Raw genomic sequence first — 57,399 nt, forward strand, 5'->3', positions numbered from 1 at the left:
TTTTTCAAAAGCTTTACCGTGAATTCCACGGCCAAGCTGGGTAATGGTTAGCTTGTTCTGATGCACTGCACTTTTCACACAGGCTTCAAGCGCCTGTCGGCGCTGGCTGTGCATATTGGGCGTGACGGCTTTCACAAAACGGGTTAGCATTTGCAGAACATTCATGGCGTGTCCTTGATAGGTTTGTTTGGCGATAGATCTGATCACCGAACGCCATGAATGTTCCTTCTGAATTCATCTTTTTGTTTTAGCTAACAATTTTGTGGGGATACCTCAGGGTCAGAGTGATTTTATCTGTTTTATAAAATAACCCTAATTGCGGCTTAATACGCTAAGCTACAGCAAACAGCTGGTAAGAGGTAGCGTATGGCAACGTTGATGCAGTTAATCAGTAAAAACCCGGTGAGTGTGTCACCTGATGATAGTCTGACGGTTGTAAAAGGAATTTTCGACAATGTAAAGTTTCACCACGTACTGGTGGTGGAACAGGGTATCTTGCTGGGTGTTATTTCTGACCGTGATCTGTTTAAAGCGCTCAGTCCGAACATTGGCACGGCCGCAGAAACCAGCCGCGATTTAGCGACTTTAAAGAAAAAGGTACATCAGGTGATGCGGCGCAAGCCGGTAACGCTGCGCGAACATGCCAAGGTAATGGATGCGATTCATGTTTTTAATACCCAAGGGGTGTCGTGTATTCCGGTGGTAAACAGTGCTAACCAGCCGCTGGGCATTTTAAGCTGGCGCGATATTATTAAGGCGTTGGACCGCACAGATTCACATAAGCAACCCACGTCCTGAGCTAATGCAATAAAAAGGGTAGTTTGATCTGACGCAAGGCTGGCTATAGAAAGCCAGAGGCCGGTAATAACCAAGCCCCTGGCTGCGTAGCAGGTGTTAGCTGTTGTAACTGATATGCTGATGGAAACGCACGGTCAAATCTTGTTTTTCAGGGTTAACAGCAAGCTTTTCTGCAAAGCTGCGCAGCGCAGCCTCTACCTGATTCATAAAGCGGCCATAACCGGTTTCGGTCATGTCATCGTTGCCGGCAACAATTAAAATATGCACGGCTTCTACCAGATTATCGCCCTGCCAGTCACTGATAAACTGTGGTGCATTATTGGCAGGGTCGAAACCAAGCAATTGTAACTCTGCGGTAGTTTCTGGTTTATCAAATTTACTGTTACGGATCAGTGGGGTTAAGCCGTTGCCAATAATAGCCACCCGGTTTAAGTCTTTAGCCAGCACCGCGGCTTTAAGCTGCTGCTCCAACTGCTGATAAAGCGGGCTGTAATCCAGGCTATCGTTGGCAACGAAGCGTTGCTTCAGCTCGCGGCTAAGCGGCAAGGTAAGGTGGGCATAAGTTAAGGCGCTATGCTCTGGCAGGCTTAGCTGCCGGGTAGCATAACGGCCGGCAATAGCCCGCAACTTATAGCCATAGCTCTCACGGTTACCTTTGTTTTTTGCCAGCAGATCGTAGGATAAATGCTGATGGTCCCGAATTTTAATTTTCAGACCCTGCACCGGCAGTTGTGGCTGTAATTGTTGTAACAATTGCAACACCCTGCTATGGAAATCGGCGGCGTTAGCCCGGATGTCGGTACCGGTAGCTAGGAATAGTAAGCGGATTTTCCGGGCCTGATAGCCGCTCTGGCTAAACAGGTTTTGTGCTTCGTGGTATGCCGGATTGTAAAAAAACAAAATTTGCTCAGCGGTCTGAAATACGTGTGCTTCGGTATGGAAGCGCACTACAGGCAGTTTGTCAGTGGCAATTAAATGCACATTATGTAAGTTAAGGCTGTCGGCCAGGGTAAACAGTTGCTGGCTTAGTTGCTGATAACAAACTTTCTCGTTGCTGTAATGCTGATAAAGCTCCGGGGTGGCTTTAATTTCAGCCAGAATATACTGGTTCGATTTAGCGCTGGCCGGAAGATAAACTTTATGTTGCGTGCTGATAGGCATGAAAACTCCTGTTATGTCTGCTGCGCGCATTATACCCTGTTGCGCGCTTTTTCGCCGCGGCTTAACCGTAAATTTAGTGATATATTCTGCTGATTTTTGCTGCAGATCAAGCTCGGTCAATGGCTGTGACAACGCCAGAGGCAGTAACAGCCGGGCAGTGTGCTACAGCACCCCAGGATTGAGCTGCCAGATACTGAAGTTAAGCACCGCCGCAAAGCTAACCCACAACAGATAAGGCACCAGCAGCAGGCCGGCAATTTTGTTTTGACGCCAGAAACACAGCGCGGTAACAATAATCAGCGGCAGCAACAACATTATGCTAGCGAAAGCCAGTACACCCTGATACCAGGCGAAAAAAAGCCAACTCCATAATGCATTTACCACCAGCTGGCTGAAGTAAAGCCAAAGTGCGGTTTTACTTTGTTTGCTGCTGCGCCAAACCAACCACGCCGCAACGGCCATCATGGTATAAAGCAGGGTCCACACCGGGCCAAATAACCAGGAAGGTGGTGCAAAGGCGGGTAACTGTAGCTCGCGATAGAAGCTGGCAGCGTTTATTGACCCCAGTGCACCAATACCGGCAGCCAGATAGGTCAGTGCCAGCAATGTTAGTAGCATCAGTGCCTGGCGTAACAGTATTGTCAGATGCATAACAGTTTAATTCCCATAATATGATTGCCAAATGTACGGCATCCCTACAGTTTAGATCAGCGTTAGCTTGACAGGCTAATCGGTGATCGAAATTTTACGCTTTGCTGGCAGCTTGTTGGCAGAGTTGGCGTAGTACCTGTAAGGCGCTGCTGTTTTGGTTGCGGCCATGCGCTAATACCAGAGTGCGTTCAAGTTGTAACCCTTGGATTGGCTTGAGGCTTACGTCGGTGCGCTGGCGCAGGCTGTCCAGGTCGGGCACCAGGGCGCAACCGACGCCAGCTGACACCAGGCCGAGCGCGTACTCAATGGTTTGAATGTCGGCGCGGATGTCTGGCCGGATTTCTCGGCGCAGCAGCTCCGGATAAAAGGCGGCCCAGGCATCGCAGGGCATGCGTTTAATCAGCGGTAAGTTAGCAAAGTCTTCCAGGGCGATTTGCTGCTGCAGGCTGAGCGGCCAGGCCGGGGGCAGTGCTAATAAGTAGCGGTCATGCCAAAGTGGTTGTAGTACTTCGCCGGTTTTAAGTTGTTGCGGGGTAATAATGCGCGCGTCACAAGGCTCATCCGGCTCAACTAAATGCAGCTCGAGGCCGTCTACCTGCTGGCTGAATTCACGCAGTAGAGCACTCATTCGTTCAACTCCAAGTGCTTTAATTAAGCCCAGCCGGAACTGGACCCGGTTAACCGGGGTCCGGAATGAAGCTTTTAATGATTGCAGCTGGCTAAGCAGCTTGCCGGCGTGGTCATATAGCTTATCGCCATCCTCCGTTGGAGTTACTCCTTTGGGTAAGCGGATAAATAACTTGACGCCCAGCTCCAGCTCTAACTGCCTTAAGGCGGCAGACAGCGACGGCTGGGCAACACAACACTGGCGCGCCGCGGCGCTGACACTGCCTTGCTCATACACGGCAACAAAGTAACTAAGCTGGCGAATATCCATAGGAACAAACTATACCAGATACAGAATTAATATATTTTAACTTTATATCAGGCCGCAGTAGAGTGAGCAACAGGCTTTGATTTAACACTAAAGCATTTTTATCGATATTTTTATCGAACAACAGCATGAGGTAGCTATATGGCCCGCCCGGTATTTGATTGGCAAGACCCGTTTCAATTATCAGCAATGTTAAGCGAAGAAGAGCGGATGATCCGTGATACTGCTCATCAATATTGTCAGGACAAGCTGCAACCGCGGGTGCTGCTGGCTAATCGCAATGAACACTTTCACCGCGAAATTATGACCGAACTTGGTGAGCTGGGCCTGCTGGGCGCTACCTTGCCTGAGAAATATGGTTGCTCGGCGGTAAACTATGTTTGCTATGGCCTGGTAGCGCGTGAAGTAGAGCGGGTAGACAGCGGTTATCGCAGTGCCATGAGTGTGCAGTCGTCTTTAGTGATGCATCCTATTCATGAATATGGCACTGAAGCGCAGCGCCAGAAATACCTGCCAAAACTGGCCACCGGCGAATGGGTAGGCTGTTTTGGCTTAACCGAGCCTGATGCCGGATCGGACCCCGCCAGCATGCGCACTGTGGCGAAAAAAACCGCCAATGGCTATCTGCTAAATGGTAGCAAGATGTGGATCACCAATTCGCCAATTGCTGACGTGTTTGTGGTGTGGGCTAAGTTAGATGGTGAAATTCGCGGTTTTGTGCTGGAAAAAGGCATGAAAGGCTTAAGCGCGCCGAAAATTGATGGCAAATTCTCATTGCGGGCATCGATTACCGGCGAAATTGTGATGGATAACGTCGAAGTGCCGGAAGATGCAATTTTCCCTGAAGTTCGCGGTTTAAAAGGCCCTTTTGGCTGCTTAAATAAAGCGCGCTATGGTATCGCCTGGGGGGCATTAGGTGCTGCCGAGTTCTGCTGGCATGCCGCCCGCCAGTATACGCTGGACCGCACCCAATTCGGCCGGCCGTTAGCGCAAACCCAGTTGGTGCAGAAAAAACTGGCCGATATGCAAACTGAGATCAGTATTGGTTTGCTGGGCTGTTTGCAGGCAGGTCGTTTAATGGATGCCGGCTTGTTAGCGCCGGAGACTATCTCGCTGATTAAGCGCAATTCCTGCGGCAAGGCGCTGGATATTGCCCGCCAGGCCCGCGATATGCACGGTGGCAATGGTATTGCAGATGAATATCATGTAATCCGCCACGTGATGAATTTAGAGGCGGTGAACACCTACGAAGGCACCCATGATGTGCATGCGCTGATCCTCGGGCGTGCCCAAACCGGCTTGCAGGCGTTCAGTTAACCATGGCCGAACCTTTACACCCATGGCTGAGCCAATTTCTGCAACAGATTGACAGCAGCAGCCTGGCGCCAGCCAGCAGTTTGCAGCAGGGGCTGAGTGACAGCGAGCTTTACCGGCTATGGCATAGCCAGCTAAGCAGCCGCCTGCTGGATTTGCAGTCGCGCTTATTACAGGCCAAAGGTCAGAGCTTTTACACCATTGGCAGCGCCGGCCATGAAGGTAATGCCGCGGTGGCGGCAGCGCTGCGCTTAACTGATCCGGCGTTTTTACACTATCGCAGTGGTGCCTTTTTTATTGAGCGCAGCAAGCAGTTGCCGGGTAGTACGGCACTGTACGACATGCTGTTGTCGTTTTGTGCCTCCAGCGATGATCCTATCTCTGGTGGCCGGCATAAGGTGCTGGGCAGCCTGGCGCTGAATATTCCGCCGCAAACCAGTACCATCGCCTCGCAAATACCCAAAGCGGTAGGTGCGGCTTTTGCCATTGATTTAAGTAAGCGGCTGGGCCAGAGCGGCAATTGGCCGCATGATGCAATAGTAATGTGCAGCTTTGGCGATGCTTCGGCCAACCATTCAACAGCGCAGGGCGCAATTAACGCAGCCTGTTGGGCGGCGTATCAGCATGTGCCGATCCCGATGCTATTTGTTTGTGAGGATAACGGCCTGGGTATTTCCACCCCGACGCCGCAGGGCTGGATAGAGCAAAGCCTGGCCGACCGGCCTGAGCTGCGTTACTTTGCTGCCGATGGCCGCGATTTAGCCCAGACCTACGCGGTGGCGCGCAAAGCGGCGCATTATGTCCGGACAAAACGCCGGCCGGCGCTGTTGCATTTATCTACCGTAAGATTATTTGGCCATGCCGGTGCTGATACTGAAACAGCTTATCGCAGTAAGAACCTGATTAACGCCGAGCTCGAGCTCGACCCCATCCTGGCCAGTACTGCCAGCATGCTGGCGCGCGGTATTTTAAGCCGGCCCCAGTTATATAGCGTGGTATCGGAGTTAGCCAGCCAGATCAGCCGGGTGGCCAATGTCGCCAGCAGCCGGCCAAAATTGCAAACGGCAGCAGAGGTGATGGCCGCGATAGCACCAGTGCGGCCGGCGCTGCCGGCACCGCCGTTGCCGCCTGCTGCAATTCGTAGTGCCTTATTTGAGTTTGATAAACACAACCTGGGCAAGCCGCAGCACCTGGCTAAGTTACTGAACTGGACCCTGCACGACTTATTTTCCCAATACAGCAATACCGTGCTTTTTGGTGAAGATGTTGCCAAAAAAGGCGGTGTTTACGGCGTATCGCAGCATTTAATTCAGGCCTTTGGTGGCAACCGGGTGATTAATACCTTACTGGATGAGCAAAGCATTCTGGGCATGGCCATCGGTCTGGCCCAGCAGGGCTTTTTGCCGATCGCGGAAATTCAGTTTCTGGCTTATGTGCATAATGCCGAAGATCAGATCCGGGGTGAAGCGGCAACGCTGCCGTTTTTCTCGAATGGCCAATACCACAATGCGATGGTAATAAGAATTGCCGGCCTGGCCTATCAGCGCGGTTTTGGTGGCCATTTTCACAATGATAATTCATTTGCGGTATTCAGGGATATTCCGGGCATTATAGTGCTGTGCCCGTCTAACGGTGCCGATGCGGCGCTGCTGTTACGCCAGGCGGTGCAGCTGGCTTATGAGCAAAAACGGCTGGTAATATTTTTAGAGCCGATAGCTTTATATATGACCCGCGACTTGCTGGCCCCCGGTGATGGCCGCTGGCTTACGGATTACCCGCTACCCGATTCGCCAATCCCGGCATTAGGTCAGCCGGCCGTGTTTAATCAGGTGCCTGACCAAGAGCCTGCTGTAACGCCACAGCTGACCATTATCAGTTACGGCAATGGCTACTACTTAAGCCGCCAGGCCGCGGCTGAGCTGGAACACGCAGGTTACTCGTTACGGCTGCTGGATTTACGCTGTCTGGTACCGCTGCATATTGATGCTATTGTCGCGGCATTGGCAGATTGCTCTCAGGTGTTGATTGTCGATGAATGCCGCAGGCGTGGCTCGCTTAGCGAAGAGCTGTTTACCGCCTTGCATGAGGCGCGGCCTGGCTATTATCAGCTAAGCCGGATCACCGCAGAGGATAGTTTTATTCCATTGGGGGCCGCAGCTTATGCGGTGTTGCCGTCGAAACAGCAGATTATTGAAAAAGTGCAGCAGCTGCTAAATAAAGAAACCGCAAAATGAGCGACAGAAGTCTATGAGCCAGAGAAAAACCGCTGTGGTAGTGTGTCCGGGCCGGGGTAGCTATAACCGGCCGGAGTTGGGCTATATCAATCAACACCTGCCGGCTGACAGCCCATTCCGGCAGCAGCTGAGCGGGTTTGATGCACTGCGCACCGAGCTGGGCTTGCCCACTGTTACTGAACTGGATACCGCCGCCAGTTTCAGCAGTGCTAAGCATGTTAAGTCCGAAAATGCTGCAGCGTTAATTTTCAGCGCTGGTTTGGCTGATTTCAGCCAGATTAACCGCGACAAGTTCGACATAGTAGCCATTACCGGCAACTCGATGGGCTGGTATACGGCGCTCGGCTGTGCCGGGGTTTGGCAGGGCCGCGATAGTATGCAGCTGGTGACCAGTATGGCGCAGCTAACCGCCGGTGCGGCTGGCGCCCAGTTTATTTACCCGCTGGTTAATAGCGACTGGCAAACAGATATTGATAAACAAAGCCGGCTGGCTGAACAGTTGTATCTGCATCAGGGCGCCTTGTTTATGTCGATCGCCTATGGTGGTTATGCCGTGCTGGCCGGTACCCAGAGTGCGGTGCAGCAGGCAATGCAGGCGCTGCCACCTTGCGATGAGCGGTTTCCGTTATTGTTACCGGGCCATGCGGCGTTTCACAGCCCGTTAATGCAGCCGGCGGCAGACCAGGCGCTGGCACGTTTTGCCGAGCCACTCTTTGCCACGCCGCAACTGCCATTAATTGATGGTCGTGGCGTGCTCTGGCCCAGCCAGCTGGCACAGCCCGGCGCATTAAAAGCTTATACCTTGGGCCAGCAGGTTTGCGATACCTTTAATTTCAGCCGGGCCATTCAGGTAGCGGTAAAAGAGTTTGCGCCAGAGCATCTGATTTTGCTGGGGCCGGGTAATGGCCTTGGCGGCGCTGTCGCCCAAAGCCTGATTGCCATTAACTGGCAGGGGCTAAGCAGCAAACAAGACTTTAGCCTCGCCCAACAAAGCGCTAGCCCATTTGTGCTGAGTATGGGCCTGCCAGAGCAACGCCAGTTGCTTATCTGAGTACTGCTTATCTGAGCAGGAACTGAGCCCTGTCGATTTTCAGCCTTGCTGGCAGACTTAGTCTGTCAGCAGCAAAACTCACCGTTAAAAGCCTGTCATTTAGCGCAATGCGCTAGTTTTCGCTTGATAACATACAGTCGTGTATGTATATTGCGGTGCTAATCTGGCCGCAGTAATCTAATGTTGTGAGCCGGAACCAACCTTCAAGTGGGAATACAGGACACACTATGCACGTTTTTAAGCCGAGGGTAATACAACTGGCCGTAGTGGCTGCTGCTATTTTAATGCTGGCTGGTTGCGCCGAGCCACCTGCAGCAGCAGGCCAAAGCCAGCCAGCGTCTGAGGTGGCAGTGGTTACCCTGAGCACCAGCACGGTTGAGCTGACCACCGAATTACCCGGCCGCACTACGGATTTTCGCCACGCTGAAATCCGGCCTCAGGTTAGCGGTATTTTACAGCAGCGACTGTTTACCGAGGGCCAATTGGTTAGCGCTGGCCAACTGCTGTATAAAATTGACCCTGCTTCCTATCAGGCTGCACTAAGCAGTGCGCAAGCGGCAGTAAATAGCGCTGAAGCGGCACAGCATAATGCCCGCTTAAAGGCGGAGCGGATTAAAGGTTTGCTGGGCAATAACGTCATTAGCCAGCAGGACGCAGACGATGCTGATGCTGCACTGATGCAGGCCGACGCGGCGGTGGCCAGCGCCGAAGCTGCGTTATTAACAGCCCAAATAAATTTAAATTATACCGATATTAAAGCGCCGATAGCCGGCCAGATTGGCCGCTCAATGGTAACAGAAGGCGCCTTACTCACCGCTAATCAGGCGCAGGGCCTGGCGACGATTCGCCAGCTCGACCCTATTTATGTCGATTTAACTCAGTCTAGTAACGAGCTGTTAAAACTGAAGCGGCAATTACGCGCCGATCAGCTGGCGGCTGAGGTTCGGGTTGAATTGCTGCTGGATGATGGCAGTAACTATGATGAGCCAGGCAGTTTGCAGTTCTCTGAAGTAAACGTCGATCCCGGCACCGGCATGGTGACGCTAAGGGCGGTTTTTCCGAATAAAAAGGGTGATTTGCTACCGGGTATGTTTGTGCGGGCCCGGCTGCACCACGGCAGCAATAGTCAGGCGCTGTTAGTACCGCAAAAAGCGGTTAGCCGCACCCCGAAAGGGGATGCCACGGTAATGCTGGTAAACAAAGAGCAGCAGGTTGAGCTGCGACCGGTAACCCTGGGCGCAAGTTATGGCCAGAGCTGGCTGGTAACCGCCGGCCTGAGCAGCGGTGAACAAGTGATTGTCGCCGGCCTGCAAAAAGTGCGGCCGGGTGCCACAGTAACCGTGGTTAGTGCGACAGACGGGGAATAAGCAATGGCGAACTTTTTTATCAGCCGGCCCATTTTTGCCTGGGTTATCGCTATTGTTATTATGCTGGCCGGTTTACTGGCGATTAAACAGCTGCCGATAGAACAATATCCACGTATTGCGCCACCAGCCATCAGTATCAGTGCTTCGTACCGTGGCGCCACGGCACAAACAGCAGAATATGCAGTAACCCAGGTAATAGAGCAGGCGATGAATGGCTTAGATAACCTGATGTATATGTCGGGAAACTCTGATTCATCCGGTAATGTCAGCCTGACTCTGACCTTTGAAACAGGCACCGATGCTGATATCGCTCAGGTACAGGTGCAAAATAAACTGCAGCAGGCGTTACCACTGTTACCGCAGGAAGTGCAGCAAAACGGGGTGCGGGTAGCGAAATCCAATGGCGGCTTCCTGATGGTGGTCGGCTTTATCTCGGAAAATGGCAGCCTTGAGCGCGATGATATTGCCGATTTTGTGGTGGCGAATATTAAAGATCCGCTAAGCCGCACCAGCGGTGTTGGTAATGTCCAGGTATTTGGCAGCCAGTACGCGATGCGGGTCTGGCTGGATGCTGACAAACTGAACCAGTATCAGTTAACCCCGGCTGATGTTACTGCGGCAATCAGGGTCCAGAATAATCAGGTAACCGCCGGCCAGTTAGGTGGTGCACCGGCTTTACCGGGCCAGCAGTACAATGCTGCTATTCTGGCCCAGACCCGGCTGACTTCGGCCGCAGAGTTTGGCCAGATTTTGCTGAAGGTAAATGCCGACGGTGCTGTGGTTAAACTAAGCGATGTGGCGCGGGTTGAGCTCGGTGGTGAAGACTACTCGGTGATAGCGCGTTACAACGGCAAAATGGCCACCGGTTTGGCGATAGAGCTGGCCACTGGTGCTAACGCGCTGGATACCGCGGCAGCAGTAAAAGCCAAACTGGCCGAGCTGGAGCCGTACTTCCCGCAAGGCTTAAGCGCAGTTATTCCTTACGACACCACGCCCTTTGTCGAAGTGTCCATCAGCTCAGTGGTGCAAACCCTGATTGAAGCCATTATTCTGGTGTTTCTGGTGATGTATCTGTTTTTGCAGAACTTCCGTGCCACGTTAATCCCCACCTTAGCGGTACCTGTGGTGCTGCTGGGTACCTTTGGCATTATGGCCGCCTTTGGTTTTACCATTAATACTCTGACCATGTTTGGGATGGTGCTGGCAATTGGCTTGCTGGTTGATGATGCCATAGTGGTGGTGGAGAACGTAGAGCGGGTAATGAGCGAAGAAGGTTTAGGCCCGGTCGAAGCGACCCGCAAATCAATGGGCCAGATCACCGGCGCACTGGTCGGTATTGGCCTGGTATTATCGGCCGTGTTTGTGCCAATGGCTTTTTTTGGTGGGGCTACCGGCGCGATTTATCAGCAGTTTTCGATAACTATTGTTACGGCGATGGCACTGTCGGTGCTGGTGGCGTTAATTTTTACCCCGGCGCTGTGCGCTACTATGCTTAAGCCCATTAAAGGTGATCATCAGGCAAAACGCGGGTTTTTCGGCTGGTTTAACCGTGGCTTTGATCGCAGCAACCAGAGTTACCAGCGCGGGGTCGCCGGTATGCTGGCGCGGCCAAAACGCTCGATGTTGATTTACGGCGTTATTGTCGCGGTGATGGCGCTGATGTTTATGCGCTTGCCTACCTCGTTTTTACCGGAAGAGGATCAGGGGGTATTTTTAACCATGGTCCAGTTGCCAACCGGCGCCAGCCAACAGCGGACCGAGGCGGTAATGGATCAGGTAGCGGCTCATTATGCTACCGAACAGGCGGTACAGTCGGTGTTTACGGTATCCGGCTTCAGCTTTGCCGGCCGCGGTCAGAATATGGGATTGGCGTTTGTGCGCCTGGCCGACTGGGACCAGCGCGGCGCGGCCGACAGTGTGCAGGCCGTAATAGGCCGGGCCTGGGGCTTTTTTGGCACAGTAAAAGAAGCGCAGATTTTTGCCTTTAACCTGCCGCCGATTGCCGAGCTGGGGCGGGCTACCGGTTTTTCGTTATTTTTACAAGACCGCGGCGGTTTAGGCCACGATGCCCTGCTGAATGCCCGCAACCAATTGCTGGGCATGGCAGCGCAACAGCAAAACCTGATCGGGGTAAGGCCCAACGGCATGGAAGATGCGCCTCAACTGCAAATTGAAGTGGATCAGTTAAAAGCCCGGGCGCTGGGCGTATCGCTAAGTGATATTAACCAGACCTTAGCAATTGGCTGGGGCTCAACTTACGTTAACGATTTTACCGATCGCGGCCGGGTGAAGAAGGTGTTTGTCCAGGCGGAGCCACAATTCCGGATGACCCCGGAAGATATCCAGCGCTGGCATGTACGTAATAGCAGCGGCGAGATGGTTAGTTTCAGCTCGTTTGCCAGCAGCGATTGGGTATATGGCCCGCAGCGGCTGGAGCGCTACAACGGCGTATCAGCAATGGAAATTCAGGGTGAGCCGGCGCCCGGCACCAGCTCGGGTGATGCGATGGCTACCATGGAGCAGTTAATCAGTCAGTTGCCGGCGGGTATTGGCTTTGAGTGGACGGCGACGTCTTATCAGGAAAAACTATCAGGCTCGCAGGCGCCGGCGCTGTATGCGTTATCTATTCTGGTGGTGTTTTTATGTCTGGCCGCCTTGTATGAAAGCTGGAGTGTGCCTTTTGCGGTGATATTAGTGGTGCCGCTGGGGATTATCGGTGCCTTAATTGCCGCTTATCTGCGGGGCATGGGTAACGATGTTTACTTTCAGGTAGGGCTGTTAACTACCATGGGCCTCGCCTCAAAAAATGCCATTTTAATTGTTGAGTTCGCCCGTGAGTTGCAAAATCAGGGCCGCGAGCTGACAGCGGCAATTCTGGAAGCAGTGCGGCTGCGCTTAAGGCCAATCATTATGACCTCGATGGCATTCTCGCTGGGGGTGTTGCCTTTGGTCATCAGCTCAGGCGCCGGTTCGGCCAGCCGCAATGCGATTGGCACCGGTGTATTGGGCGGGATGATTTCAGCTACCGTGCTGGCGGTGTTTTTAGTGCCGGTGTTTTACCTGGTGGTGATGAAGCTGTTTTCCAGAAAAACGGTTAATTAAAAAGCATACGTAAATTAAAAAGTTAGTACCTTTGCCAGCTAATCCGTTTTGCAATTGCGGTTAGCTGGCTTTTTTATGGCTGGTTTTGGGGCTCAGGCTTTTTTCAGGCCCAGCAGCATGGCGTCAATTAACTTTGGGGCATGCTGCATTAAATCGCATTGCTGTGGTTTTAATAAAAAGTGGCTGATAATGCCGCCAACATACATATGCAGCGCTACTGCCGCCAGCCTCGGACTAATACCCGGGCGAAGCATGCCGGCTTGCTCTGCCCGTTCAAAAGCGCGCTGCATTACGGCAACCGCTTCTTCATCCAGTTTATCCTGCTGGTTTACCGCCGGGTTCAGCTCATCTATATATTCACAGCGATGGAATACAATAGTCAGTACCCGGTGATGCTGGGCACTGGAAGCAATAAGGCGTAAGCCGTTGCTCATTAAGTCGTGTAACTGACTGAACGGGTCGGCAGCGGGGTTGGCATCTACCGCGGCCAGCAAATGCTGAAAGGGTAAACGGACCCGTAATAACATGGCGTTAAATAAGTCTGCTTTATTCTGGAAATGCCAGTAAATGGCGCCACGGGTTACCCCGGCAGCGGCCGCTATTTTTTCAAGCGTGGTACGTGATACACCATGCTCAAAAAACAGCAGTTCGGCGGCATCAAGTATAGCGGCGCGGGTGCTTTCTGCTTCGGCTTTTGTACGTCTGGCCATAGTTAGTAGTTAATAATTAAATGTGGTTAGTATGGTTAAAAAAATAGCATAGGCTGATACTAACAGATCAAACACGATAGCTCTAATGGCATTATCAACAGCGGTAATGGCAAACGCGGCTTGGCAGCGGTTATTTTATAACAAAATCAAAATACTGGTCGGTATACACCGGTGGTTGGTGGGTGAAGTGCCACCACTCCATGCTGTAAACTTTAAAGCCGGCCTGCAACATAATGCTTTCCAGCAATTGACGGTTGGCTTGCTGGTCACGGCTGATAGCGGGGTGGCCAACATTAGATATCGGGTCAAACATATCAAAAGGTGAGCCCATATCCAGTAGTTGCCAGTTGCCAGCTGCATCCGGCCGGGCCAGGGTTAAGTCGATAGTGCTGCCGCGGCTATGGCCGGATTTTTCGGCAATATATTCGCCAACCAGCTGATCTTTGCCCAGGTTAGGGTAATACTGCAGCTTGGTGCTGGTATCGGTTAAATCAGCAGCCCAGCGCATAAAGTGGTTTACCGCCCGCTGTGGCCGGTAGCAATCAAAAATCCACAGGGTCAGGCCTTTGGCCGCGGCTGCTTGTTGGGCTTTTACCAGGGCGTTAGCGGCATTCTGCTGTAAATAACACTTATTAGCCTGATAACCATCAACCTGACTGCCAACAAAATTATCACTGCCCAGGTAAGCCATATGAATTTGGGCATCAGGCAGCAGAGATGCAACATCAGTAAAATCAGCAGGGACGGCATTTAGCTGCTGCACGGGTTCGGTTGCTGCCAGCAAAGGGCTGACAAGGGTTTGCAAAGCAAACAATGTTATTAAGGCTGTTTTCATATCATCAGTACTCCGGCAATAACGAAACTGAGCAATGCAATGGCACCACAAACCAGGGCATAGGGCAGCTGGGTTTTTACATGTTCCAGCAAGTCACAGCCGGCGGCCACAGAGCTGACCGCAGTACTGTCTGAGATAGGCGAGCAGTGATCGCCAAACACGCCACCACTTAAAATAGCGGCCAGCACAAGCTGCGGCGGCAAGCCCAGTAAGGTGACCATCGGCATGCCGATAGGAATTAGAATGGCAAAGGTGCCCCAGCTGGTGCCGGTGGTAAACGAAATTAACGCCCCGGCTAAAAACAGCAGCGCCGGGATCAGCACCTGCGGCAGGTTCTGGTCAACTATGCTGGCGATAAAAGTACCGGTACCCAGCAGTTTTAAACTGGAGCCCAGCGCCAGCGATAACAACACTATGGTGACCAACGGTAACAGTTCACTGATCCCCTTAAAGCCAATATCGACCAGTTGCTGGTGAGCAAAGCGGCGGCTCAGCAGCATCATGGCGTATACCACCACGCACGACAGCGCCGTGGCATACAGCACTGATTTAGAACCCGAACCCTGCACCAGCTGGCCATTGCCGGTTAACAGCATAAAGCCGAGCATGGCCGCTACCAGGGTAACCAGCGGCACTAACATATAGGACGGGTGGCTGGGTGGTGTTTCAATTTCGCTATGGTGAGACAGGGTATGCAGCTGTTGCTCTGATTTACGCATCGGCCCGTACACCTTGCCACTGATGATGGTATACAGCACCACCACTAACGTTATCAGCGCATAGAAATTCAAAGGAATAGTGCCAATTAAAATAGCTACCGGGCTTTGGGGTAAATCGTAGGTGCTAAGCAGCCCCAGAATATAAGCGCCCCAGCCATTCAGTAAAATAATAATGCAAATCGGCGCACTGGTACTGTCGATAATATAGGCCAGCCGGGCCCGGCTCATTTTAAATTTATCGAACAGGCCGCGCGAGCTGATACCGGCGGTAAGTGAGCTTAAGTTAGATTCAATAAAGGTCACGCTACTGATGAAAAACGTCAGTAAACCAGCCTGGCGGCCATTGCGGGCAATGCCTTTATTCACCAGCATCGCCACCGTAGCCGACACCCCGCCGGAATAACGCATATAAGCCAGTAAGCCACCTACCAGCAACGAGAACATTAAAATGCGGGAATTATCGGCGTCACCAGTAACGGCAATAATCCGCTCCAGAGTTTGAATACTGCCATCCAGCAATAAACCTGCACCAAAGCTCTGGCCGTTTTGCAGAAAAATCAGCAACTCCGAGGTACATAGTGATAACAGCAACGCCAGTATCACTTCTTTGCGCCATAGTACTACGGCAATGGCGACGACCGCCGGAAGTAGGGTTAACCAGTCTGCCACCATAGGCTCCTTTTTATTGTTGTTCTTGCCATGCTTGGTAACTAAAAACGATTTAGCTCAAGCCTTTACTTTTATACAGCTATCAGCAGCAGCGGGCAAGCCGGCTACTGGCGTTTTAGCGGTTTTCTGCTTTACTTAGTGGGCTCTAAACTAAGTCACTCTGACTTAAATTTTCTTAACCTGAAGCTTGCCCTCGTGGTCTGGTATGCCGTTAGCCGGTGAAATGCAGCATCAGTACCATGGAGGTTAGTTATGCGTTTTCTTAAATATGCTGTAGTAGGGTTGCTGTTTTGTAGTTTTCTGGTAGAGGCTGCTTTGGTCCGCGGCGCTGGCCGTGGCTCAGAAACCGCCACCAGTCCGCAAAGTTATGGTTTGCATGATAACAGCTATTTTAATGACAGCTATCTGCTGGCCGGCGCCCCGGCCATTAACCGGGTTAGCTTTACCAGCGGTGAGTTACCGCTATTAGCGGTACCGCGGGACTGCTGGCTGATATTGCCTTTTGATTCTTTTCCACCGCCGGAGTTCTGGCAGGAAGACCCTTGTTATTATCAGTTTGAACTGGGCGAACAGCTGGATTTTGAAAGCGCCTTAATTTGGGATTTCCCGGCGGCATTTGCTGCGGAATTCAGCTGGACCTTGCGCCAGGGCGAGCAAAGCTGGGCGTTTTCCAGTTTACGCGAGAATGACTTTAACCCGGCTGCCGCAATGCCGGATGACTTGCTGCCTGGTGAATACTGGCTGACTTTTAGCAGTACCTTTTATTCCGGCCCGGACAGTGATTTTTATTATCGCAATAATCGCGATGAATGTTATCCAGTGTTTCTGGATGACGGTGATGAAAATTGCTATTACTACACTGGCAACCGCTCTGACGTGCTGAGCTTTAGTTCGCCTTCTGAACAGGTATTTATTCTGGAGCAAAGGGCAGTGCAGGTGCCGCTGCCGTCTACTTTGAGTTTATTTACCGGGCTAGGGTTGCTGCTGTTTGCCCGGCGCAAGTTGTTTAGCGCGCGCCAGCGCTAACTGGCGTTGCTCGCTTATAGCGTTATCCAGTTGCTGGCGCAGTGGCGCCAGCTGCTCTTTTGGAATAGTGTCAAAAATAGGATCGTCAAAAGTCCACCATTCGCGCCAGCCATAGGCCAACGCCAGTTGAAGCTGTTGTATTGCCAGCTTATTATCACCTTGCAAAGCAGCCAGTCGCGCCGCAAGATGATTAAGATAGCTGTCTCTTAGCTCGCTTTGCATGGCGTCATCCAATCGTTGCTGGCATTGAACCAGCAGCTTATCAGCTTGCTGAGTTTGGTCTTGTTGTTGCAAAGCCCAGGCTATTTCAATGGCCGGACTGCACATGGGCATACTGTAAAGTTCATTATCGCTAAAACTCCGGTAGCTCTGAAAGAGCAGATTAATTGCCTCTGACTGTTCACCTCGCAACATTTGGTATAATGCCGCCTCGAATTTTAACCAAGTGTCATCTGGGCTTGCAGCTAACTCAAATTCCATTTCTGCAAAAAGTGTTTGAGAATCACCAACACGTAGTAAATAGTTGGAACGATATGTGGAGTTGGTAGCCAGTTCCGGCTCCAGCTCACTCAGATTTAGAGTTAGCAGTAAGCCGCGGTAATTTTGTGGATAGTAACTGTTGTCTGGTGATAATTGCCAGGCCTGATGCCAGTGATGCAAACTGTCGGCCAATTGGCCCTGATGAAATGCGTTTAACGCCAGGCCGGCATAACCCGTTGGTGACGTCGGAAAGTCCTGCACTAACTGATTAAAACTACTTAGTGCCTCAGCAAACTGGCCTCTGATAGCCTGTTCATAACCACGGTTATATTGTATGGCGACTGATACCGGATCCAGCTGATAAGCCCGTTCCAGAGCTTCTAACGCTTGATCATAGCGGCCTGAGCGTTTAAGTGTCAGGTATTGCCACATATGGGCGATGGCCAGGTTGGGGTTAAGCTGGATTGCGATAGCAAAGTTACTAAGCGCCTGCTCCTCCTGTTGCAACATATCAAATAACCTGCCTTTAACTGCATAAGCTTCAGCCAGTTGTGGTGCCCGGGCAATCGCTTTATCCAGATATTCCATACCAAGGGTCGTTGCTATCTCAGTTTTTATGATGCCAAACTCTTTGCTGCTATCAGCCAGCAATAATAAGGCATCAGCCAGGCCAACATAGGCCAGGGCATATTCCGGGTCCTGACCGATGGCTTGTTCAAATAAACTACGGGCCTGCTGCATTGCTTCACTGGTTTGCAGCCGGTATTGCTCACGGGCTTTTAAGTAACTTAAATAAGCATCGGCACTGTCGGTGCTGGCATTGGCTGATAAATCCTGCAGGGTGCTGCCCGGTGCCAGGCTGGCCTGCAAGGCATTGGCGACCGAGCGCGCCACTTCGGTTTCCAGTGCAAAGATATCGGTTAGCTCACGTTGTAACTGCTGGCTCCATAAGGTTTGGCCGCTCTGGCCATCGAGCAGCTGCAGCCGGATCTGCAATTGCTGGCCCTCGCGGCTGATGCTGCCGGTAAGTAAGGTAGCAACCTGCAGCCGGCTGGCAATTTGTGGCAAGCTTAATTGCTGACGACTTAATACCTGACCAGAACTGGCCGCGGCGACGATCAGGCCAGGGCTGCGACCGAGCTGGCTGCTGATTTCCTCAGCCAGGCTATTTGCCAGTAAATCCAGCTCAGGTTCTTTTTCAGCTAAGGCGCGCTCAGGGCTGTTTGCAAGCTCAGGGCTGTTTTCCGGTGGATTTTCAGTCGGGGCTAACTGAGTAAACGGCAGCACCGCTATCGAGTTCGCTGCCAGCACATTTAGCGGTTCTGGCTTGGCGGCGGGCCGGCTGGCAAGATAGTACTGATAACCCAGCAATGCGCAGCCGCTGCTGAGCAGCACTAACATAATAAGCTGTTTAGCACCGAACGTGGCCGGTAGCTGGCCATCGACATCTGCTATGGCCTGCAGCCGGCCATCCTGATACTGATAAAACCAGGCCAGATACAGCAGCAATGGCAGCGCTGCAAACAGGCTGATAGCCACAATATTGCCCACCACCGGCGGTAGCTGTAATAGCTGGCTGACTACCGCCACAACCTGCAGTGCCAGCCAGACAATCACGAGGTAGGGCAGGATGGTGCTAAGCACCCTTCGGCGGCGAAGTTGCTGGTAAAACTGGCTGAGCTTAAACAATCCGGAACATCCCTGCTGTTGGGCGATTAAAAAGGCAATGATGATAAGCTTAGCCTGAATTTGACCAGTATGCTGAGCGTTGCCGGCTGTGTTAAGGTTAGTGTATGTAGCCAACACCGCTACAGCTTCAAATTGGCCGGGTATATACCCAAAATCATTGAAGTTGCAGGTAGGCGGCCAGTGAGTGAAACCCCATGAGCATAGCTGTCTATGTGATTGGGGTGAGAGAGCGCAGCCAACACTGCTGCAGCCTCAAGGATAACGGGTATAGAGGGTGCTATGTTAAAGCAATTATCATTATGGTTAGCGTTGAGTACCGTACTGCCGGGGTTGGCAACCGCTGCAGATTATGCAAAATTTACCGTGCCGGGTCTGGCCAAGGGCCAGCTAAGCCATAGCGATATTGCGCCGCTGATTGCCTATTATCAGCAACAGGACTGGCTTGAAGTGACCGAGCTGGGCCGCTCAGTCGAGCAAAGGCCGATATACTTAATTAAAATTGGCAATGGCGAGCGCAAAGTGCTGGCCTGGTCACAAATGCATGGTGATGAACCGACGGCCACTGCCGCAATTTTTGATTTACTGGCAGTGCTTGACGCCCGCCAGCAACAACAAGCGGCAACCGGTGATGGCGGCCCGGCCTGGCTGGATAACGTTAGTTTGTATCTGATCCCGATGCTGAACCCCGATGGTGCCGAGCGCAAAAGCCGCTTTAATGCCCTGGGAATTGACGTTAATCGCGATGCCCTGGCGCTGCAAACGCCGGAAGGTCAGCTGTTAATGCAGGCTGCAAAGCAAATTAAGCCGCATTATGGTTTTAATCTGCACGACCAGAACCGCTACCATGCGGCGGGTGAAAACAAAAAGCCAGCTACGATCTCGTTGCTGGCACCCGCATATAACGAAGCGCGCGAGATAAACCCCAGCCGGCATGCTGCTATGCAATTAGTCAGTGCGGTAAAACCGCTGCTGGATAAGGTGTTGCCAGAGCAGCTGGGACGTTACGATGACAGCTATTCAATCCGCTCTTTTGGCGACACCTTCTCAAAAATGGGGATCAGCACAGTCCTGGTGGAATCGGGTGGTCAGTATAATGACCCGTTCAGGCAGCAGGCCCGGCAGATAAATGTGCAATTGTATTTAAGCTGGTTAGAGATGATTAGTAATGGCAGTTACCGCGATTATGATTTAAGCGGCTACAACAGCATTCCGATGAATACCAGCGGCGGCATGAAAGATTTAATTATCAGTAATATCAGCCTGCCAAAGCTTGATGGCAGTGGTGTGCTGGCGCGGGTAGATTTAGCCTTTACCGCCGGCGGTAATGGCCGGGGCCAGGTGGTGCTGGATGAAATTGGCGATGCCAGTATTTATGGTGGTTATCACAGCCTGGATGCCAGTGGCATGCACTACAACGCCGGTAAGGTGTATCCGTTAACCGGGCCGCTTAGTTTAAGCGCTGAAAAATACCTGCAGTTGCTGGCCGAAGGTTACAGCCATTTTACTGGTAAAGCCGGTTTATTAAGCAATAACTCCGGCTTGCCGGTGGCAATAAACCCGCGTGGCGTGAATACGCTCTGGCCGCAGCGCAGTATGACCACTACTTTTCTGCTAACTAAAGATAACGCGGTGCAACTGGCGGTAGTGGATGGCCGGCTGATCAGACTGGCCGATGCCAGTCTGCTTGATGCCTTTAGTGGCAACTAAACCTGTACTGCTGCGCCAGCCGCTGATTTAGTCTGTGCGGCCCTGCAGCCGCTGTTGCCAGGTAAGCAGTGCAGCCAGCAACTTGCGGACATTAGCCTGAATTTTGTCATCGGTTAAGTCGCCGTCGGTATCAAAAGCGCCGCTAAAGGAATTAGCAAACACCTCTGGCTGATTCAGCGGGTGCAAATTAAGATAAACACAGACCTGGCGCAAATGATACTGAGCCCGGCTGGAACCCATACCCGCAGCTGAGCCCATAATGGCTACCGGTTTGCCGCTTAATAAGTGATTGTCGGGTTCACGTGAGGCCCAGTCCAGCGCGTTTTTTAGTGCGGGCGCCATTGAATAGTTGTATTCCGGACACGCCAGTAACAGCGCATCGGCTGCAGCCAGCTGTTGCAGCAGGGTTTCTACTGCCGGCGGTTTGGCAACCAGGTCGGCATTATAAAACGGCACGTCGATTAAATCTGCCAGATGTATTTTCATGCCATCCGGGCTATTAGCCATGGCGTAACGGACCAGGCCACGGTTAGTGGATTTCGCCCGCAGGCTGCCACAAATGGCCAGTACATTAATACTCATGTTACCTCCTGATTGTTAAAAACCATTTTATTGTAGTTCATTTGGGTGGCGGTTTATGGTTAAGTTCAGCACCGGTAAAGTTGGCAATCGCATAATGCGCGATATACTTCAGCCTGGAATACCGCCAAGGAGCCTGTTATGCGTTACCCTCTGACCCTGCTATGCAGTGTATTATTGTTAGCCGGCTGCCAGCCGGATACCAGCCGGCCAGCAGAAAATGAGCCGGCAAGTCAGCCGCAAGATCTGCGGCAAGATTTGCGGCAAAATTTGCAAATAGTCCAACAGTTGCCAACGCCTGCCGATACCAGCCAGAATGCCTTAGATTGGCCAGGCAGCTATCAGGGGGTTACCCCTTGTGCTGATTGCCCGGGCATTAAAATGACCCTGCAACTTGATGCTGATCAGCGTTACCAGTTGTCGCGTTACTATCAGGAACGGGCAGATAAGCCAGAGCAGACAGCAGGCGAGTTTCGCTGGAGCAGTGACGGCCGGCAAATTCAGCTGGATGATGTCGGGGCAACTCAGTTTCTGGTAGGAGAAAACCGGCTGTTGCTGCTTAACCCGCAGGGCGAGCGGATTGTGGGTGAACTGGCAGAGCAGTACTGGCTGGATAAACAACCGGATGAACCACAGCAACTGACAGAGCCGGAATTAACTATTGCCGGCAAATGGCAACTGACCGAATTGCTGCAAAAAAGCGTGGATGCTGATAATAAAGTATTTTTGCAATTCGACCAGGCAGGCCGGGTCAGCGGCTATACCGGCTGTAATAACCTGACCGGTGGCTATCAGTTACAGGGGCCAAGACTGAGCTTTACCCCGCTGGCTACCACCCGTAAAGCCTGCATGCAAGACACGATAGAGCCACAATTACTGGATGTATTAAGCAAAGTTGATAACATCAGTATCGCCGGTGACGAGCTTAGCCTGAACCGGGCACGGATGGCACCGTTAGCCCGCTTTACCCGACAAAAAGAGTCCAGCGAAGACTAGGGCGCTATTGATAAAGTAAATACGGCTGGCGCTGTGCGGCGAAAGCCTGCAGCGCGCTCTGCCAGCTGGCCCTGATTTGCTGCTCAGTTAAGCCCTGTTCAATTTGCTGGCGTAAGGTCGCGCTGCCAGCCAGTTTGTCCATAAAATCCGGTGAATTAAAAAACGTCGCATTATTTTCGGCAAATAACTGCTGCCAGCTTATTAAGTAGCTTAAATCTAAACCGCCGGCCTGCAGCTGGCGCAAGTCCTGGCCTTTACTCGGGGTGTCTTTTAGCGGCGGATTAAGTGCCGCGCCGGGGGTGGCTACCGGGGTGAACTTAAAATCGCCCAGACTGTATTTATCATAGCCCAGCACCTGAAATGGAAAGGGGGTACCGCGGCCGACGCTTAATGGCGTAGCTTCGAAAAAGCCCAGCGATGGATACAGCGCGATGGCCTGATCATTGGGCAAATTCGGGCTGGGCGGTACCGGCAGGCTGTAGGCCATATCCCGCTGATAGTTTGCCACCGGAATAACGGTAAGTGCCAGTTGCTCTGCCTGGTTTATCCAGCGCTCACCTTTAATCATCAGTGCCAGTTCACCGACGGTCATGCCATGCAGCAGCGGGATAGGGTGCATGCCAACAAATGACTGATAAGCCAAATCCAGCACCGGGCCGTCCAGATAACGGCCATTCGGGTTAGGCCGGTCCAGTACCAGCATCGCTACCTTATGTTCCGCCGCCGCCTGCATCAGATAATGCATTGAGCTGATATAAGTGTAATAACGCACGCCAACATCCTGAATATCAAAAATGACGATATCCAGCGCCTGCATTTGGGCAGCAGTTGGCGCTTTACTGGCACCATACAAAGATAACAGCGGTATGCCCGTTTTGCTGTCGACTCCGGAGCTGACCTTGGCGCCGGCATCATGGTCGCCCCTGAAACCATGCTCCGGAGCAAAAATACTGACAATATTCACCTGCTGCGCCAGCAATACATCAACCAGATGCTGGCCGCCAACCCGTGAAGTTTGATTCACCAGCAGGCCAACTCTCTTGCCTTGTAACAATGGCAGATACTCCGCCAGTTGTGCTGCCCCCGGGGTGATTTGCTGTGGGGCAACGCTTTGCTGTGGCATTGTTTGCTCACCGCATCCTGCCAGCCCGGCAAGACAGAGTAGGAATACAGCTGGTAAACTTAACAGTAGCCTCATTGTCCGGCCTCCAGTGCCTGGCTGACAAAACCTTTGCTAGCGGCCAGCGCCTGCTGGCAACTTGCCAGATCCTGGCCGGTCAGCACCAGTAAAATGGCCAGCTTGGCGCTCATCCCTGCCTGCTGCAAGGCCGCATTGGCGGTAACACTGTCGCAGTCGGTAGCCTGCATTACTATCCGTACCGCCCGTGCCTCCAGCTTCTGGTTGCTGGCGTGTAAATCGACCATCAGGTTCTGATACACCTTGCCGCTGCGCACCATGGCAGCAGTGCTTAGCATATTCAGCAGCATTTTCTGGGCGGTGCCCGCTTTCATCCGGGTTGAGCCGGTTAGCACTTCCGGGCCTGTTTCGGCACAAATGGCAATGTCGGCGGCCGCTAAAATGGGGCCGCTGGCATTACAGCTTATCGCTACCGTAGTGGCGCCCAGTTGCCGGCCATAGGCCAGCGCCCCCATAACAAAGGGGGTGCGACCACTGGCGGCAATCCCTACCAGCACATCGTGCTGGCTAAAGTTAATGGCGGTGAGTTCTGCTACCGCCAGTTCCGGGCTGTCTTCAGCACCCTCAACTGCGCGCTGAATAGCTGTACTGCCGCCGGCAATCAGTGCCACTACCTGATTGGCTGGCACGCTGAACGTCGGCGGACATTCGGCCGCATCTAAAATGCCCAGCCGGCCACTGGTGCCGGCGCCCAGATAAATTAAGCGGCCACCACTGGCAAACGCCTGAACTATAGCATCAACTGCCCTGGCGACTTTTGGCAGGCAGGGGGTTATGGCGGATGCAACCGCATGATCGGCCTGATTAATCAGGCTGACGATGGCCAGGCTATTCAGCTGATCCAGTTTGGCAGAAGCAGGATTGCGAGCCTCGGTACTCATACTCGCCAGCTGTTGCAGCAATTCGGTTTGACTCATCAGGCACTCACTTAATAGATTCAGGGTTAACGGTTACGGATTATTTATTTGTGTCAGCTGCTTTGCCGCCAGCAGCAGGCCGCCGTCCAGGGCATTGCCGCTGGGGGCTTGCAGTAGCTTACTAATCTCGGCGCTTAGCAGCGACTGGCAGCTGGCTGCCAGGCCACCAAGCAATACTACCGGCAAGTTGCGCTGGCCCCGGCAGCAGTGAATAAGTTCAACAATAGCAGCGGCTTGCTGGCGCAGCAGCTGCTGTGCCAGCGAACAACTGCTATGGCTGAATACCAGTGGCGCCAGCGCGGCGAAGTCGGTGGCACTGGCCTGTTTTAGCCAGGGCAACACAGTATTGATATTATCACCACACTGGCAGGCCAAAGCCCGGGTTAACGGGCTGGTCAGGCCGTCGTCGCTATCGAGTTGCCACAGCAACTGTCGCACCGCCAGTTTGCCCAGCCAGGCACCACCGCCTTCATCACCAATATTAAAGCCCCAGCCGCCAATTTGCCGCTCGCTGCCATCAGCAGATAAACGCATCGCCACCGAGCCGGTGCCAAGTGCTACCACAACCACTGGTTGGCCATCATTGGCGCCATATAGTGAGGTGCGGGCGTCAGTGGTCAGTTGCCAGGCGGCAAAATCGAGCTGTAATTGCTGGCAAAAAGCCGTATGCAGTTGTGGGTTGCCGGCACCGGCCAGGCCAATACAAGCCACTACTTCAGCCGGGCTGATAGCCGCTTGCTGACACAGCTGTAAACAAAGTTGGCGAACATTGCTTAGCGCCAGCGCCAGATTATTTGATAGTTGGGCAGGGCCACCCGCTGCATGCCACTGCTGGCCACTTGCCACGTGTTTTAGCCTGGCCAGGGTTTTACTACCGCCACCATCTACTGCCAGTAAATACATTTAATTCTCCGGATTATGCGCGTTGCTAAGCGCTACTGCAGGCCGGGGCGAGCCAGCCAGGCATACCAGCCAGGCCACCAGCGTACCCAGGCATAACTGCCAGCTGAAGCCGAGATCCCAGCTTGCCAGGGTCGGGCTGATAAATTGCAGTAAATAGGGCTGCATTAACAAGGTGACACTAAAGCCGGCCAGCAGCGCCGCGGTCACACTGCCGCTGTTGCCTCTTTTACTGAACAGCGCAGTAAAAAACACGCCCAGCAAGCCACTGTAAGAAAACACCATCACACTAAGTGCAAATGCCAGCAACGGCATCTCAGAATACTGCTGCCAGTAAAAACACAGGATCGCCATGGCCGATAACGATACGGCGGTTAACAACATGGCCCACTGGCCCGCCCGGACATAGTGGCGCTCACTGGTTGCCGGCAGACGCCGCTGACGCCAGGGTTGATAAATATCAGCCACCAGCACCGAGGCCATAGAATTTAAACCGGAAGTAATGGTTGATAAGGCCGCGGCAATAACCCCTACCACCACCAAGCCACGCAGTCCTGAGGGCATTTCGTTTAAAACATAGTACATAAAGACGGTGATTTGTTCACCGCCAAAGCTGCCACTGTAACTGGCACCGTTACTAAACACATCGGGCCGCTGGTAATAGATATACAACAATAAACCAATTACGATAAACACCAGCATTACCGGGATAACCAACAACGCTGAAGATAACAGCGCTTTGGCACCGCCAGCGGCAGTTTTACAGGTTAATACCCGCTGGGTCATATCCTGATCAAGGCCAAAAGCCGCAATATTAAGCAGCACAAAGCCGGTTAGGGCAGACCAGATGGTAAATACGCCGCTGCTGCTAAAATCAGCTCTGAAATCAAACAGCAGTAATTTAGAGGTACCGTCGGCCAGCGGTTCGCTTAACACTGCGTATAAGCTGGCCAGGTCAAGTTGCAGGCTACTGTAGAGGTAGCCCAGCACCACCAGCGCCGCTGTGACGTATACAGCACATTGCATCGCGTCGGTATAAATAACAGAACGAATGCCGCCGGCCATAGTGCAGGCCAGCCCGATAACCGCCAGTAGCGCAATGGCGGTTATTACACTGGTTGCTTCAATATTGCTAAACAGCAACATGGCAACGGCCAGTGCGGCCATGTATAGGCGGGCGCCGCTGGCAAAAACCCGGCCAAATAAATACATTTTGCCTGCGTGGTTCTTGGCGGTAGCGTTAAAACGGCTTTCCAGCAATTCGTAAACCGTGGTTACTTTCAGCTGATAGTAGCGTGGGATCAGCCATTTTATTACCAGTAAGGTGGCGATAATGGCACCGATATTGGTAGCCAGATAAGTTAAATTACCACGAAAGCCCATATCCGGGCCGCCCAGAAAGGTTGCCGCAGATTGCGAGGTTGCCAGCACTGATATCGCGACCAGAAAGGGTGGCATGCTGTTACCACCCAGAAAATAATCACTGCTGTTATTGGCCCGGCGCCGGTTTACCCAGACAGCCAGCGTAGCCAACAGCAGGAAATAACCAAAAAATACCGTCCAATCTAAAAACGTTAATTGCATGGCGAAGGTCCCGAAGCACGGTTTTACGGTTTATTGTTATTTAGCGGAGCACCACTACTGGCGGGCCCGCGTTTTTTTTGTTTTACTGCGAGTCGTTACTTTTTGTTACTTTATCAAACGTTACTTGATTCAAGGCAATTTGATTAAAAGTTACTTTGACCAACCGTACCTTAACATAAGCGGAGTAAACAGTGTGTTGGATCAGCAGAGTCGGTGGCAACGGATATTGTTGGGATGTGTTTTCCTGTCGGGCATCCTGGCTATGAGTAGCCAGGCACAGCCAGGCGCAGGCCAGCTAAAAACAGCGTCCCCAGGCTCTGAACTCCCAACCTCAAAAAAACAGAATTCAGAACCGGCTGTGCGCCAGATGTTGGGCCAGAAGCTGATGCTCGACCTGCGCTACTATTGTCAGCAGGCAACGCCAGCCGGTGCCTGTCGCACGCCATTAACCAGTCTGCCAGCCGAACTGGCGGGGCTTATCAGCCAGTATAATATTGGCGGGGTGATTCTGTTTGCCGAGAATCTGCAAGACAATCAGCAAATCATTACCCTGAACCGGCAATTACAGCAGGCTGCGGCCAGTTCGGCGTTAAAGCAGCCATTATTTATCAGTATTGACCAGGAGGGTGGCCGGGTGGCCCGCTTGCCGCGGCAACTGGCGACGTCATTCAGTGGCAATATGGCGATTGGTGCCACCTACCCGTTGCATGGTAACCATTTTGCCACACTGAGCGGTACCATCCTGGCTGATGAGTTACTGGCGCTGGGTATTAACGTTAATTTTGCGCCAACGGTAGATGTCAACGTTAACCCCGACAACCCGGTAATAAATGTCCGCGCGTTTGCTGAAAACCCGGCTGTCGTGGCTGAACTGGGTGGTGCTATGACGGCGGCTATGCAACAGCGCGGCGTGATAGCCGCACTGAAACACTTTCCGGGCCATGGTGATACCCATGTCGACAGCCATTTAGGCCTGCCGCGGGTAGAGCATAGCCGCAAGCAGATTGATCAGGTCGATTTACTGCCGTTCACCGAGATTATTAATAAGCAGCAGCCGGGCATGATTATGACAGCGCATATTCAGTATCCGGCGCTGGACAGTACAACATTTACCGCTAAAGACGGCCAGCAAATGCTGAAACCGGCGACGTTATCGCGGGCTATCCTGCATGATTTACTGCGCCAGCAGCTGGGCTACAATGGCCTGATTGTTACCGATGCGCTGGATATGGCGGGGATCAGCCATTTTTTCAGCCCGCACGATGCGGTAATTGCTACTTTTGCAGCCGGCGCTGATATTGCGCTGATGCCGGTAAAACTGCAAGGCCCGGCCGAACTGGCAAATTTAGCGGCATTATTAACGGCATTGGAGCAGGCCGTAGAAAATGGTGAGCTGGACCGCACCGAGTTACGCGCTTCTTATCAGCGGATCATTAAGCTGAAGCAACAGTATCCGCTATTGCCGGAGGGCACTGCCGCTGCCCAGCTGGCGAAGGCAGATAAATTACTGGGTAGCCCGGCGCATCGCCAGGCTGAGCTGGCGCTGGCACAGGCGGCTATCACTCGGATCCCGTCTGCTGAGCATGCTAATAAAGCAACACTGCCGGCGCTTAACGGCAAGCAGATTGTGCTGATCATGCCAGATAGTAATAAAGCAGCAGCGCTCAGTCTGGCTTTACAGCAACAAAGCCGCCAGCCGCTTAGTATCCGTAGCCTGAGTTTATTGCAGGACGATCTGAGCGAGGCCGGCACGTTACTGGCACAAGCTGATGTGGTGATCAGCGGTTTTATTACGCCGATGCCATCGCTGGCTGAAATTGGCGGAATGGACGACGTTAGTGCCCTTGGCCCACTGGCAGCCCGTTATCAGCGCCAGCAACAGGATTTTCTGAGCTTACTGCGCCAGGTTAAGCAGTCGCAAACCCCTCATCTGTTTATCAGCCTGCGCGCGCCCTATGATGCGGCCATTTATGGTCAGTATGCCGATGTCTCTCTGGCCAGCTACGCTTATAACAGTGAAGATAACGCCATTGCAGCGGGTGATCCCGGTGCAACCTATACTGCGCTGGCCCGGGTATTGCTGGGCCAGGCAGAGCCAACCGGCAGTTTGCCGGTAACGGTAAAACCAGCAAGCACTGAGTTGGCAGCGCCGGCTAAGCCGAATAAGCAGGACAGCGCGCATTGATGCCTGCATGGTTTAAAGCCCATTGCGATGCCATTCTGGCAACCTTGCCACCGCAGCGGTTGCTGGCGCTGGATGCGCTGCGCGGCATAACTATTACTGCGATGATTCTGGTGAATAACCCGGGTAGCTGGAGCCATGTATACGGCCCGCTGCGTCACGCAGAGTGGCACGGCTGGACGGTTACTGATCTGATTTTCCCGTTCTTTATTGTTATTGTCGGCATGTCGCTGCAGCTCAGCCTGCAGCGGCAAAGCATTCAGGGTCAACATAGTCAGGGCCAACAAAGTCAGGCTAACTGGCAGCTTATCCGTCATGCGGCGGTCCGCAGCCTTAAGCTGTTTGGTTTGGGGCTGTTTCTGGCATTGTTTTACTATAACTTTGCCAACCCGGCTTACAGCTATCTTGAGCAAAAACTGCTGACCCTGCGCTGGCTGGGCGTATTACAGCGCATTGGCCTGGTGTACTTCGCTACCGTGCTGATTGTATTGTACTGTGGCACCCGCGGCCGGATAGGCTGGTTAGTTGGCTTATGCGTGTTGTATTTGCTTTGCATGTGGTATTTGCCGTATCAGGACAGCTATGGCAATACTTTTAGTGGCCTGCTGCTATTTGGTAACAGCTTTGCGGCCTGGCTCGACCATACGCTGCTGGGGGTTAATCACGTATATTATCGTACTGCCACGCCCTTTACCTTCGACCCTGAAGGGATTTGGTCTACCCTGCCTGCTATTGCCAGCTGTTTAACTGGCGTATTGCTGGCCCAGTGGTTACAAACTGATCGCCAGCTGGCCCATAAAATTCGTGGCCTGCTGCTGGCAGGCGTAATAGCGGTATGGCTGGCCGAGTTGTGGCACTTTAGTTTACCTATTAATAAAAGCCTGTGGACCCCCAGTTTTGTGCTGTTAAGTAGCGGTTTCTGTGCCATTGCTCTGGCAGCCTGTATCTGGTTGTGTGACATAAAACGCTGGCGGCGCTGGAGTGCGCCTTTTGTGGTGTTTGGCGCTAATGCAATTTTGTTTTTTATGCTGGCCGGCATCATGGCAAGGGTGTTGGTGATGATCCCGGTTGGGGATGGTTTGCTGAAAGGCTGGTTATTCAGCCGGTTGTTTCAACCGTCGTTCGGCAACCTGAATGGCTCACTGGCATTCGCGCTGGTTTTTCTGGCATTTTCTTACCTGTTAATGTACTGGTGCTATCGTAAAGGGTACATATTTAAAGTTTAACGGTTGCAGCAGGCGCCGACATTTGCAATTTGGGCTGCCTGCAGTAAGCTCAATATCAGAATAATGAACAAGTGAAGTGTGTATGCGCCGTGTTACCCTGTTGCTGGCATTGCTTGTGTTAACTGCCCAAGGGTTTATTTTTGCTGCAACCGCAGCTAACGTAACAGAACCGCCACCCAGCCGTCAGCTGGTGGTAGGTATTTATCAGAATCCACCGAAAATAGCGGTAACTGCCGATGGCAGTCCAACCGGTATTTTTGGCGATTTACTGCAGCATATTGCCGTCCGGGAACAATGGCAGTTAAAACCGGTAAGCTGCGACTGGGCTTACTGTCTGGAGCTGCTGAAAAGCGGTGATATCGATATTTTGCCTGATGTAGCCTTCAGCCTGCAGCGGGCGCAGGACATAAGTTTCCATCAAACCCCCGCCTTGTACAGCTGGTCCAGATTATACAGCCTGTCAGATCGCAACATAACAAAGTTGGCTGATTTAGCGGGTCTGCAGGTGGCGGTGTTATTAAACAGTTCACAGTATGTTTTTTTGCAAAATTACAGCCAGCAACAGCAACTGGATATTAAGTTGCAGGGGGTTAAATCGCTGCAGGCAGCTTTTAACTTAGTAGCTGCCGGCCGGGCCGATGTCGCGGTGGCGAATCACTTATTTGGTGATAGCCGCGCAGCAGAGTTTCAATTACAGGCCAACCCGCTGCGCTTTGACCCTGTCGAACTGTTTTATGCCACGGCTTTGGGCAAGAATCAGGATGTATTAGATACGATCGACCGTTATCTGCAGCAATGGCAATTCGACCCACAATCTTATTACTTTCAGACGGTTAATCGCTGGAGTCATGCTGATGTTAACGGTGGTGCTAATAATTCCCTGCTGCTGATATGGTCGGTATTAAGTGGTGTGTTATTGCTGCTCTGTGCTGTTGCGTTACTGTTTTATCACCGGCGTAGTAAGCGCCAGCTTAGCGAGTTGCAGCAGAGCCAGGACCGTTTAACAACTATTCTGAACAGTGTAGATGCCCATATTTATATTAAAGATAAACGCTCTCGCTATCAGTATGTTAATCATAAAGTGGCAGACCTGTTTGGCCGGCCTGCAGAGCAGATAGTGGGCCATACTGACAGCTTCTTCTTTGATGCGAAAACGGTCAGCCAGCTGCAAGTTAACGATCAGCGGGTATTGAGCAATGGCGAGCGGATTGTGGAAGAGGAGATAAATACAACCGCTGATGGCACCCAGCAACATGTGTATTTATCGGTTAAATTGCCGCTGCGCCATGCCAATGGCGACATTTATGCGTTGTGCGGTATTTCTACGGATATTACTGAACATAAGCAAAACCAGGCGGCAATTCATCAGCTGGCCTTTTATGATGTATTAACGTCGCTGCCCAACCGCCGCTTATTGCTGGAGCGACTGGAACAGGCATTCAGTCTGGCTGGCCGTATTGCTTGTCAGGGGGCCGTGTTGTTTATTGACCTTGATCACTTTAAAGATCTGAATGATATCCTGGGCCATGCAGTAGGGGATGAACTGCTAAGCCAGGTTGCCAGCCGGCTGAACGCTCAGCTGCGAAAAAGTGATACCCTGGCCCGCTTTGGCGGCGATGAATTTGTTGTCTTGTTAACCGAATTACAACCACGGCCCGATTTAGCCGGCCAGCGGGTAGAGCTACTGGCTATGAAGCTGATGGAAATGCTGAGCCAACCGTTTCAGCTGGCCGAGCGCACCTATACCATCAGCGCCAGTATTGGCATAGCCATGTTCAGCGACGCTGACAATGTTGACGAACTGCTGCAGCGGGCCGATTTAGCGATGTACGATGCTAAAAACCGCGGCCGTAACCGCTATTGTTTTTATGACAGTAAGCTACAAGCCAAGGTGCTGGCGAGATCGGCAATGCATACTGGTTTGCGGCATGCGTTAAGCCAACAACAGTTTAGTTTGTATTTTCAGCCGCAGTATCACAGTGATGGTCAGGTGCTGGGCGCCGAGGTGCTGCTGCGCTGGTTTGACCCTGAACTGGGCCAGGTATCCCCCGCTGAATTTATACCACTGGCCGAAGACAGTGGCTTAATTTTGCCGATTGGCGCTTGGGTATTACAACAAAGTTGTCAGCAACTGGCCGACTGGCAACATGATAAAGTGAAAGCAGGCTGGCACCTGGCGGTTAATTTAAGTGTCCGCCAGCTGCATGATCCAAAATTTGTAGAATTAGTCAGTGATACCCTGGCCCAGACCGGCGCCAATCCGGCAAATTTAGTACTGGAGCTGACAGAAACCCAGTTACTGCAGGAAATTGAAGCGGTTATCGTTAAAATGGAGCAATTGGGTAAGTTAGGTGTACGATTTTCACTGGACGACTTTGGTACCGGTTACTCGTCACTCAGTTACTTAAAGCGCTTGCCGCTTAATCAGTTGAAAATAGACGGCAGCTTTGTGCGCGATATCCTGGACGACCCCAGCGATGAGGCCATTATCAGGACTATTCTGGCGCTGGGTAACAGCCTCGAGTTGACTGTGATAGCAGAGGGCGTAGAGACAGTGGCGCAATATCTGGCATTGCGCCAATTAGGATGTCAGCAGTTTCAGGGTTATCTGCTGGGGCGGCCGGCACCGGTTACTGAATTGAGCTGTGCTCAGCAGACGCCGGGGTTATAACCAGCCAATCCTGCTATTGCTATGACCAGAGTGCCAGCCGGCCGAGAAACAACTGGCCGTGCTGCGACAGTAACCACAACAGCAAAATGCCATTGCCGATAATAACCAGTAAAAATTCACGTTGAAATAAGAACTTACGTTTTTTATGCGATAGCTTCTTCTGAGCCAGCAGGGCGCCGGGCCAGCCACCAATTAAACTGAACAGCTGCAGGCTCTGCTCCGGCAGGCGCTGGCCCTGGCGGGCTATTGCTGCGGCCTTGTCGGCACGGTACAGCCAGTAAGTGAACAAGCTGGCTTCAATGTATAAGATGGGCAGCACATAGGGCAGGGTACCAAATAGCAAGGCGATAACTACCAGCACCAGAAAGGCGCAGCGAAAATACAAGGCCACATCCTGAGTGTAATCAAGGTCTATGAAATCGGGATTAGCCAGTAGTGTGGCTTTAGCAGGGGCAGCGATAACTTTTAATTGGGTAGCAATGGGCCGGTCTTGTTTATCTTTGGCCAGAGTAAATTGCAGGCGGCAGCCTTCCGCCGGACGGATTTTGCTGTCAGTGAAATCACGGATATGAAAAAACAGTTGCCGGTTCTCGGGATCCGGCGCCAGGTTATCCGGTAATACAAAACCGAAACCTTTATCGTCGCGCCAGTGCACCACCTTGCCCGTCAACTGTTCTGGCTCTGTTGGCTGCATTGACTATTACCAAACCTCAGGTGTTGCAATAGCGAGAGTTTATCAGAAGTTTACTGAACAGTGGTTTAACGAGTTAGTAGAACTTTAGTTGCAAACCGCAGCTGTTTTAGCTGGCAATGTGCAGCCGCATAGATAAATCAACAGCCTGCACATGTTTGGTCAGAGCACCACTGGAAATAAAATCGACACCGGTAGTAGCCAGTTCTGTCAACCGCCCGGCAGTAATATTACCCGATACTTCCAGTTTCGCCTGGCCATTATTGATTTTTACCGCTTCGCTGATATCGGCCAGGCTGAAATTATCCAGCATAATAATATCGGCCTTTGCGGTCAGGGCCTGCTGTAGTTCAGCAAGATTTTCTGTTTCCACTTCTACCGGTTTGCCCGGGAAGTTTTGCCGGGCCTGTGCCACAGCTGCCTGAATAGAACCTGCTGCGGCAATATGATTCTCTTTAATCAGAAAGGCATCAAACAAGCCAAAGCGGTGGTTTAAGCCGCCACCACAGTGCACCGCATATTTCTGGGCAAAACGCAGCCCTGGCAGCGTTTTACGGGTATCCAGCAAGCGGGTGGCGGTATTGGCCAGCAGACTGACATAGTGGGCAGTGACGGTAGCAGTGCCACTTAACAGCTGCAAAAAGTTAAGGGCGCTGCGCTCACCGGTTAATAATAACCGGGCCGGGCCGGTCAGCTGACATAACAGGCTGTCGGCGGCAACCTGATCGCCATCTTTTACCTGCCAGTCAATGGTTACCTGGCCAGAGTTTGTAAACTGATTTAACTGAGCAAATACTTCGTCTACCCAGGCGGTACCACAAACCACACAGGCCTCACGGCTGATAATGGTGGCGCTGGCTTGCTGGCTTGCAGGGATCAGGCTGGCGGTGATATCGCCGTCGCTAAGTTGCAAAAAACCCAGGTCTTCGGCCAGCGCAGCCTGCACACTGCGTTTAATTTCCGGGGCCAGATAACGGTGGTGGGACGCTACAGTAGCTTGCTCAGTCATATTAATTTCGCTGGATTAGGGTCAGTTGGTTGCCTTGCTGGCGGAATTCTAACTGGTTTAACGCACTCATGCCTAACAAAATCTCGGTGCTGCCCAAATTTGGCACAACGCTGGCGCTAACCTGGCGCAGCACGATATCACCCAGTTGCAGCGATTCTATCTGGCTTAAATAGGCGCTGGTAATACCGTTGGCAGTGGCAACCTGAATTTGCCGGCCACGCGGCAGGCCCAGTTTTTCAGCAGTGCTTTGGGCAATAGCAACGGTGGTAGCGCCAGTATCAAGCAAAAAATCGACTGGTTGGCCGTTCAGCAGGGCTGTACCTACATAATGACCCGCCCGGTTGCGGATCAGCACGGTGCTGATTTCGCCGCTGCTACCCTGAATACTTTGCAGTTGCTGATTCGGGTTCCGCTTGCCGGCCAGGTAATCCTGAAAAAACAAAAATAGCATTACCAGCAGCAGTAGCCAGGCTAACCAGCTAAAGGCTTTGGCAAAAGGCGTTCGTTGCTCTGGTGCTTGCATTCACTGGCCTCAACATTGACAATGGCGGTCTAGCTTAATCACAGTGCGGGCTAAAGGCAAAAATTCCGATGAAAACTGCTCCCCGGCAATCTTGTCCACCAATCTTGCAGCGCCCTTCCACTCATTTTGATGAACGGCCGGAGGGCGAGCCGGTAAGCCTGCTGGTTATCCATAATATCAGTTTGCCCGCCGGCAACTTTGCCAGTGCCCCGCAGCAGGGCTGCCATGTAGACAACTTATTCTGTGGGACGCTCGATTGCAGTGCTCATCCAGACTTTGCCTCGCTAAAAGGGATCAGAGTCGCCGCTCATTGTGTGATCTGGCGTGATGGCAGTATTTTTCAGTATGTGCCTTTTGCCAAAAGAGCTTGGCATGCCGGCCAGAGTGAGTTCGCTGGTCGGGCCAGCTGTAACGATTATTCGATAGGGATAGAGTTAGAAGGCAGCGATAATTTACCGTATACTGAGCAACAGTACCAAAGCCTGATAGCCTTAAGCCAATACTTGCTGGCATGCTATAAGGACATCAGCCCACAGCGGATTGTCGGCCACTGCGATATCGCTCCCGGGCGCAAAACGGATCCCGGGCCGGCGTTTGACTGGGCATATTATCGGGCTGCAATTCGAGCCGCAATCAAGGAGAACAGGGAATGACGTTAATCAGTATGTTGCTGGCGTTAATTATCGAGCGACTGGCGGTACGCAGTGATGCCTGGCAGGCACAGCTCTATGTAAAAGCCTATATGCAGCTTAGTTTGAAAACCCCGCTGGCCAGGCTGGCCAGTAATCAACTGGGCCAGTATTTATGGTTGTTGTTGCCGGGCGCTGTAGTAGCGTTGGTACTGTGTCTGGTAGATAACCGCCTGCTTACCCTGATTGTTAACACCCTGGTACTGTTACTTGGCATTGGTTGCTGGCACTATCGCCAGTTGTACAAACAATATCTGAATGCGCAGGAGCGCGGCGATGCCGAAGCAGCGCACCTGGCGATGCAACAAATTCGTACCGACAGTGGTAGCAGTTTTGAGCAAAACAGTTATGGCCAGACCCTGATCTGGCTGAACTTTCGCTATTACGCCGCGACAGCATTCTGGTTTTTACTACTGGGCGCTTTTGGCGTGATTACCTATGTACTGCTGCGCCAGCTGCAGGAACGCTTATCATTAGTAGCTGCAGACGCAAGCACAGCAGCGACGGCTGACAGTGACGAAGTGGTTGCAGCCTATGCTGCTCTGCAACCAGAAACCGCAGGGCCGGATGCTGTGCATTACCTGACATATTGGGCGCAGTGGTTGCCAACCCGGTTATTTGGCTTAGGCTTTGCGTTAGTGGGTTATTTTTCGCGGGCATCCAACGCCTTGTTAGCTTACTTTATGGATTTTAGCACCGACAACGAGCAGGTATTGACTGAAGTTGCTACGGCGGCTGAGCCGCTGGAACAGGAGCAAATTAATACCCTGGATGAAAGCAGCGCCATGGTGCAGTTAGCCAAACGCAATATGTTGTTCTTTCTGGCCGTGGTAGCAGTGTTAACCTTAAGCGGTTGGTTGCGCTGAAATGGCGCACTCTGCTGAGCAGTTACTGCCATATATTGCGGCAACCTTTGATCAGATGCCGTTTAACCGCTTGCTGGGGTTACAGGTAAGCCGGTTTGCTGATGATGAGGTTGAGGTACGGTTTCCCTGGGCTGAGCAGTTGGTGGGTAATCCTATCCAACAGATCCTGCACGGTGGGGTAATTGCCACCGTGCTGGATGTTGCCGGCGGCATGATGGCGGTGGCCAGTGCTCTGGGGCGGATCAGCGAAATAGAACAAAGCGAACTGGTGCAGCGCTTTGGTAAAATGAGCACTATTGATATTCGCACCGACTATTTGCGGCCCGGCCGGGGCAAAGAATTTATCGCCACTGCCAGAGTGATCCGCTCTGGTAACAAAGTGGCCGTGTGCCGAATGGAATTGCATAACGAACAAGGTGTGCATATTGCACTGGGCACCGGTACTTATCTGGTGGGTTAGTGCGTGTTAACGCTTGCTGCCTGAATTTCTTCGCTGTTGCAGCCAGCAATCTGGGGTTACACAATGTCGTTAAGCCGGGAACAGAAGCTCGGTGGCGCCTTCGCCGCCAGTGCTTACACCCTTTGGGGCATCGCCCCGCTGTATTTTAAGCAAATTGATTTTATTGCCGCCACGGAAATTCTGGTACACCGGATTGTCTGGTCCTGTCTGCTGTTATTGCTGGTGTTATTGGCCCTGAAGCAGGGCGCTCAGCTTATCCGGTTAATGCGCCAGCCAAAATTAATGCTATGGCTGTTATTTACCTCGCTGATTCTGGGAGTTAACTGGGGGTTGTTTATCTGGGCGGTCAACAGTGATCATATGCTGGAAGCCAGCCTGGGCTATTACATTAATCCTTTGCTGAATGTGTTACTGGGCATGTTATTTCTGGGCGAACGGCTAAGAACCTTGCAATGGCTGGCTCTGGGGCTGGCGGCCAGTGGCGTGCTGATCCAGGTTGCTATTTTCGGTTCTATCCCCTGGGTCGCCCTGGCGCTGGCCGGCTCATTTGCTATTTACGGCTTGCTCCGCAAGAAACTAGCGGTGGAGGCAATCACCGGGCTGTTTGTCGAATCATTATTGCTGCTGCCAGTGGCATTGCTGTACTGGTGGTTTTATGCCGATAGCAGCGCCGTTAATATGCTGAACAATAGTGCGGGCTTGAATTTACTGCTGGTGGCAGCAGCCTTTGTTACCACCGTTCCTTTGTTATGCTTTATTGCCGGTGCCAGGCGCCTGCAGTTGTCGACCATGGGCTTTTTTCAGTATATCGGCCCCAGTCTGATGTTTGTGTTTGGGGTCTGGTTGTATCATGAGCCTTTGCGCCCAGCCAGTTTAATTACCTTCGGTTTTATCTGGCTGGCCCTGCTGATTTACAGCATGGACGCATGGCGTCATCTACGTTACCAGCGCAGCCTTTTGCGAAGCGCGGTGTGTTAAGCCAGAGTGCAGTTTACCGTTAATGTCATTGCAGGAGTAAGTTATGCCAGGCCCGTTAGACTTAATTGCTGTTATCTGGTTTTTTGTATTGTGGATAGGCTACACCCTGTTTGCCAAACGCAAAGCTAAGGTAGTCAGTTGTTTGTCGTTTGAGTTGCGGCGTAAACGCACCGACTGGATGCAAAAAATGTTGCTGCGCGACAATAAAATGGCCGATGTAGGGTTAATTTCCACCCTGGAACGCAACGTCACTTTTTTCGCTTCCAGTTCGCTGCTTATTTTAGCGGGTTTACTGACCGCTATGTCATCGGCCGAAAAGCTCAGCCTGATGCTGTCTAATCTGGTGCCCTGGGCAAATTACAGCGAAGGCTCGGTGCAACTGAAGTTGCTGTTGCTGACTTTTATATTTGTCTTCGCGTTTTTTCAGTTTACCTGGTCACTGCGCCAGTATGGTTTTTGCGGGGTATTAATAGGCGCAGCGCCCGATGGTCGTGATTTAACAGCAGATGATCAGGCGTTATACGCCAACCGGGCGGCCAAGGTAATTGATCAGGCAGGCCATTCGTTTAATTATGGCCTGCGCGCTATTTATTTTTCGTTATCGGCTTTATCGTGGTTTATTGACCCTGTTTTGTTTATGGTCAGCGCGGTGGTGGTGATGATCGTCATGAAACAGCGGGAATTTCACTCCAAAGTGCTGAAAGCCCTGCAGGAGTGCTAAAAAAGTAAAAAAGGGGTCTGAGTGAATAAATTATTCACTCAGACCCCTTTTTCAGGCTTCAGCAATTAGCGCCGCTCAAAGGCTTTAATCACCCGGGCCACGCCGTCGACATTGCGGGCAATATCCACGGCTTTATCTGCTTCCGGGCCTTGTACCAAACCCATCAGGAATACTTCAGCATTCTCGGTTACCACCTTAATATTCAGGCCGCTGACATCGCCATCGGCCAGCAGCTTGGTTTTGACCTTGGTGCTGATCCAGCTGTCGCGGGTGCGGGTGGTTAATGAAGTACTGTTGCCAAGCCGGATCTGATTATGGATATCGCGTACCCCCGGGGTGTCCTTGATTAACTGTTCAGCCTGTTGCTTTATCGCATTACTGCTGACCTGACCGGTCAGTAAAATAACACCGTTGTAACTGGTAACGTTAATATTGCTGCCATCCGGTATGCTATCGGCGGTGCCAATGGTGCGCCTGGCGCGGATAACAATACTATTGTCGTCCAGTTGTGAGCCGAGGGTGCGACGATCGTTGGCGGCAGTTGCCGCGGTTGCGCCACCGGCGACCACAGCCGCTGCACAGCCCTGAAGCAAAATAACAGCTGCAGTCAGCGCGATAAGTTTGCTGATGTTCATAGTTCTCCCTGCTGTGGAAACAGCGTAGTGTCAATTAGTTCGCAAATGCAATGCAATAAAAAGGTGTAACATTCAAATACCCTGGCCGGCCGGTGCGCCGGCACTTTTAGCTCAACATCCTGCTGGTTCAGCAAACCGGCGAGGTCGCTGTCGTTGTCGATGGTCAGGGCCACCACTTTCATATCGTTGGTTACCGCTGCTTCGACTGCTTTAATTAAGCTTTGTTCGGAGCCGGTAAGCGAAATAACCAGTAATACATCAGCAGCACCACCGAGCGCCCGTACCTGGCGGGCCAGGTAATCCTGATTAATATGATTATTCGGGTGCAGGCTGGAGATATCATTTTGCAAGGCCAGTGCCGGCAGGCAGGGGCGCTCGGTTTCAAACTGGTCGAGCAGCAGCTGGGCAAAATGGCCTGCCAGGCTATGGCTGGCGCCAGCGCCACAGCAAAGTACCTTGCCGCCATTAATCAGGCTGTTAACAATAACCAGCGCACTGTTTTCAATAGGCTCGGCCAGTGCTTCACTGGTGGCGATCATGGTTTGAATATTTTCACTGAAAAGCTGTCGGATATGTTCCTGCATTACCCTGTCCTTCTAACTGAATGCATTTTGCAGCCAGTTGTAGTGAAAGGGCTCGCGCCCTTCAATTGCTAATACGTCAATCCGGCATGGCTGATTCTGGCCGCCATGTTGCTGTAAATACCAGCGCACAGCCCGCAACAGTTTTTGTTGCTTGGCAACAGTTATGGCCGCAAGGGCACCGCCAAACGCATTGCTGGCGCGGTATTTTACCTCAATAAACAGCAGCTGCTCGCCCTGCCGCATCACCAGATCAATTTCGCCGGCTTTACACTGGAAGTTACGGCAAACCAGGCTCAGGCCCTGCTGCTGCAAATAGTCCAGTGCCAGTTGCTCGTAGCGCTCGCCTTTGTTATTCATCCTAAGTTATTCATGCTCAGGGTTCTTGTACAGCAATTAAGCGGTTATTACGATAACTTGCCCAGCTCAGTCGCCGCACAACGCTGCCATCTTTATCCAGACTGAGCTGACCGGTCAGGCCGGAGAATACCAGTGCCGGTAAATGCTGTTGTTGTTTCAGGCGGGCGATTAATTGATAGGCGTCATGGCCCATTGCATAAAGCCGCTGCAGTATTTCGTCCTGATCGGTAAACAACTGCTGATATTGTTCACGCAGTTGCACACTGCTTTGTTCACCCAGCATCCAGGGCATTTCGGTAAAGGTCAGGCCATTTAAATCCCGCTGCTCATTTTGGTCCAGGCTGGCACTGAAGCTACGCGAACTGGCATAAACCGGCAAGCGAGGCGCAGTCTGGTTTACTGATACGTCGACATAAGGTTTAAATAAACGGGTCTGCACCGGATCGGCCAACAGGTAAATGGCATCAATATCGAGCCGGCTATGCGGTTCAGCTTCTAATTTGATATTGCTACTGATTAAACCACTGATACTGCGGATCCGGTTCTGGCTGCTATCGGTTTCCAGCAAATTGCTGACAATCGACTCCAGTTCTGCTTTGGCACTAAATTGATAAAGCTCGGGAGTGGGGTGACCCAGGGCCTGCCACTGGCTGGCAAAATGCTGTTGCATCCGTTGGCTGATATTATTGCGGGCACTGATTACCACCGGGTGCTGGTAACCTTTTTGTTGAAACAGCTCTGCCATCTGACTTGCTTCATCTTCCAGGCTCAGCGCATAAAAAAAGTGATTATCCCTTTTCGGCTGGCCCGGGTCACGACTGTTTAAAAACAGGGTAGGCCAGGGCCAGTCTTGCTGCAGGCTGATTAAATCAACCTGGTCCCGTAGCAGCGGGCCGATAACAAAATCAACCAGCTGCTGTTTTAATGCAGCGGTAATCTGTTCCGGGCTTTGCTGGCTGTCGATAAAAATAAGCTGCGGCGCAGTTTCCTGTTCGCTGGCGGCACTGATCAGGCCGTATTGCAGCGCTTTGGCATGGGCCCGGAAATTACCGGTTAATGGCAGTAATACCCCAATCCGCTCTGGCTGATAAGGGGTTAAGGTAAGCAGTTGCTGCAGCGCCTGCGGTAAAGCATCAGGCCCTGGCATAAAGGGGTAGCGTTGGTGCCAGTCAGCCAATGCTTGCTGCAGAACCTGTTGCTGACCAATATTTACCCGGCTAAGCTGGGCCAGATTTAACCACGCCAGGTTGCGGTTAGTGGCATTGGTGCGCAGGGTGGCCAGGTTGCTTTGATTTAACGCAGTAAGCTGCTGCCACAGTACATTCCATAATTCGGGATAGTTGTCGGCACTTTGTTGCTGCTGGTCCAGTTGTAACAGCCAGCGGCTGGCTGCCAGGCTGCGCTGCTGGGTCGCATAAAACTGTGCACCCTGCCATAAGTATTCACTGACATTAGCTTCTGGCAACGTATCAAGGCTGGTGGTTTCAAGTAAGGCACTGGCTCGCTCGAGCTCATTGCTGGCCAGATAGGCCTGCAGCAATAATAAGATATTGCGCTGGCGTACCAGATAATATTCGCTGTTTGCCAGGGTGTGAGTTATCGCCAGTGCCAGCGGATACTGTTGTTGTTCTAATGCTGCCCGGGCTGCCCGCAGCAAATGTATTTGCCTGGCTTCGCCCTGATAATTACGGGCTTTTTGATATAACTCCTTGGCATCTTCAACAATAGTGACCGGCAATTCCTGCTCAGTTGACCCTAGCGGGCGCTCAGACGTTGTTTTTGGTTGCTGGGCGCAGCTGGCTAACAGGCCGCACAGGCTTAGAAATAGCAGTGGCTTTAATTTGCTGGAATTCACGTTGCACAGTACCATTAGGCTTTTAATAGGGCTATCTTACTTAGACTGCCCGCCAAGCTCAATTAAATAGCGAAATATGACTAAACAAACCGGATCTTTGTATGTTGTTGCCACACCTATCGGCAATTTAGCTGACATTAGCGAGCGCGCAATTGCTACCTTAAAACAGGTTAGCTGTATCGCCGCTGAAGATACCCGCCATACCGGTAAGCTGCTGGCGCACCTTGGCGTACAAACCAAAACGCTGGCGTTGCACGACCACAACGAAAAGCAGCGGGCGGCCAGTATTATTGCCCGCTGTCAGCAGGGCGAAGATATCGCGCTGGTATCTGATGCCGGTACGCCGCTGATTAGCGACCCGGGCTACAATCTGGTGCGCCAGTGTCGGGAAGCCGGCATCAGAGTGGTGCCAATTCCGGGGCCTTGTGCGGTTATTACGGCGCTCTGTGCTGCGGGCCTGCCAACAGACAAATTTTTGTTCATCGGTTTTCTGGCAGCAAAAAGCAACCAGCGTCAGGCGCAACTGGCGGCATTACCGGCCGACGTCGGTACCATAGTGTGCTATGAAACGGCGCGACGGATTCAGGCCTGTCTGGACGATGTAGCTCTGGTGCTGGGGCCAGAGCGCGAGCTGGTGCTGGCCAAAGAGCTGACTAAAACGTTCGAGGCGTTTTGTCATGGCACGCCGGCGCATATTCAGGCCTGGTTAAATGAAGATCCGCAGCGTTGTCAGGGCGAAATGGTGCTGATGATTGCCTCTGAACCGGCTAAAGCGGCCAGCGATATTAGCGAGCAGGCGCAAACCACCCTAAAAATTCTGTTGGCTGAACTGCCGGTAAAACAGGCTGCGGCATTAACAGCGCAAATTCATAACGAAAAGAAAAACCCACTGTATAAGCTGGCCTTAGAATGGGCTGGCAGTTAATGCTGATTCACGTATAATGCGCGCTGAGTTGGCCAAGACAATCGCTGCTTGCGCAAGCAAGGGGAGGAAAGTCTGGGCTCCACAGGGCAGGGTGCCAGGTAACGCCTGGGAGGCGCGAGCCTACGACCAGTGCAACAGAGAGCAAACCGCCGATGGCCCGCGCAAGTGGGATCAGGTAAGGGTGAAAGGGTGCGGTAAGAGCGCACCGCGCGACTGGCAACAGTTCGTGGCACGGTAAACTCCACCCGGAGCAAGATCAAATAGGCCCTCTATGGCGCGGCCCGCGTTGAGGGCGGGTAGATTGCTTGAGGCTCAGGGTGACCTGAGTCCTAGAGGAATGATTGTCACTCTGGCAACAGAGCACAGAACCCGGCTTAATGGCCAACTCACCTATTTCTGCCTGCTGCTGGCTGGCGACCTTTGTTAATAGTCGTCAAAGCCTTTTTTCCTGGCCTGCGGTAAGGCTTGTTGTGTAATATCCAATGTAATATTCCGGTACTGCTCATCTAAGCTAATACTTATCTCTTCACTAACTGACGGTTGTTTTTGCCATGGGTGCCAGGTTTTCAGCTGAAAGCTTGTCTGAGGTAAGTCGTTAAAGTGTGCGTCGCCGTTGGCATCTGTTAAGGCGGTAAACCGGCTGGTGCTAACGTAAATATATGCCAGCATATTATCGTGAATATTGCAGCCCAGCGTCACCACACCTGCCTGGTCAAATAATACCGGCGCCTCCGGCTTGCCGGCGTACAAGCGTAACTCAAATATTTTAGCTTTAGAAAATGAATATACATGATGTCGGGTCTTATCAAGATTCGGGAAGTCAATTAACGTTCCTTGTTGCACCATACTGACAAAAGGTTGGAAGTTTAAATCCTTTTGTATGACGTGTACGACTTCTGGCTCTGGTTCTGCCGGATAATTGTCGTTTATTAGTTCAATTACGGTATAAGGGACGGGCCGCTGCGCAGCATCGGTCACTTTGATATGCAGTGTGGCTGCATCGTTTTGCCAGGGCAGGAAGAAAACAACTAATAAAATGAGCTTATGCATAAATGCGCTTATATTTACCAAATAGCGTTCGACGATAGTACATTAATTTAAGAATAGCACCGAAAAAAGCCTGAGAGGTTCTTTATGATAGCGATGACTACCCGCATGACCTGCTGTGTGCTTTGTTGCCTGCTTGCATGCAGTAGTAAAGCGGTTGAGCTGACTTTTAGTGGCAAAGGCGAAATATTCATCTCACAGCAGGAGCCCGCCGCACCGCTTAACAAAACTTGGTTTAATCGCGGTACCGGACAACTTGATTTTGCTGAGTCGGCCATAGGCCCTGGCCCGCAATACTTTACTTTAGATGCTGCCACTGACTCCGCCTTTTCTGGCCGGATTCACGCGCAGTGGCATAACAGGCCCGAGACCGGTTTATCTATTACTGAAGCCTGGCTAAACTGGGCGCCATTGCCTGTAAACGGCTATCGGCTCCGTGCCCGGATAGGTTACTTTTATCCGCAGTTGTCACTGGAAAATACCGACACAGCCTGGACATCGCCATATAGCAGTACATTTTCTGCGATCAATAGCTGGGTTGCAGAAGAAATTCGTGCCCGCGGTGGCGAATTAAGTATCGGCAGGCCAGGGCATTTTTTTCAGTCAAGTCAAAGCTGGACTGCATTTATCGGTGCTTTTCAGGGCAATGATCCCGCAGGCACAATATTAGCGTGGCGCGGCTTTGCTTTACACAATTTGCAAACAGGTTTGGGTGAGCGGGTAGATTTTGCCAATTATCTTAGCTTGCAAACAGGCCCTCTGGTGTTACAAAACCCCTGGGTGGAACCCACCCGCGAGTTAGATCATCGTACAGGCTACTATGTTGGGTTGCATTGGCAATACGGGCAGCACACGCGGATCAGAGCTTACTATTACGACAATAACGGCGATCCATTAGTGTTTAGTCATCAGCAGTATGGCTGGCGTACCCGCTTTAACAGCATTGCAATGCAGCATTTTATTAATGAAAACTGGCAGCTGGTTGCCCAGTGGTTAGATGGTAATACCCTAATGGGGCCTGGTGCTGTCGATGCTGATTTTACTGCCTGGTTTTTACTGGCGCATTGGCAACGGGGGGCAATAAGCGCCACCGTCCGCTACGATGACTTTAACGTTGTTGATAAAGACACCATCCCAAATGATAACAATAACGGAAATGGACAGGCTATTTTGCTGGCGTTAAGTTATTCGTTAAATGACCAGCTGAATGTGGGTGTAGAGCGCGTGATGCTCAATAGTGAGCAGCAGAATCGCCAGCAATGGGCCTGGCCAGTTAAGCAGCAGCAAACATTAAGTAAGTTAGTGCTAACCTGGCGCTGGCCATAAAAAAGCCCGCGCAGAGCGGGCAAAAGGTACCAGGAACAACATGGGGTGTTACATAAACTTGTATTCCAGCAGTAAGGTAAAGGCCCGGCCGCGAGGGTCGGCAATCCGCGGTTCCCAGGCGGCACCGGCAGAAAAATCATTCTGATGCGCAGTAAACGGCGGGTCTTCATCAAACAGGTTTTTTATGCCAAATGTGATATTGAGATCTTCAATACCTTTATAGCTTACGCTGTAGTTATAGGTTATGTACTCATCAACATTGGGGTTCCATTGTGATGGTATATAGGTGCCGTTACGCACGCTCACCGGCAACTCGTCCTTATAACCGTCCCGATACAGCTGAGTCAGGCTATGGCTCCAATCACCCCGCACATAACTGAAGTTAACAGTATGCTTCCATTTAATTGGCAGGTTAAAGTAGCGTACATATTCGCCTACCAGATTATCGCTGTAAGGCAGGCTGTCGATCCCTTTAGATTTAAAGGTGTCAATATAACTGCCGTTCAGGTTAACTTTCCAGGCACCGCCGGCCAGTTCACCCATTAGGTTAACGTCCAGCTCAATACCTCTGGTCAGGGTACCACCGGAATTTATAAAGCGGCGGTCTATTGCGACGACATCGCCTGCTGAGTTACGTATCCAGTTGCCAACAAACAGATCATAGTTTTCAATTAACACATCGCGCGGCGCTGAGCGGATAGTATCGGTGCGCTCAATTTCCCACCAGTCGACGCTGAAATTCAGATAGTCTGTCGGCACCACCACAACGCCCAGACTTTTCTGTTCTGACTCTTCCGGTTCAAGATCTGGTTTACCACCGAACAGCTCTACCGGTTGAATACGTTCACAACCCGCAACAGTTTCGTCTGCTGCAGCGCCCGGACAGGTAGCCGGGTCTGCCAGGTCAAGACCGGTGTACTGTGATTCGGTTACGCCATTAAACAGTTGGTTAAATGACGGTACTTTAAAGCCGGTACTAAACGCACCCCGCACCATCAGCTGCTCCATAGGCCGATAACTGAATGCCACCTTAGGATTAGTGGTGCTGCCGAAACCGTCATATTTGTCATAACGGCCTGCTAAGGTGACTTCAAGTTGTTCTGTGACCGGTAAATAAAATTCTGCAAAAAGCGCTTTAATGTCCCGGCTTACTTTTTCCAGCACATTTGCGTTATCAAAGGGTGCTAAAAATACCGGCCGCATTTCAGCGCGTTCATCACCATTAAATTTAAATTCCTCACGGCGCAAGTCGGTACCAACTGCCATCATGATCTCGCCGCCCGGCAATTCAAAGCCAATTTCACCAGAAATAGTGGCGTCAATCTGGGTCATTACCGACTCGCCACCATACAGGGTCACGCCCCTGGCAGAGGCGCTTTGTAGCGCATTAATACCCGCTGCCGACTGACTTTGGCCTGGTAACAGGAAAGGATTCAGATCACCACTGCCAAGGGCGGCCTGCAAGCCATCGGTAAAGTAATATCCGCCACCCAGTTGCGACTCTGACTCACTGGAAGCGCGGGAAATACCGACATTGTAATCCCAGTCGGCTACCACACCTTCAAACGACGCCAGTAAGCGATAAGATTTAGTGGTGGTATCTATCTCGCGGCCACCACATGCCATACAGCGCCAGCGATAGGCAATACTCTCGCCGTAGTTAAGTTGATCGGTGCCAAAATAGTTTGCCAGGGCGGTAAAAATAGTATCGTAAGCCGCGCCGGTACTTGGGTACCAGGTGCTGGGGCCAAAAGTGCCACTGGGAGAAATTTGATAGGGTTCAAATGCTTTACTGACGTCGACTTCTGAAGCAACAAATTCGATAGTGGCCATATGCTGTTCAGCCAGTTTAAACGATGCCCGGCCAACAAAATCAATGCTTTCCTGTGGTTGTTGAATCCGCGCAGCCGCCGGGTAATCCCAGGCACAGGCATAACGGGACGACTCTGAACTCCATAGTCGCTGATCGTAAGGACCCATCATATCGCCGCCGGTTTCACAGCCCGCTGCGCCGGGTAAATCCAGAATGTTGACCGCAATAACTGACTGGCCATCAAGCGGGTCAATCAGGCCGGTACCAATCAGGTTAGGCTGAGAAGCCCCACGGTTAAATACTGTGGCAAATGGCGTGCCCCGGGTATCCGGTGATAAACCCCGTTCTGGCTGGAAAGTATTAGAAAAGTCCCGGTCTGAGCCTTTTAAAACTTCATTTTTTTTGAGTGACAGGGTGGCAAAGGCATTCCAGCCATCTATATTGTAGTCACCCGCACCCACCAACAGATTAGTGCGATAAATATTACCACCACCGGCTTCGGTGTGGTCTGCGAAGGCAGAGACTTCCGCCCCGGTATAATCTCGTTTGGTAATAAAGTTTATTACGCCGCCGATGGCATCGGTACCATATACCGCCGAGGCGCCATCACGTAACACTTCTACCCGGTCCAGTGCGGCAAAGGGAATTGAGTTTAAATCTACCGCCCGGCCTTTTAAGCCATGGGTGGCGACACGGCGGCCGTTTAGCAGTACCAGGGTAGCGTCGGCACCCTGGCCACGCAGGTTCGCGCCAGACACGCCATTATTACCACGTTGCTCTCCGGAAACGATACCACCATTACTTGCGAGGTTATCAGATGCATTACCGGCAATGTTCATTTGCAACAGCAATTGTTCAGCCGAGGTAATACCTGCAGCATCAATATCGGCTTTGCTAAATACTGTAATAGGCAAAGCGCCTTCCAGCTCGGTTCTTTTTATGCTGGAGCCGGTAACCCGGATCCGTTCTACTTTGGCATCTGAGTCGGTAGTGTCAGATTGCACAGGATTATCCTGCGCAAAAGCATGGGTGCTAAGGCCGGCTAGGGTAAGGGCCTGAATAAGTTTAGTCAACTTCATCACTGTCTCCTGGATTTGCAGTTGTGTCTTATTATCGCTATCCGTTAGTCGGGTTCTGAGCGCCCGTTTTCATTGTTGTTGGCAGATGTTTATTTTCTGCGCAAAATTAACATAGCAATAATTTTTTGGTTTTGAAAATAATTTATGCTAAAAATTGTTATTAATTGGAATATTTGATTCTATTTGCAGCTATTATAAGAGTCAGCCAGTGATTTTCGTGCGCTGGCAAGAGGAAAAAATGAAGCTACATTATTGTTTAATTGTGCTTTTATGCTTAGGCAACTGGTTTTTTCAGGGCAACACCTATGCTGAGTCAGATATTCCTATGTTAAAAACCGATCATCTGACTGCCGATTACTGGCTGGCCAAAGTGGCAGATGCCAACACCGTGCTGTTAACGCAGGCCCAAATCAGTGCCCGCAATCAAGACACCTTTGCCCGCCAGGCCCAAATGCACGATTTAGCCGGCCTGCCAGCCAGTTTAAGTGCCCAGCAGTTAACCGCCCTGATCAGTAGCGCCAGTGCTAAGCCAGCACAGCCCCGTTTTTATGCCGATGGTGCCGCAGTCACTGCCGCACAGTGGCAGGCTTACCAGCACAACCTTAATACCGACGCAGTGCAGGCTACCAACCCGGTCCGGTTTGGCCTGGTGGTAAAGCGCACTGATTTACGCAGCATGCCCACTGCAGACCGGGTACATAATGAAAATATGGCACTGGATTTAGATCGCTTTCAGGAAACCGCCCTGTTTCCGGGCGAAGCGGTCGCTGTGTTACACCAAAGTCGCGATGGCAAGTGGCTGCTGTTGCAGAATTACCATTACACTGGTTGGGTGCAGGCAGCGGATATTGCGCTTGGTAGCCGGCAACAGGTACTGGCATACAGCGAACAAGCGCCGTTTCTGGTCGTTACCGGTGCCCGGGCTTACACCAGCTATACGCCGGCTGTGCCGGCTATTTCCGAATTACTGCTGGATATGGGCAGCCGCTTACCGCTACTCACTGCCAAAGATACCGGCCATAATGTGCACGGCCAGAACCCGCATGCCAGCTATATTGTTAAACTGCCGGTGCGTAGCAGTGATGGCAGCCTGGATTTTACCCCGGCATTAATTGCCCGCCAGCAGGATGTCAGTGTTGGTTATCTGCCTTACACCACTGCTAATGTGCTGCAGCAGGCATTTAAGTTCCTTGGCGACCGCTACGGTTGGGGGCATGATTATGACAGCCGCGACTGCACCGGCTTTATTATTGAAATTTACCGCAGCTTTGGTTTGCTGATGCCACGTAACTCCGGCCAGCAGGGCGAGGGCAGTTATGGTCACAATGTCCGCTTTAGCGCCCAAAGCAGCCACAGCGACAAGCTGGCGGCAATCAGTGAAGCCAGCGCAGGAGATTTAATTTACCGGCCCGGTCATGTCATGTTGTACCTGGGGAATGATAACGGCGAGCCCTTTGTCATTCACTCGGTACATGAACTGGCCTATTTTTCAGGCAAAGATTCTGAAAAAAATGCCGGCGCTACGCAGACGAAGCCTGAGCTGTATCAGGGTATTTTAAATGGGGTGGCAGTAACACCGTTAACCCCGCTGCAGCTGACGGCTGACAGCAGTTATCTGGATAAAATATACGCGATTAAATCATTGCGTTAACCGAGGCTCCTATGAAAATTACCGACATCCGGCTGGGCATGCTTACCATACCACTGAAAACCCCGTTTAAAACGGCGCTGCGCACCGTGCAGCAGATTGAAGATGTGGTGGTAATGATTGAAACCGACACCGGCCATACCGGCTACGGTGAGGCGCCCGCCACGGCGGTTATTACCGGTGATATTCACGGCTCAATTATCGGTGCTATTAACAGCGTGATAAAGCCGAAACTGGTTGGGCAGCAAATTGCCGATTTAAATCATATTATCCGCCTTATTCAGGGCGCTATTATGAAAAACTACAGCGCCAAAGCCGCGGTAGAAATGGCGGTATATGATTTATTCGCCCAGCTGTATCAGGCCCCTTTGTACAAAATACTGGGTGGTGGTGTACCAAAAATAACCACAGACATCACCATTAGTGTCGACTATATCGATAAAATGGTGGCCGACTCACTCAGTGCCATCGACCGCGGCTTTGAAACCCTGAAAGTGAAAGTGGGCAAAGATATTGGCGTCGATATCGAGCGGGTTAAAGCAATTTATGGCGCCGTAGCCGGTAAGGCATTGATCCGGTTGGATGCTAATCAGGGCTGGACCGCCAAAGAAGCGGTATATGCGCTGCGCAAACTGGAAGATGCCGGGGTGCGGCTGGAGCTGGTGGAGCAGCCGGTAAAAGCGTACGACTTAGACGGCTTAAAATACATTACCGAGCGGGTACACACCCCGGTAATGGCCGATGAGAGCAGTTTTGGCCCGCGCGAAGTAATAGAGCTGATTAAAATGCGTGCTGCCGATATTATTAATATCAAGTTGATGAAGACCGGTGGTATAGCCAATGCCATTAAAATTGCCGACATCTGCTCGTTTTATGATATGCAGTGCATGATAGGTTGCATGCTCGAAGGCAGTATCAGTGTGGCGGCAGCGGTGCATGTTGCGGTAGCTAAGTCAGATGTCATTACTAAAATTGATTTAGACGGCCCGTCGCTTTGTGCTTTTGACCCGGTAACCAGCAGTGTCAGCTTTAATGATGCCGATATTACCATTGGCAATGCGCCGGGGCTGGGAATTACCGCTATCGATGGTTTAAAAATGTTGCCATAGCCCGGCAACTCCGCGTCGGCTTGGGTTATGGTTTTTCCAGCAAGCCGAGTAACTCGGTACTTTCGGTTAGTGCAAGATCGTTATTTTGCCAATGACAAAGCTGTAAATACAGCATATGACACAGATGCTGTTGCGCCAGCTGGGTTAAAATCGGGTTTAAGCGAATGTCTTCTTCAGCACTTAAGGTAAACAGGGTGATGTCGGCCGCCAGGCTCTGGGCATTGGTTTTATAGCTGGTCAGCGAGATAATTTTCAGCTGGCGGCTTTTGGCATAGTGCTCCAGCTTTAATAAGTCACTGTTCTGGCCGGAATCGGATACTAATAATAATACGCTGGTATCGGTTAAACTGCGGGCCAGTTGCAGCGCTAACGCCGGATCAGCGTGATGCAGCGCCAGCTTGCCCAGTTGCAGCAGGCGAAACTGCATATCTGCCACTACTATCGCTGATTTGGCAAAACCGGCCAGCAGTATTTTATCAGCGCCCTGCAATAACCGGGCTGCCTGCAGCAGGGTTTTTTCGTCGTTAATAGTCAGTAAGGTTCGCAAATGCTGTTGCAGGCTGAACTGTAACTGCTCGCCAATCCCCAGCAAACTGGCGTCGTCGTTGTTTTTATCGGCCTGATCCCGGTTCATGGTGCTGGCCGTAACCACCGCTTCGTTGATCGCCAGTTTCAGATCAGGGTAACCTTTGTAGCCCAGCTTCTGACAAAACTTCACTACACTGGACTGACTAATACCAACCGCATCGGCCAGTTGCTGCGAGGAGTAATCGCGCAACATATGGGCATTGTCCAGAATAAACTCGGCCAGCTTGCGTTCTATAACCGACATCTGGTCCAGCATGCCACGTATCTTCAGTAAACTCAGCATAGGCGGTGTTCTTAGGCTCAACCGGCCAGGCTGCCGGTTATAAAAAATTAGTTATGCAATATGTAAATTTATATTGAATAATTTATTCGGCAATAGCAAGTTTTCTGGCAAAAAAGCCGCCGCGGCTAAATTAATTTTCAGCAGACCGCCGGGCAAACCTTTTCTTATTCGCCACTTTTCCCCACCAAAATCATCAACTTCAACCGAGCGCCCGATTTTACTGGATCTATATCGATCACCAGACTCGGTTTTTACCTTGACATTGGTTAAAGCAGAGCCCTAAACTGTATCGTTGTGGGGATTTGTGGGTAATTGTGGATCATTTTGGAATTTTCCAGACGATTCAGGCTGGCGCTGCGCTAAAAATCGCAGGCCGCTTAACCAGGCAGATAAGTTATGTTTCGTGGGTCATTTACACTGACATTAGATGATAAGGGACGGTTAGCGCTGCCAGCGCGTTACCGGGAAATCCTGTTGTCTGAAAATCAGGGCCACTTGATCTGCACCATCGACTTACACGACCCCTGCTTATTATTGTATCCGCTGGCAGAGTGGGAAGAAATAGAAGAAAAACTGAAGTCTCTGTCCAGCCTGAACCCGCAGGAACGTCGCCTGCAGCGTTTATTACTGGGTAACGCCACTGACTGCGACATGGATAAAAGCGGCCGTATTTTAGTGCCGGCACCGCTGCGCCAGCACGCCGGCCTGGCTAAGAATATCCGCTTAGTAGGCCAGTTGAACAAATTTGAAATCTGGGACGAAGCCGCCTGGCATGAGCGCTTAACCGCTGATATTGAACTGGAACAGGCTCAGGCAGGCACCGTTGAATTATCTGAACGATTACAGGACTTTGTACTGTAAATGACTAGCCAAGCTCATATCTCTGTCTTGCTGCAAGAAGCAATCGACGGACTCGCAATTAAAGCCGACGGCAATTACCTGGACGGCACCTTTGGTCGTGGCGGCCATAGCAGGGAAATTCTTAAATTACTTGGCCCGAATGGCCGTTTATTCGCAATTGACCGCGATCCCTCCGCCATCGCTGCTGCAGCCCCACTGCAAGCTGATGCGCGTTTTCACATCACCCATACCCCCTTTGCCGCCCTGGCAACTGTAGCTGAGCAACAACAGCTCAGCGGCAAATTAGACGGCATCTTGCTTGATTTAGGTGTGTCATCCCCGCAACTGGACGATGCCGATCGTGGCTTCAGTTTTATGCGCGACGGCCCGCTCGATATGCGGATGGACCCCAGCAGTGGTGTGTCAGCGGCACAGTGGCTGGCAACAGCTGATGTTGAAGAGATTAGTTTTGTGCTACGTGAATATGGCGAAGAGCGTTTTGCCTGGCGGATTGCCCAGGCAATAGTAGCGGCGAGAGTGGAGACGCCCTTTAGCCGCACTGCCCAGCTGGCGAAACTGATTAGTGACAGCGTGCCAAAAAGCCATAAAGAGAAAAAGCATCCGGCTACCCGCAGTTTTCAGGCTATTCGTATCTACGTGAACAGCGAGCTGGAGCAGGTCAACCAGGCGCTGCATGCGGCCATGGCAGTACTGAAACCAGGTGGCCGCCTGGTGGTGATCAGCTTTCATTCGCTGGAAGACCGGCTGGTTAAACAGTTTATGCGGCGTTATTCCAAAGGCGAGCCGGTACCGCGTGGTATGCCGTTAACTGATGCGCAGTTATCAAAGGCTATTCCGTTCAAGCTGGTTGGTAAAGCCATTATGCCATCTGAGGCCGAACTGGCTGCTAATCCGCGGGCGCGCAGTGCCGTGCTGCGGATTGCTGAAAAGCAACTTATTGCAGAGAGGCCGGCGCAATGAGTCAAATTCAGCTGGAACGATTAATCAGTCAGGACTGGCGCCAGCACAAGCTGGCCGGTGTGCTGTTGCTGGCTTGTATTGTTTCAGCACTGGCTGTGGTGTATCTGGCCCATTTAAACCGCCAGCTGACCATTGCCCAGGACACCTATTACCAGCAACGTGACCAACTTGATACGCAATGGCGCAATTTGTTGCTGGAGCAACGATCTTTAGCCGAACACAGCCGGGTGGAGGATATCGCCAGGCGCAGCTTAAATATGCAGCGGCCCAGCGGCGAGCGAGAAATAATGGTGAGGCCGCAATGACAGCTAAACCACGCAAAAGCCAGGCCAAAGCCCGCCAGTATCCGTCAGTAATTAGCTGGCGTTTTGCCTTTGTAATGATCATGCTGACCCTGGTATTTGCTGCCTTGCTGGCCCGGGCTGCCTGGTTGCAGGTAATAGAGCCGGAAATGCTGGTAACCCAGGGCGATCGCCGCAGTTTGCGGGTCGAGGCCGATACGGTAATGCGTGGCATGGTGTTCGACCGCCATGGCGAAGCACTGGCCATCAGCGTGCCGGTTGAGGCCATCTGGGCTGATCCGAAAATTGTTATCGAACGCAATGCGCCCGGTGATGAGCGGCGCTGGCATGCGCTGGCTGACATTATGCAAATGACCCCACAGCAATTGCTAAGCCGGGTAGGTGATGATCCAAAACGGCGCTTTGTTTATTTGCAGCGTCAGGTTAATCCGGCGGTGGTCGATTACGTTAAAAAACTGAAAGTGCCGGGAATTTACTTCCGCCAGGAGTCAAAACGTTATTATCCGGCCGGTGAAGTTACCGCTCAGTTAATTGGCTTTACCAACGTCGATGATGTTGGGGTGGAAGGCATCGAAAAACGCTTTGATGCCCTGCTTACTGGTACCGCCGGTCGCAAAGTATTCCGTAAAGATGCCAAGGGCCGCGAAATTGAAGTGCTGGAGCGCCAGGACGCCACTGCACCGAAAAATTTGCAGCTAAGCATTGACCAGCGTATTCAGACCGTTGCTTATCGTGAACTGAAAAAGGCCGTGTTATCACATGGTGCTACCTCTGGTTCGGCGGTGGTGGTCGATGTCGCCAGCGGCGAAATTCTGGCAATGGTAAACAGCCCGTCATTTAACCCTAATAACCGGCGTGATACACCGGTGCATCGTTATCGTAACCGGGCTATTACCGATACCTTTGAACCGGGTTCCACCATGAAGCCGCTGGCGGTATTAAGTGCGCTGGAATTTGGCAGCGCCACCCTCGACACCGTGGTCAACACTCACCCAGGTACTATGCGGATTGGTGGCAGCTGGGTGCGCGACCCGAACAACTATAAAGAGCTTGATTTAACGGGCATTATTCAGAAATCCAGCAATATGGGCGTGGCGAAACTGGTACTGGAAATGCCGCATCAGCATGTTATTGGCTTATACAACAATATGGGGCTGGGTGAAGATACCGGCCTGGGCCTGGCGGGCGAAAGCAGTGGTATTTTCAGCTACCGTCAGCGCTGGTCTGATTTTGAACGTGCTACTTTTTCATACGGTTACGGATTGTCAGTAACAGCGGTGCAGCTGGCCCGGGCCTACGCCACTATGGCTAACGGTGGCATTAACCGGCCACTTAGCATTATTAAAAATAATGAAGCGGAACCCGGCCAGCGGGTTTTGGCGCAAAAACATGCGCTGGCTATGCTGGAAATGATGGAAGCGAATATTGGCCCTGGTGGCACCGCAACCCGGGCCCAGGTTCATGGCTATCGGGTTGGTGGTAAAACAGGTACTGCGCGTAAGGCTGTTGCCGGTGGCTATGGTGACGATTATATCGCCTCTTTCGCCGGGGTAGGCCCGGTGTCTGACCCGCGGATTGTCACGGTAGTGGTCATCAATGAACCTGCTGGTGATTTTTATCACGGTGGTGAAATAGCCGCGCCGGTATTTGCCAGTATCATGGGCGCCAGCCTGCAATTACTTAATGTTACGCCTGATGCCGATACCGGCCTGGCGCTGATCAGCCGTGCAGGAGGTCGCAATGCCAACTAACCAGTTACATTTATGGTTGCCTGAGCTGGCAAGCCAGCTAACTGACCGGCCGCTGCAGCATTTACGGCTGGACAGCCGGTTAGTAGCAGCCGGTGACGTATTTATTGCCATGCCCGGTACCCGTGAGCATGGTAACAAGTACATCAGCCAGGCACTGGCGCAAGGCGCGGCGCTGGTGCTGACTGACAAAGCTAATGATCAGGAGCAATGTGGCCAGGACCCGCGGGTGCTGGTGATGGCCGATTTAGTAGCACAGATGCCGCAGCTGGCAGCCCGTTTTTATCAGCAGCCGCAACAGCAGTTACAACTGGTTGGTATTACCGGTACTAACGGTAAATCCAGTACCAGCTGTTTTATCAATCAGTTAGCAGAGCACTGTGCCACGCCGGCAGCGGTAATCGGCACTTTAGGTTATGGCCACTGGCAGCAGTTAACACCACTACTAAATACCACACCACACTATATTGAATTACAACGCATTCTGGCTGAATTTGTGGCCGAAAAGCGCCAGCTGGTGGCGATGGAAGTCTCCTCCCATGCTCTGGCACAGCAGCGGGTAGCCGGCATTCAGTTTCAGGTGGCGGTATTTACTAATTTAAGCCGCGATCACCTCGATTATCACGGCAGCATGGCAGAATATGGCCAGGCGAAAAGCTTGCTGTTCCAGCCCGATATCAGCCGCTGTGCAGTGCTGAATGTGTCTGACCCGCTGGGTAAGTCGCTGGCCAGTCGCAACGATATTCCGGTGTGGGCTTACGGTAAAGCTGAAGACTGTCAAACTTACGCCCGGTATCTGGGTTATCACCAGTTAACCGCTACCGAACAGGGCTTTCAGTGTTTATTAAGCAGTCAGGCTGGTGAGCATAAACTGCAATTGCCTTTGCTGGGTGAGTTTAATATCCAGAATGTGCTGGCTGCCATCAGTAGCCTGCTGGCACTGGGTTACGACCTGACTGAATTATTGCATGCGGCCAGCCGTCTGCAACCACTCGCTGGCAGGATGGAGCAATTTGTGTTCAGCCACGGCGTTACCGTGGTGGTCGATTACGCCCATACCCCTGACGCATTACAACAGGCACTTCAGGCGTTACGGAAACACTGTACCGGCCACCTCTGGTGCGTCTTTGGTTGTGGTGGTGATCGTGATAAAGGCAAAAGGCCAATAATGGGTCAGCTGGCACAACAATACGCAGATCATAGTATTGTTACCTCAGACAACCCGCGCAGTGAAGCGCCATTGCAGATTTGCGAAGATATTGCTGCAGGCATGAAAGACGAAGATAACTATCGGATAGAGCCGAACCGCCAATTGGCAATCAAACTGGCGCTGGTCAGCGCCCAGCAAGGTGACGTGATCCTGCTGGCTGGCAAAGGCCATGAAACAACCCAGACTATAGGGCACGAGCAACAATACTATGATGAGCGTGCTTATGTGCGGCAACTTATGTCGGAGATGGCATTATGATAACGCTAAGCTGTGCAGAAATAGCTACCTTATTACAGGGGCAGTTTATTGGCCAGGATCACCAGATCAGTGAAGTCAGCACAGATAGCCGAACGATAAGCCGCGGTGCCTTATTTATTGCCTTAAAAGGGCCTAACTTTGATGGCAGTCGTTTTGCTGCCGATGTCAGCGCCA

At 51.9% G+C, this 57,399-nt stretch carries 49 protein-coding genes and 1 other RNA gene (1 of these 50 only partly in view); 28 read left to right on the top strand and 22 right to left on the bottom strand.

Annotated elements, in window-relative coordinates:
- The first annotated feature begins 366 nt into the window (after positions 1 to 366).
- A complete protein-coding gene (locus tag H141_RS0114430) occupies positions 367 to 798 on the top strand; it encodes a CBS domain-containing protein (RefSeq protein ID WP_019676990.1) in 432 nt (143 codons plus the stop codon).
- A 96-nt stretch (positions 799 to 894) separates the two neighbouring features.
- Here the strand turns inward: H141_RS0114430 and H141_RS0114435 are convergent, their stop codons facing one another.
- The 3 genes from H141_RS0114435 to H141_RS0114445 form a co-directional block, all read right to left on the bottom strand.
- On the bottom strand, positions 895 to 1,959 hold the full coding sequence (locus tag H141_RS0114435; RefSeq protein ID WP_026349486.1) for a DUF3083 family protein: 1,065 nt from the start codon (positions 1,957 to 1,959) through the stop codon (positions 895 to 897).
- Positions 1,960 to 2,121: 162 nt separating this feature from the next.
- Positions 2,122 to 2,610 carry a TspO/MBR family protein gene (locus tag H141_RS0114440; protein ID WP_019676992.1) on the bottom strand — a complete coding sequence of 163 codons (489 nt, stop codon included), beginning with the start codon at positions 2,608 to 2,610 and terminating at the stop codon, positions 2,122 to 2,124.
- A gap of 94 nt (positions 2,611 to 2,704) precedes the next feature.
- Complete coding sequence (locus tag H141_RS0114445) at positions 2,705 to 3,547, bottom strand: LysR family transcriptional regulator (RefSeq protein WP_019676993.1); 843 nt, start codon at positions 3,545 to 3,547, stop codon at positions 2,705 to 2,707.
- A 138-nt stretch (positions 3,548 to 3,685) separates the two neighbouring features.
- Here H141_RS0114445 and H141_RS0114450 point away from each other — a divergent pair, with 138 nt between their 5' ends.
- The 5 genes from H141_RS0114450 (at position 3,686) to H141_RS0114470 (ending at position 12,612) form a co-directional block, all read left to right on the top strand.
- Positions 3,686 to 4,861, top strand: a complete 1,176-nt coding sequence (locus H141_RS0114450) for an acyl-CoA dehydrogenase (RefSeq protein ID WP_019676994.1) — start codon at positions 3,686 to 3,688, stop codon at positions 4,859 to 4,861.
- A gap of 2 nt (positions 4,862 to 4,863) precedes the next feature.
- Positions 4,864 to 7,092 carry a dehydrogenase E1 component subunit alpha/beta gene (locus H141_RS0114455; RefSeq protein ID WP_019676995.1) on the top strand — a complete coding sequence of 743 codons (2,229 nt, stop codon included), beginning with the start codon at positions 4,864 to 4,866 and terminating at the stop codon, positions 7,090 to 7,092.
- Positions 7,093 to 7,105: 13 nt separating this feature from the next.
- Positions 7,106 to 8,143, top strand: coding sequence for a malonyl CoA-ACP transacylase (locus tag H141_RS0114460; protein WP_019676996.1), 1,038 nt, complete (start codon positions 7,106 to 7,108; stop codon positions 8,141 to 8,143).
- A gap of 227 nt (positions 8,144 to 8,370) precedes the next feature.
- The gene (locus H141_RS0114465; RefSeq protein ID WP_019676997.1) at positions 8,371 to 9,510 is read left to right on the top strand and encodes an efflux RND transporter periplasmic adaptor subunit; all 1,140 of its coding nucleotides are present in this window, start codon (positions 8,371 to 8,373) and stop codon (positions 9,508 to 9,510) included.
- A 3-nt stretch (positions 9,511 to 9,513) separates the two neighbouring features.
- A complete protein-coding gene (locus H141_RS0114470; protein WP_019676998.1) occupies positions 9,514 to 12,612 on the top strand; it encodes an efflux RND transporter permease subunit in 3,099 nt (1,032 codons plus the stop codon).
- 92 nt (positions 12,613 to 12,704) lie between these two features.
- Here the strand turns inward: H141_RS0114470 and H141_RS0114475 are convergent, their stop codons facing one another.
- From H141_RS0114475 to H141_RS0114485, 3 genes are all read right to left on the bottom strand, one after another.
- A complete protein-coding gene (locus H141_RS0114475; RefSeq protein WP_019676999.1) occupies positions 12,705 to 13,322 on the bottom strand; it encodes a TetR family transcriptional regulator in 618 nt (205 codons plus the stop codon).
- Positions 13,323 to 13,452: 130 nt separating this feature from the next.
- Entirely contained in the window at positions 13,453 to 14,157 is a 705-nt protein-coding gene (locus H141_RS0114480) for a M15 family metallopeptidase (protein ID WP_019677000.1), read from the bottom strand.
- Entirely contained in the window at positions 14,154 to 15,548 is a 1,395-nt protein-coding gene (locus H141_RS0114485; RefSeq protein ID WP_019677001.1) for a Na+/H+ antiporter NhaC family protein, read from the bottom strand. Before H141_RS0114485 ends, H141_RS0114480 begins: the two co-directional genes overlap by 4 nt.
- A 249-nt stretch (positions 15,549 to 15,797) precedes the next feature.
- Between H141_RS0114485 and H141_RS0114490 the strand changes: the two genes are divergently transcribed.
- Positions 15,798 to 16,571 (top strand): hypothetical protein, encoded by a 774-nt coding sequence (locus H141_RS0114490; RefSeq protein WP_019677002.1) that lies wholly within the window; start codon positions 15,798 to 15,800, stop codon positions 16,569 to 16,571.
- On the opposite strand, the gene H141_RS0114495 is transcribed toward H141_RS0114490, so the two are convergent.
- Positions 16,518 to 18,857: a tetratricopeptide repeat protein gene (locus H141_RS0114495; protein WP_019677003.1), complete on the bottom strand. Its 2,340-nt coding sequence runs from the start codon at positions 18,855 to 18,857 to the stop codon at positions 16,518 to 16,520. The genes H141_RS0114490 and H141_RS0114495 overlap by 54 nt on opposite strands.
- A 162-nt stretch (positions 18,858 to 19,019) precedes the next feature.
- On the opposite strand from H141_RS0114495, the gene H141_RS0114500 reads away from it, so the two are divergent.
- On the top strand, positions 19,020 to 20,447 hold the full coding sequence (locus H141_RS0114500) for a M14 family zinc carboxypeptidase (RefSeq protein WP_019677004.1): 1,428 nt from the start codon (positions 19,020 to 19,022) through the stop codon (positions 20,445 to 20,447).
- A gap of 27 nt (positions 20,448 to 20,474) precedes the next feature.
- Here the strand turns inward: H141_RS0114500 and H141_RS0114505 are convergent, their stop codons facing one another.
- Positions 20,475 to 21,029 (bottom strand): NADPH-dependent FMN reductase, encoded by a 555-nt coding sequence (locus tag H141_RS0114505; protein WP_019677005.1) that lies wholly within the window; start codon positions 21,027 to 21,029, stop codon positions 20,475 to 20,477.
- A gap of 138 nt (positions 21,030 to 21,167) precedes the next feature.
- Between H141_RS0114505 and H141_RS20335 the strand changes: the two genes are divergently transcribed.
- The gene (locus H141_RS20335) at positions 21,168 to 22,022 is read left to right on the top strand and encodes an META domain-containing protein (protein WP_019677006.1); all 855 of its coding nucleotides are present in this window, start codon (positions 21,168 to 21,170) and stop codon (positions 22,020 to 22,022) included.
- Positions 22,023 to 22,026: 4 nt separating this feature from the next.
- On the opposite strand, the gene H141_RS0114515 is transcribed toward H141_RS20335, so the two are convergent.
- Genes H141_RS0114515 through H141_RS0114530 form a run of 4 tightly spaced genes read right to left on the bottom strand, consistent with a single transcriptional unit; the run spans position 22,027 to position 26,621 of the window.
- A complete protein-coding gene (locus H141_RS0114515) occupies positions 22,027 to 23,220 on the bottom strand; it encodes an exo-beta-N-acetylmuramidase NamZ family protein (protein WP_019677007.1) in 1,194 nt (397 codons plus the stop codon).
- Entirely contained in the window at positions 23,217 to 24,137 is a 921-nt protein-coding gene (gene murQ / locus H141_RS0114520; RefSeq protein WP_019677008.1) for an N-acetylmuramic acid 6-phosphate etherase, read from the bottom strand. The genes H141_RS0114515 and murQ overlap by 4 nt, the downstream gene beginning before the upstream one ends.
- Positions 24,138 to 24,170: 33 nt before the next feature.
- Positions 24,171 to 25,040 carry a glucosamine kinase nucleotide-binding domain-containing protein gene (locus H141_RS0114525; RefSeq protein ID WP_019677009.1) on the bottom strand — a complete coding sequence of 290 codons (870 nt, stop codon included), beginning with the start codon at positions 25,038 to 25,040 and terminating at the stop codon, positions 24,171 to 24,173.
- Positions 25,041 to 26,621: a sodium:solute symporter gene (locus tag H141_RS0114530; protein WP_019677010.1), complete on the bottom strand. Its 1,581-nt coding sequence runs from the start codon at positions 26,619 to 26,621 to the stop codon at positions 25,041 to 25,043. It lies immediately after the preceding gene.
- A 262-nt stretch (positions 26,622 to 26,883) separates the two neighbouring features.
- Between H141_RS0114530 and H141_RS20340 the strand changes: the two genes are divergently transcribed.
- The 3 genes from H141_RS20340 to H141_RS0114545 all read left to right on the top strand — a co-directional run bounded on the left by H141_RS20340 (position 26,884) and on the right by H141_RS0114545 (position 32,700).
- Positions 26,884 to 28,806 carry a glycoside hydrolase family 3 N-terminal domain-containing protein gene (locus H141_RS20340; protein ID WP_205620402.1) on the top strand — a complete coding sequence of 641 codons (1,923 nt, stop codon included), beginning with the start codon at positions 26,884 to 26,886 and terminating at the stop codon, positions 28,804 to 28,806.
- On the top strand, positions 28,806 to 30,029 hold the full coding sequence (locus H141_RS0114540; RefSeq protein WP_019677012.1) for an acyltransferase family protein: 1,224 nt from the start codon (positions 28,806 to 28,808) through the stop codon (positions 30,027 to 30,029). Before H141_RS20340 ends, H141_RS0114540 begins: the two co-directional genes overlap by 1 nt.
- A gap of 82 nt (positions 30,030 to 30,111) precedes the next feature.
- Positions 30,112 to 32,700, top strand: a complete 2,589-nt coding sequence (locus H141_RS0114545) for an EAL domain-containing protein (RefSeq protein ID WP_019677013.1) — start codon at positions 30,112 to 30,114, stop codon at positions 32,698 to 32,700.
- 19 nt (positions 32,701 to 32,719) lie between these two features.
- On the opposite strand, the gene H141_RS0114550 is transcribed toward H141_RS0114545, so the two are convergent.
- The 3 genes from H141_RS0114550 to H141_RS0114560 form a co-directional block, all read right to left on the bottom strand.
- Positions 32,720 to 33,394 (bottom strand): DUF1294 domain-containing protein, encoded by a 675-nt coding sequence (locus H141_RS0114550; RefSeq protein ID WP_019677014.1) that lies wholly within the window; start codon positions 33,392 to 33,394, stop codon positions 32,720 to 32,722.
- Positions 33,395 to 33,500: 106 nt separating this feature from the next.
- The gene (gene nadC / locus H141_RS0114555) at positions 33,501 to 34,400 is read right to left on the bottom strand and encodes a carboxylating nicotinate-nucleotide diphosphorylase (RefSeq protein ID WP_019677015.1); all 900 of its coding nucleotides are present in this window, start codon (positions 34,398 to 34,400) and stop codon (positions 33,501 to 33,503) included.
- A gap of 1 nt (position 34,401) precedes the next feature.
- Complete coding sequence (locus H141_RS0114560; protein ID WP_019677016.1) at positions 34,402 to 34,923, bottom strand: retropepsin-like aspartic protease family protein; 522 nt, start codon at positions 34,921 to 34,923, stop codon at positions 34,402 to 34,404.
- A 68-nt stretch (positions 34,924 to 34,991) separates the two neighbouring features.
- Here H141_RS0114560 and ampD point away from each other — a divergent pair, with 68 nt between their 5' ends.
- The 5 genes from ampD to H141_RS0114585 all read left to right on the top strand — a co-directional run bounded on the left by ampD (position 34,992) and on the right by H141_RS0114585 (position 38,637).
- The gene (gene ampD, locus H141_RS0114565) at positions 34,992 to 35,576 is read left to right on the top strand and encodes a 1,6-anhydro-N-acetylmuramyl-L-alanine amidase AmpD (RefSeq protein WP_019677017.1); all 585 of its coding nucleotides are present in this window, start codon (positions 34,992 to 34,994) and stop codon (positions 35,574 to 35,576) included.
- On the top strand, positions 35,573 to 36,478 hold the full coding sequence (ampE, locus tag H141_RS0114570) for a regulatory signaling modulator protein AmpE (RefSeq protein ID WP_019677018.1): 906 nt from the start codon (positions 35,573 to 35,575) through the stop codon (positions 36,476 to 36,478). The genes ampD and ampE overlap by 4 nt, the downstream gene beginning before the upstream one ends.
- Before the next feature lies 1 nt (position 36,479).
- Positions 36,480 to 36,938, top strand: coding sequence for a thioesterase family protein (locus H141_RS0114575; protein ID WP_019677019.1), 459 nt, complete (start codon positions 36,480 to 36,482; stop codon positions 36,936 to 36,938).
- A gap of 63 nt (positions 36,939 to 37,001) precedes the next feature.
- A complete protein-coding gene (rarD, locus tag H141_RS0114580) occupies positions 37,002 to 37,916 on the top strand; it encodes an EamA family transporter RarD (RefSeq protein WP_019677020.1) in 915 nt (304 codons plus the stop codon).
- A gap of 43 nt (positions 37,917 to 37,959) precedes the next feature.
- Positions 37,960 to 38,637: a DUF599 domain-containing protein gene (locus H141_RS0114585; protein ID WP_019677021.1), complete on the top strand. Its 678-nt coding sequence runs from the start codon at positions 37,960 to 37,962 to the stop codon at positions 38,635 to 38,637.
- 65 nt (positions 38,638 to 38,702) lie between these two features.
- On the opposite strand, the gene dolP is transcribed toward H141_RS0114585, so the two are convergent.
- Genes dolP through H141_RS0114605 form a run of 4 tightly spaced genes read right to left on the bottom strand, consistent with a single transcriptional unit; the run spans position 38,703 to position 42,068 of the window.
- Positions 38,703 to 39,272 (bottom strand): division/outer membrane stress-associated lipid-binding lipoprotein, encoded by a 570-nt coding sequence (gene dolP / locus H141_RS0114590; RefSeq protein ID WP_019677022.1) that lies wholly within the window; start codon positions 39,270 to 39,272, stop codon positions 38,703 to 38,705.
- Positions 39,269 to 39,856 carry an SIS domain-containing protein gene (locus H141_RS0114595; RefSeq protein WP_019677023.1) on the bottom strand — a complete coding sequence of 196 codons (588 nt, stop codon included), beginning with the start codon at positions 39,854 to 39,856 and terminating at the stop codon, positions 39,269 to 39,271. The genes dolP and H141_RS0114595 overlap by 4 nt, the downstream gene beginning before the upstream one ends.
- Positions 39,857 to 39,868: 12 nt before the next feature.
- Complete coding sequence (locus tag H141_RS0114600) at positions 39,869 to 40,213, bottom strand: YraN family protein (RefSeq protein ID WP_019677024.1); 345 nt, start codon at positions 40,211 to 40,213, stop codon at positions 39,869 to 39,871.
- Positions 40,214 to 40,229: 16 nt separating this feature from the next.
- The gene (locus tag H141_RS0114605) at positions 40,230 to 42,068 is read right to left on the bottom strand and encodes a penicillin-binding protein activator (RefSeq protein WP_240473131.1); all 1,839 of its coding nucleotides are present in this window, start codon (positions 42,066 to 42,068) and stop codon (positions 40,230 to 40,232) included.
- A gap of 76 nt (positions 42,069 to 42,144) precedes the next feature.
- Here H141_RS0114605 and rsmI point away from each other — a divergent pair, with 76 nt between their 5' ends.
- Entirely contained in the window at positions 42,145 to 42,993 is an 849-nt protein-coding gene (gene rsmI / locus H141_RS0114610) for a 16S rRNA (cytidine(1402)-2'-O)-methyltransferase (protein ID WP_019677026.1), read from the top strand.
- 24 nt (positions 42,994 to 43,017) lie between these two features.
- Positions 43,018 to 43,386: RNase P RNA component class A (gene rnpB, locus H141_RS20975), an RNA gene on the top strand.
- 30 nt (positions 43,387 to 43,416) lie between these two features.
- On the opposite strand, the gene H141_RS0114630 is transcribed toward rnpB, so the two are convergent.
- Positions 43,417 to 44,043, bottom strand: a complete 627-nt coding sequence (locus H141_RS0114630) for a methylamine utilization protein (protein ID WP_019677029.1) — start codon at positions 44,041 to 44,043, stop codon at positions 43,417 to 43,419.
- 84 nt (positions 44,044 to 44,127) lie between these two features.
- Here H141_RS0114630 and H141_RS0114635 point away from each other — a divergent pair, with 84 nt between their 5' ends.
- A complete protein-coding gene (locus H141_RS0114635) occupies positions 44,128 to 45,366 on the top strand; it encodes a TonB-dependent receptor (RefSeq protein ID WP_026349492.1) in 1,239 nt (412 codons plus the stop codon).
- Between the two features lie 48 nt (positions 45,367 to 45,414).
- Here H141_RS0114635 and H141_RS0114640 read toward each other — a convergent pair whose 3' ends face one another.
- A complete protein-coding gene (locus H141_RS0114640; RefSeq protein WP_019677031.1) occupies positions 45,415 to 48,258 on the bottom strand; it encodes a TonB-dependent receptor in 2,844 nt (947 codons plus the stop codon).
- Between the two features lie 238 nt (positions 48,259 to 48,496).
- Here H141_RS0114640 and H141_RS0114645 point away from each other — a divergent pair, with 238 nt between their 5' ends.
- Positions 48,497 to 49,909, top strand: coding sequence for an SH3 domain-containing protein (locus H141_RS0114645; protein WP_157610942.1), 1,413 nt, complete (start codon positions 48,497 to 48,499; stop codon positions 49,907 to 49,909).
- An 11-nt stretch (positions 49,910 to 49,920) separates the two neighbouring features.
- A complete protein-coding gene (locus H141_RS0114650; RefSeq protein ID WP_019677033.1) occupies positions 49,921 to 51,015 on the top strand; it encodes a dipeptide epimerase in 1,095 nt (364 codons plus the stop codon).
- A 25-nt stretch (positions 51,016 to 51,040) separates the two neighbouring features.
- On the opposite strand, the gene H141_RS0114655 is transcribed toward H141_RS0114650, so the two are convergent.
- A complete protein-coding gene (locus H141_RS0114655; protein ID WP_019677034.1) occupies positions 51,041 to 51,886 on the bottom strand; it encodes a MurR/RpiR family transcriptional regulator in 846 nt (281 codons plus the stop codon).
- Positions 51,887 to 52,282: 396 nt separating this feature from the next.
- Between H141_RS0114655 and mraZ the strand changes: the two genes are divergently transcribed.
- The 6 genes in view from mraZ to H141_RS0114690 are tightly spaced (each overlapping or abutting the next) and all read left to right on the top strand, a layout consistent with a single transcriptional unit that may run on beyond the window.
- Complete coding sequence (gene mraZ / locus H141_RS0114665) at positions 52,283 to 52,747, top strand: division/cell wall cluster transcriptional repressor MraZ (RefSeq protein ID WP_019677036.1); 465 nt, start codon at positions 52,283 to 52,285, stop codon at positions 52,745 to 52,747.
- Entirely contained in the window at positions 52,748 to 53,707 is a 960-nt protein-coding gene (gene rsmH, locus H141_RS0114670; RefSeq protein ID WP_019677037.1) for a 16S rRNA (cytosine(1402)-N(4))-methyltransferase RsmH, read from the top strand.
- Positions 53,704 to 54,012 (top strand): cell division protein FtsL, encoded by a 309-nt coding sequence (gene ftsL / locus H141_RS0114675; RefSeq protein WP_019677038.1) that lies wholly within the window; start codon positions 53,704 to 53,706, stop codon positions 54,010 to 54,012. The genes rsmH and ftsL overlap by 4 nt, the downstream gene beginning before the upstream one ends.
- Positions 54,009 to 55,760 (top strand): peptidoglycan glycosyltransferase FtsI, encoded by a 1,752-nt coding sequence (locus H141_RS0114680; RefSeq protein ID WP_019677039.1) that lies wholly within the window; start codon positions 54,009 to 54,011, stop codon positions 55,758 to 55,760. The genes ftsL and H141_RS0114680 overlap by 4 nt, the downstream gene beginning before the upstream one ends.
- Positions 55,750 to 57,225, top strand: coding sequence for a UDP-N-acetylmuramoyl-L-alanyl-D-glutamate--2,6-diaminopimelate ligase (locus tag H141_RS0114685; RefSeq protein WP_019677040.1), 1,476 nt, complete (start codon positions 55,750 to 55,752; stop codon positions 57,223 to 57,225). The genes H141_RS0114680 and H141_RS0114685 overlap by 11 nt, the downstream gene beginning before the upstream one ends.
- Positions 57,222 to 57,399, top strand: the start of a protein-coding gene (locus tag H141_RS0114690) for a UDP-N-acetylmuramoyl-tripeptide--D-alanyl-D-alanine ligase (RefSeq protein ID WP_019677041.1). The gene runs 1,226 nt beyond the window's last position; the window shows 178 of its 1,404 coding nt (coding positions 1-178); it begins with the start codon at positions 57,222 to 57,224; its stop codon lies off the right edge, out of view. The genes H141_RS0114685 and H141_RS0114690 overlap by 4 nt, the downstream gene beginning before the upstream one ends.

This window comes from Arsukibacterium perlucidum DSM 18276 (assembly GCF_000382165.1).
Classification (GTDB): Bacteria; Pseudomonadota; Gammaproteobacteria; order Enterobacterales; family Alteromonadaceae; genus Alishewanella; species Alishewanella perlucidum.

Excerpts from the sequence above, each read along its gene's own strand:
- H141_RS0114505 (WP_019677005.1), bottom strand. The coding sequence starts at position 21,029 with ATGAGTATTAATGTACTGGCCATTTGTGGCAGCCTGCGGGCGAAATCC.
- H141_RS0114540 (WP_019677012.1), top strand. The coding sequence starts at position 28,806 with ATGCCTGCATGGTTTAAAGCCCATTGCGATGCCATTCTGGCAACCTTG.
- ftsL (WP_019677038.1), top strand. The coding sequence starts at position 53,704 with ATGAGTCAAATTCAGCTGGAACGATTAATCAGTCAGGACTGGCGCCAG.
- H141_RS0114680 (WP_019677039.1), top strand. The coding sequence starts at position 54,009 with ATGACAGCTAAACCACGCAAAAGCCAGGCCAAAGCCCGCCAGTATCCG.
- H141_RS0114635 (WP_026349492.1), top strand. The coding sequence starts at position 44,128 with ATGATAGCGATGACTACCCGCATGACCTGCTGTGTGCTTTGTTGCCTG.
- H141_RS0114530 (WP_019677010.1), bottom strand. The coding sequence starts at position 26,621 with ATGCAATTAACGTTTTTAGATTGGACGGTATTTTTTGGTTATTTCCTG.
- H141_RS0114450 (WP_019676994.1), top strand. The coding sequence starts at position 3,686 with ATGGCCCGCCCGGTATTTGATTGGCAAGACCCGTTTCAATTATCAGCA.
- H141_RS0114685 (WP_019677040.1), top strand. The coding sequence starts at position 55,750 with ATGCCAACTAACCAGTTACATTTATGGTTGCCTGAGCTGGCAAGCCAG.
- rsmI (WP_019677026.1), top strand. The coding sequence starts at position 42,145 with ATGACTAAACAAACCGGATCTTTGTATGTTGTTGCCACACCTATCGGC.
- H141_RS0114525 (WP_019677009.1), bottom strand. The coding sequence starts at position 25,040 with ATGTATTTACTGGCAGTAGATGGTGGCGGTAGTAAAACCCTGGCCAGG.
- H141_RS0114650 (WP_019677033.1), top strand. The coding sequence starts at position 49,921 with ATGAAAATTACCGACATCCGGCTGGGCATGCTTACCATACCACTGAAA.
- H141_RS0114440 (WP_019676992.1), bottom strand. The coding sequence starts at position 2,610 with ATGCATCTGACAATACTGTTACGCCAGGCACTGATGCTACTAACATTG.
- H141_RS0114640 (WP_019677031.1), bottom strand. The coding sequence starts at position 48,258 with ATGAAGTTGACTAAACTTATTCAGGCCCTTACCCTAGCCGGCCTTAGC.
- H141_RS0114545 (WP_019677013.1), top strand. The coding sequence starts at position 30,112 with ATGCGCCGTGTTACCCTGTTGCTGGCATTGCTTGTGTTAACTGCCCAA.
- H141_RS0114435 (WP_026349486.1), bottom strand. The coding sequence starts at position 1,959 with ATGCCTATCAGCACGCAACATAAAGTTTATCTTCCGGCCAGCGCTAAA.
- rsmH (WP_019677037.1), top strand. The coding sequence starts at position 52,748 with ATGACTAGCCAAGCTCATATCTCTGTCTTGCTGCAAGAAGCAATCGAC.
- H141_RS0114645 (WP_157610942.1), top strand. The coding sequence starts at position 48,497 with ATGAAGCTACATTATTGTTTAATTGTGCTTTTATGCTTAGGCAACTGG.
- H141_RS0114455 (WP_019676995.1), top strand. The coding sequence starts at position 4,864 with ATGGCCGAACCTTTACACCCATGGCTGAGCCAATTTCTGCAACAGATT.
- dolP (WP_019677022.1), bottom strand. The coding sequence starts at position 39,272 with ATGAACATCAGCAAACTTATCGCGCTGACTGCAGCTGTTATTTTGCTT.
- H141_RS0114460 (WP_019676996.1), top strand. The coding sequence starts at position 7,106 with ATGAGCCAGAGAAAAACCGCTGTGGTAGTGTGTCCGGGCCGGGGTAGC.
- H141_RS0114550 (WP_019677014.1), bottom strand. The coding sequence starts at position 33,394 with ATGCAGCCAACAGAGCCAGAACAGTTGACGGGCAAGGTGGTGCACTGG.
- rarD (WP_019677020.1), top strand. The coding sequence starts at position 37,002 with ATGTCGTTAAGCCGGGAACAGAAGCTCGGTGGCGCCTTCGCCGCCAGT.
- H141_RS0114655 (WP_019677034.1), bottom strand. The coding sequence starts at position 51,886 with ATGCTGAGTTTACTGAAGATACGTGGCATGCTGGACCAGATGTCGGTT.
- H141_RS0114560 (WP_019677016.1), bottom strand. The coding sequence starts at position 34,923 with ATGCAAGCACCAGAGCAACGAACGCCTTTTGCCAAAGCCTTTAGCTGG.
- H141_RS0114445 (WP_019676993.1), bottom strand. The coding sequence starts at position 3,547 with ATGGATATTCGCCAGCTTAGTTACTTTGTTGCCGTGTATGAGCAAGGC.
- H141_RS0114480 (WP_019677000.1), bottom strand. The coding sequence starts at position 14,157 with ATGAAAACAGCCTTAATAACATTGTTTGCTTTGCAAACCCTTGTCAGC.
- H141_RS0114465 (WP_019676997.1), top strand. The coding sequence starts at position 8,371 with ATGCACGTTTTTAAGCCGAGGGTAATACAACTGGCCGTAGTGGCTGCT.
- H141_RS0114490 (WP_019677002.1), top strand. The coding sequence starts at position 15,798 with ATGCGTTTTCTTAAATATGCTGTAGTAGGGTTGCTGTTTTGTAGTTTT.
- mraZ (WP_019677036.1), top strand. The coding sequence starts at position 52,283 with ATGTTTCGTGGGTCATTTACACTGACATTAGATGATAAGGGACGGTTA.
- H141_RS0114430 (WP_019676990.1), top strand. The coding sequence starts at position 367 with ATGGCAACGTTGATGCAGTTAATCAGTAAAAACCCGGTGAGTGTGTCA.
- H141_RS0114630 (WP_019677029.1), bottom strand. The coding sequence starts at position 44,043 with ATGCATAAGCTCATTTTATTAGTTGTTTTCTTCCTGCCCTGGCAAAAC.
- H141_RS0114600 (WP_019677024.1), bottom strand. The coding sequence starts at position 40,213 with ATGAATAACAAAGGCGAGCGCTACGAGCAACTGGCACTGGACTATTTG.
- H141_RS20340 (WP_205620402.1), top strand. The coding sequence starts at position 26,884 with ATGAGTAGCCAGGCACAGCCAGGCGCAGGCCAGCTAAAAACAGCGTCC.
- ampE (WP_019677018.1), top strand. The coding sequence starts at position 35,573 with ATGACGTTAATCAGTATGTTGCTGGCGTTAATTATCGAGCGACTGGCG.
- H141_RS0114595 (WP_019677023.1), bottom strand. The coding sequence starts at position 39,856 with ATGCAGGAACATATCCGACAGCTTTTCAGTGAAAATATTCAAACCATG.
- H141_RS0114515 (WP_019677007.1), bottom strand. The coding sequence starts at position 23,220 with ATGAGGCTACTGTTAAGTTTACCAGCTGTATTCCTACTCTGTCTTGCC.
- H141_RS0114585 (WP_019677021.1), top strand. The coding sequence starts at position 37,960 with ATGCCAGGCCCGTTAGACTTAATTGCTGTTATCTGGTTTTTTGTATTG.
- H141_RS0114470 (WP_019676998.1), top strand. The coding sequence starts at position 9,514 with ATGGCGAACTTTTTTATCAGCCGGCCCATTTTTGCCTGGGTTATCGCT.
- nadC (WP_019677015.1), bottom strand. The coding sequence starts at position 34,400 with ATGACTGAGCAAGCTACTGTAGCGTCCCACCACCGTTATCTGGCCCCG.
- ampD (WP_019677017.1), top strand. The coding sequence starts at position 34,992 with ATGAAAACTGCTCCCCGGCAATCTTGTCCACCAATCTTGCAGCGCCCT.
- H141_RS20335 (WP_019677006.1), top strand. The coding sequence starts at position 21,168 with ATGCGTTACCCTCTGACCCTGCTATGCAGTGTATTATTGTTAGCCGGC.
- H141_RS0114485 (WP_019677001.1), bottom strand. The coding sequence starts at position 15,548 with ATGGTGGCAGACTGGTTAACCCTACTTCCGGCGGTCGTCGCCATTGCC.
- H141_RS0114475 (WP_019676999.1), bottom strand. The coding sequence starts at position 13,322 with ATGGCCAGACGTACAAAAGCCGAAGCAGAAAGCACCCGCGCCGCTATA.
- H141_RS0114500 (WP_019677004.1), top strand. The coding sequence starts at position 19,020 with ATGTTAAAGCAATTATCATTATGGTTAGCGTTGAGTACCGTACTGCCG.
- H141_RS0114575 (WP_019677019.1), top strand. The coding sequence starts at position 36,480 with ATGGCGCACTCTGCTGAGCAGTTACTGCCATATATTGCGGCAACCTTT.
- murQ (WP_019677008.1), bottom strand. The coding sequence starts at position 24,137 with ATGAGTCAAACCGAATTGCTGCAACAGCTGGCGAGTATGAGTACCGAG.